Origin of the sequence: Chryseobacterium panacisoli (assembly GCF_008274625.1) — a bacterium.
Lineage (GTDB): Bacteria > Bacteroidota > Bacteroidia > Flavobacteriales > Weeksellaceae > Chryseobacterium > Chryseobacterium panacisoli.
This window is the reverse complement of the sequence record NZ_VTRU01000001.1, coordinates 115,344-173,014: the sequence shown is the minus strand read 5'-3', so window position 1 is coordinate 173,014 and position 57,671 is coordinate 115,344. Positions and strand designations below refer to the sequence as shown.

60 protein-coding genes, 1 tRNA gene and 1 riboswitch (1 of these 62 only partly in view) are annotated in these 57,671 nt (G+C 36.0%); of the genes, 17 read left to right on the top strand and 44 right to left on the bottom strand.

Going from position 1 to position 57,671, the window contains the following annotated elements:
• Positions 1–53: 53 nt before the first annotated feature.
• A complete protein-coding gene (locus FW781_RS00820; protein ID WP_149385681.1) occupies positions 54–617 on the bottom strand; it encodes a hypothetical protein in 564 nt (187 codons plus the stop codon).
• Positions 618–774: 157 nt separating this feature from the next.
• On the opposite strand from FW781_RS00820, the gene FW781_RS00815 reads away from it, so the two are divergent.
• Positions 775–1,143: a hypothetical protein gene (locus tag FW781_RS00815; RefSeq protein ID WP_228720104.1), complete on the top strand. Its 369-nt coding sequence runs from the start codon at positions 775–777 to the stop codon at positions 1,141–1,143.
• Between the two features lie 127 nt (positions 1,144–1,270).
• Complete coding sequence (locus FW781_RS00810; protein WP_149385680.1) at positions 1,271–1,837, top strand: hypothetical protein; 567 nt, start codon at positions 1,271–1,273, stop codon at positions 1,835–1,837.
• An 81-nt stretch (positions 1,838–1,918) separates the two neighbouring features.
• On the opposite strand, the gene FW781_RS00805 is transcribed toward FW781_RS00810, so the two are convergent.
• The 3 genes from FW781_RS00805 to FW781_RS00795 form a co-directional block, all read right to left on the bottom strand.
• Positions 1,919–2,548, bottom strand: a complete 630-nt coding sequence (locus FW781_RS00805; RefSeq protein WP_149385679.1) for a response regulator transcription factor — start codon at positions 2,546–2,548, stop codon at positions 1,919–1,921.
• 2 nt (positions 2,549–2,550) lie between these two features.
• Positions 2,551–4,758, bottom strand: coding sequence for an ATP-binding protein (locus FW781_RS00800; protein ID WP_149385678.1), 2,208 nt, complete (start codon positions 4,756–4,758; stop codon positions 2,551–2,553).
• 61 nt (positions 4,759–4,819) lie between these two features.
• Positions 4,820–7,288, bottom strand: a complete 2,469-nt coding sequence (locus tag FW781_RS00795; protein ID WP_149385677.1) for a tetratricopeptide repeat protein — start codon at positions 7,286–7,288, stop codon at positions 4,820–4,822.
• 1,002 nt (positions 7,289–8,290) lie between these two features.
• On the opposite strand from FW781_RS00795, the gene rpmI reads away from it, so the two are divergent.
• From rpmI to FW781_RS00765, 5 genes are all read left to right on the top strand, one after another.
• On the top strand, positions 8,291–8,488 hold the full coding sequence (rpmI, locus tag FW781_RS00785; protein ID WP_002979658.1) for a 50S ribosomal protein L35: 198 nt from the start codon (positions 8,291–8,293) through the stop codon (positions 8,486–8,488).
• A gap of 119 nt (positions 8,489–8,607) precedes the next feature.
• Positions 8,608–8,952 carry a 50S ribosomal protein L20 gene (rplT, locus tag FW781_RS00780; protein ID WP_034694451.1) on the top strand — a complete coding sequence of 115 codons (345 nt, stop codon included), beginning with the start codon at positions 8,608–8,610 and terminating at the stop codon, positions 8,950–8,952.
• A gap of 380 nt (positions 8,953–9,332) precedes the next feature.
• Positions 9,333–10,514 carry a M28 family peptidase gene (locus tag FW781_RS00775; RefSeq protein ID WP_149385675.1) on the top strand — a complete coding sequence of 394 codons (1,182 nt, stop codon included), beginning with the start codon at positions 9,333–9,335 and terminating at the stop codon, positions 10,512–10,514.
• 64 nt (positions 10,515–10,578) lie between these two features.
• Positions 10,579–11,754, top strand: coding sequence for a M28 family peptidase (locus tag FW781_RS00770; protein ID WP_149385674.1), 1,176 nt, complete (start codon positions 10,579–10,581; stop codon positions 11,752–11,754).
• 214 nt (positions 11,755–11,968) lie between these two features.
• A complete protein-coding gene (locus FW781_RS00765) occupies positions 11,969–13,138 on the top strand; it encodes a M20/M25/M40 family metallo-hydrolase (RefSeq protein ID WP_149385673.1) in 1,170 nt (389 codons plus the stop codon).
• 67 nt (positions 13,139–13,205) lie between these two features.
• Here FW781_RS00765 and FW781_RS00760 read toward each other — a convergent pair whose 3' ends face one another.
• The 18 genes from FW781_RS00760 to FW781_RS00675 all read right to left on the bottom strand — a co-directional run bounded on the left by FW781_RS00760 (position 13,206) and on the right by FW781_RS00675 (position 28,518).
• The gene (locus tag FW781_RS00760) at positions 13,206–13,550 is read right to left on the bottom strand and encodes a hypothetical protein (RefSeq protein ID WP_149385672.1); all 345 of its coding nucleotides are present in this window, start codon (positions 13,548–13,550) and stop codon (positions 13,206–13,208) included.
• Positions 13,547–14,134 (bottom strand): bifunctional phosphoribosyl-AMP cyclohydrolase/phosphoribosyl-ATP diphosphatase HisIE, encoded by a 588-nt coding sequence (hisIE, locus tag FW781_RS00755; protein WP_149385671.1) that lies wholly within the window; start codon positions 14,132–14,134, stop codon positions 13,547–13,549. Before hisIE ends, FW781_RS00760 begins: the two co-directional genes overlap by 4 nt.
• Entirely contained in the window at positions 14,131–14,883 is a 753-nt protein-coding gene (gene hisF, locus FW781_RS00750; RefSeq protein WP_149385670.1) for an imidazole glycerol phosphate synthase subunit HisF, read from the bottom strand. Before hisF ends, hisIE begins: the two co-directional genes overlap by 4 nt.
• Positions 14,876–15,598, bottom strand: a complete 723-nt coding sequence (gene hisA / locus FW781_RS00745) for a 1-(5-phosphoribosyl)-5-[(5-phosphoribosylamino)methylideneamino]imidazole-4-carboxamide isomerase (protein ID WP_149387329.1) — start codon at positions 15,596–15,598, stop codon at positions 14,876–14,878. The genes hisF and hisA overlap by 8 nt, the downstream gene beginning before the upstream one ends.
• A gap of 2 nt (positions 15,599–15,600) precedes the next feature.
• Entirely contained in the window at positions 15,601–16,179 is a 579-nt protein-coding gene (gene hisH, locus FW781_RS00740; protein ID WP_149385669.1) for an imidazole glycerol phosphate synthase subunit HisH, read from the bottom strand.
• A gap of 2 nt (positions 16,180–16,181) precedes the next feature.
• Positions 16,182–17,276 (bottom strand): bifunctional histidinol-phosphatase/imidazoleglycerol-phosphate dehydratase HisB, encoded by a 1,095-nt coding sequence (gene hisB, locus FW781_RS00735; protein WP_149385668.1) that lies wholly within the window; start codon positions 17,274–17,276, stop codon positions 16,182–16,184.
• A complete protein-coding gene (gene hisC, locus FW781_RS00730) occupies positions 17,273–18,304 on the bottom strand; it encodes a histidinol-phosphate transaminase (protein ID WP_149385667.1) in 1,032 nt (343 codons plus the stop codon). The genes hisB and hisC overlap by 4 nt, the downstream gene beginning before the upstream one ends.
• A 387-nt stretch (positions 18,305–18,691) precedes the next feature.
• Complete coding sequence (hisD, locus tag FW781_RS00725; protein ID WP_149385666.1) at positions 18,692–19,966, bottom strand: histidinol dehydrogenase; 1,275 nt, start codon at positions 19,964–19,966, stop codon at positions 18,692–18,694.
• Between the two features lie 236 nt (positions 19,967–20,202).
• Positions 20,203–21,060 (bottom strand): ATP phosphoribosyltransferase, encoded by an 858-nt coding sequence (gene hisG, locus FW781_RS00720; protein WP_149385665.1) that lies wholly within the window; start codon positions 21,058–21,060, stop codon positions 20,203–20,205.
• 247 nt (positions 21,061–21,307) lie between these two features.
• The gene (locus FW781_RS00715) at positions 21,308–22,405 is read right to left on the bottom strand and encodes a glycosyltransferase family 4 protein (protein ID WP_149385664.1); all 1,098 of its coding nucleotides are present in this window, start codon (positions 22,403–22,405) and stop codon (positions 21,308–21,310) included.
• A complete protein-coding gene (locus FW781_RS00710; protein WP_149385663.1) occupies positions 22,402–23,178 on the bottom strand; it encodes a polysaccharide deacetylase family protein in 777 nt (258 codons plus the stop codon). The genes FW781_RS00715 and FW781_RS00710 overlap by 4 nt, the downstream gene beginning before the upstream one ends.
• Position 23,179: 1 nt before the next feature.
• Positions 23,180–24,109, bottom strand: coding sequence for a glycosyltransferase family 2 protein (locus tag FW781_RS00705; RefSeq protein ID WP_149385662.1), 930 nt, complete (start codon positions 24,107–24,109; stop codon positions 23,180–23,182).
• A 5-nt stretch (positions 24,110–24,114) separates the two neighbouring features.
• Positions 24,115–25,284, bottom strand: a complete 1,170-nt coding sequence (locus FW781_RS00700; protein WP_149385661.1) for a glycosyltransferase family 87 protein — start codon at positions 25,282–25,284, stop codon at positions 24,115–24,117.
• A 29-nt stretch (positions 25,285–25,313) separates the two neighbouring features.
• Complete coding sequence (locus FW781_RS00695; RefSeq protein ID WP_149385660.1) at positions 25,314–26,126, bottom strand: 2,3,4,5-tetrahydropyridine-2,6-dicarboxylate N-succinyltransferase; 813 nt, start codon at positions 26,124–26,126, stop codon at positions 25,314–25,316.
• An 83-nt stretch (positions 26,127–26,209) separates the two neighbouring features.
• Positions 26,210–26,821, bottom strand: a complete 612-nt coding sequence (locus FW781_RS00690) for a methyltransferase family protein (protein WP_149385659.1) — start codon at positions 26,819–26,821, stop codon at positions 26,210–26,212.
• Positions 26,822–27,121: 300 nt separating this feature from the next.
• Positions 27,122–27,493 (bottom strand): DUF2255 family protein, encoded by a 372-nt coding sequence (locus FW781_RS00685; protein WP_149385658.1) that lies wholly within the window; start codon positions 27,491–27,493, stop codon positions 27,122–27,124.
• 108 nt (positions 27,494–27,601) lie between these two features.
• Positions 27,602–27,931: a LytR/AlgR family response regulator transcription factor gene (locus tag FW781_RS00680; protein WP_172625634.1), complete on the bottom strand. Its 330-nt coding sequence runs from the start codon at positions 27,929–27,931 to the stop codon at positions 27,602–27,604.
• 14 nt (positions 27,932–27,945) lie between these two features.
• Positions 27,946–28,518, bottom strand: coding sequence for a C40 family peptidase (locus FW781_RS00675; RefSeq protein ID WP_149385657.1), 573 nt, complete (start codon positions 28,516–28,518; stop codon positions 27,946–27,948).
• A 154-nt stretch (positions 28,519–28,672) separates the two neighbouring features.
• Between FW781_RS00675 and FW781_RS00670 the strand changes: the two genes are divergently transcribed.
• Complete coding sequence (locus tag FW781_RS00670) at positions 28,673–29,311, top strand: hypothetical protein (protein WP_149385656.1); 639 nt, start codon at positions 28,673–28,675, stop codon at positions 29,309–29,311.
• A 39-nt stretch (positions 29,312–29,350) separates the two neighbouring features.
• On the opposite strand, the gene FW781_RS00665 is transcribed toward FW781_RS00670, so the two are convergent.
• Entirely contained in the window at positions 29,351–29,719 is a 369-nt protein-coding gene (locus FW781_RS00665; protein WP_149385655.1) for a hypothetical protein, read from the bottom strand.
• Between the two features lie 386 nt (positions 29,720–30,105).
• Here FW781_RS00665 and FW781_RS00660 point away from each other — a divergent pair, with 386 nt between their 5' ends.
• Both FW781_RS00660 and FW781_RS00655 read left to right on the top strand, forming a co-directional pair.
• Positions 30,106–30,789, top strand: a complete 684-nt coding sequence (locus tag FW781_RS00660) for a hypothetical protein (protein WP_149385654.1) — start codon at positions 30,106–30,108, stop codon at positions 30,787–30,789.
• Between the two features lie 189 nt (positions 30,790–30,978).
• Positions 30,979–31,443, top strand: coding sequence for a hypothetical protein (locus tag FW781_RS00655; RefSeq protein WP_149385653.1), 465 nt, complete (start codon positions 30,979–30,981; stop codon positions 31,441–31,443).
• Between the two features lie 210 nt (positions 31,444–31,653).
• Here FW781_RS00655 and arr read toward each other — a convergent pair whose 3' ends face one another.
• The 5 genes from arr to FW781_RS00635 all read right to left on the bottom strand — a co-directional run bounded on the left by arr (position 31,654) and on the right by FW781_RS00635 (position 34,990).
• Positions 31,654–32,088: an NAD(+)--rifampin ADP-ribosyltransferase gene (arr, locus tag FW781_RS22790; protein WP_394349720.1), complete on the bottom strand. Its 435-nt coding sequence runs from the start codon at positions 32,086–32,088 to the stop codon at positions 31,654–31,656.
• Between the two features lie 426 nt (positions 32,089–32,514).
• Entirely contained in the window at positions 32,515–33,312 is a 798-nt protein-coding gene (locus FW781_RS00645) for a Cof-type HAD-IIB family hydrolase (RefSeq protein ID WP_149385651.1), read from the bottom strand.
• 479 nt (positions 33,313–33,791) lie between these two features.
• Positions 33,792–33,865: transfer RNA gene (locus FW781_RS00640), tRNA-Ala, on the bottom strand.
• A gap of 172 nt (positions 33,866–34,037) precedes the next feature.
• Complete coding sequence (locus tag FW781_RS22245) at positions 34,038–34,193, bottom strand: hypothetical protein (RefSeq protein WP_172625633.1); 156 nt, start codon at positions 34,191–34,193, stop codon at positions 34,038–34,040.
• A 257-nt stretch (positions 34,194–34,450) separates the two neighbouring features.
• A complete protein-coding gene (locus FW781_RS00635) occupies positions 34,451–34,990 on the bottom strand; it encodes a hypothetical protein (RefSeq protein ID WP_149385650.1) in 540 nt (179 codons plus the stop codon).
• A gap of 846 nt (positions 34,991–35,836) precedes the next feature.
• Here FW781_RS00635 and FW781_RS00630 point away from each other — a divergent pair.
• Complete coding sequence (locus tag FW781_RS00630; protein WP_149385649.1) at positions 35,837–36,430, top strand: Crp/Fnr family transcriptional regulator; 594 nt, start codon at positions 35,837–35,839, stop codon at positions 36,428–36,430.
• A 190-nt stretch (positions 36,431–36,620) separates the two neighbouring features.
• Here FW781_RS00630 and FW781_RS00625 read toward each other — a convergent pair whose 3' ends face one another.
• The 5 genes from FW781_RS00625 to FW781_RS00605 form a co-directional block, all read right to left on the bottom strand.
• Complete coding sequence (locus FW781_RS00625) at positions 36,621–37,532, bottom strand: complement C1q domain-containing protein (protein WP_149385648.1); 912 nt, start codon at positions 37,530–37,532, stop codon at positions 36,621–36,623.
• A 7-nt stretch (positions 37,533–37,539) separates the two neighbouring features.
• Complete coding sequence (locus FW781_RS00620; protein WP_228720103.1) at positions 37,540–38,394, bottom strand: complement C1q domain-containing protein; 855 nt, start codon at positions 38,392–38,394, stop codon at positions 37,540–37,542.
• 9 nt (positions 38,395–38,403) lie between these two features.
• A complete protein-coding gene (locus tag FW781_RS00615) occupies positions 38,404–39,291 on the bottom strand; it encodes a hypothetical protein (protein ID WP_228720102.1) in 888 nt (295 codons plus the stop codon).
• 81 nt (positions 39,292–39,372) lie between these two features.
• Complete coding sequence (locus tag FW781_RS00610; protein ID WP_149385646.1) at positions 39,373–39,696, bottom strand: helix-turn-helix domain-containing protein; 324 nt, start codon at positions 39,694–39,696, stop codon at positions 39,373–39,375.
• A gap of 4 nt (positions 39,697–39,700) precedes the next feature.
• Positions 39,701–40,138, bottom strand: coding sequence for a helix-turn-helix domain-containing protein (locus tag FW781_RS00605; protein ID WP_317133396.1), 438 nt, complete (start codon positions 40,136–40,138; stop codon positions 39,701–39,703).
• A 433-nt stretch (positions 40,139–40,571) separates the two neighbouring features.
• Here FW781_RS00605 and FW781_RS00600 point away from each other — a divergent pair, with 433 nt between their 5' ends.
• From FW781_RS00600 to FW781_RS00590, 3 genes are all read left to right on the top strand, one after another.
• Entirely contained in the window at positions 40,572–42,179 is a 1,608-nt protein-coding gene (locus tag FW781_RS00600; protein WP_149385645.1) for an AraC family transcriptional regulator, read from the top strand.
• Between the two features lie 65 nt (positions 42,180–42,244).
• Positions 42,245–43,057 carry a PhzF family phenazine biosynthesis protein gene (locus tag FW781_RS00595; RefSeq protein WP_149385644.1) on the top strand — a complete coding sequence of 271 codons (813 nt, stop codon included), beginning with the start codon at positions 42,245–42,247 and terminating at the stop codon, positions 43,055–43,057.
• A 179-nt stretch (positions 43,058–43,236) separates the two neighbouring features.
• Positions 43,237–44,058: an alpha/beta fold hydrolase gene (locus FW781_RS00590; RefSeq protein ID WP_149385643.1), complete on the top strand. Its 822-nt coding sequence runs from the start codon at positions 43,237–43,239 to the stop codon at positions 44,056–44,058.
• 95 nt (positions 44,059–44,153) lie between these two features.
• Here FW781_RS00590 and FW781_RS00585 read toward each other — a convergent pair whose 3' ends face one another.
• Genes FW781_RS00585 through FW781_RS00570 form a run of 4 tightly spaced genes read right to left on the bottom strand, consistent with a single transcriptional unit; the run spans position 44,154 to position 48,394 of the window.
• On the bottom strand, positions 44,154–45,746 hold the full coding sequence (locus tag FW781_RS00585; protein ID WP_228720101.1) for an MFS transporter: 1,593 nt from the start codon (positions 45,744–45,746) through the stop codon (positions 44,154–44,156).
• Positions 45,743–46,792, bottom strand: coding sequence for an HlyD family secretion protein (locus tag FW781_RS00580; protein WP_149385641.1), 1,050 nt, complete (start codon positions 46,790–46,792; stop codon positions 45,743–45,745). Before FW781_RS00580 ends, FW781_RS00585 begins: the two co-directional genes overlap by 4 nt.
• 13 nt (positions 46,793–46,805) lie before the next feature.
• A complete protein-coding gene (locus FW781_RS00575) occupies positions 46,806–48,143 on the bottom strand; it encodes a TolC family protein (RefSeq protein WP_149385640.1) in 1,338 nt (445 codons plus the stop codon).
• Positions 48,125–48,394, bottom strand: coding sequence for a hypothetical protein (locus tag FW781_RS00570; protein ID WP_149385639.1), 270 nt, complete (start codon positions 48,392–48,394; stop codon positions 48,125–48,127). Before FW781_RS00570 ends, FW781_RS00575 begins: the two co-directional genes overlap by 19 nt.
• A gap of 95 nt (positions 48,395–48,489) precedes the next feature.
• Here FW781_RS00570 and FW781_RS00565 point away from each other — a divergent pair, with 95 nt between their 5' ends.
• A complete protein-coding gene (locus tag FW781_RS00565; RefSeq protein WP_149385638.1) occupies positions 48,490–49,272 on the top strand; it encodes a helix-turn-helix transcriptional regulator in 783 nt (260 codons plus the stop codon).
• 65 nt (positions 49,273–49,337) lie between these two features.
• Here the strand turns inward: FW781_RS00565 and FW781_RS00560 are convergent, their stop codons facing one another.
• From FW781_RS00560 to FW781_RS00545, 4 genes are all read right to left on the bottom strand, one after another.
• Positions 49,338–50,369: an acyl-CoA dehydrogenase family protein gene (locus FW781_RS00560; RefSeq protein ID WP_149385637.1), complete on the bottom strand. Its 1,032-nt coding sequence runs from the start codon at positions 50,367–50,369 to the stop codon at positions 49,338–49,340.
• Positions 50,356–50,952, bottom strand: a complete 597-nt coding sequence (gene pnuC / locus FW781_RS00555) for a nicotinamide riboside transporter PnuC (protein WP_149385636.1) — start codon at positions 50,950–50,952, stop codon at positions 50,356–50,358. Before pnuC ends, FW781_RS00560 begins: the two co-directional genes overlap by 14 nt.
• A gap of 25 nt (positions 50,953–50,977) precedes the next feature.
• Positions 50,978–51,086, bottom strand: a riboswitch (TPP riboswitch).
• Between the two features lie 90 nt (positions 51,087–51,176).
• Positions 51,177–51,788, bottom strand: coding sequence for an alpha-ketoglutarate-dependent dioxygenase AlkB family protein (locus FW781_RS00550; protein WP_149385635.1), 612 nt, complete (start codon positions 51,786–51,788; stop codon positions 51,177–51,179).
• 257 nt (positions 51,789–52,045) lie between these two features.
• Positions 52,046–52,606 (bottom strand): YciE/YciF ferroxidase family protein, encoded by a 561-nt coding sequence (locus FW781_RS00545; RefSeq protein WP_149385634.1) that lies wholly within the window; start codon positions 52,604–52,606, stop codon positions 52,046–52,048.
• Between the two features lie 475 nt (positions 52,607–53,081).
• Between FW781_RS00545 and FW781_RS00540 the strand changes: the two genes are divergently transcribed.
• Positions 53,082–55,691 carry a TonB-dependent receptor gene (locus FW781_RS00540; protein ID WP_149385633.1) on the top strand — a complete coding sequence of 870 codons (2,610 nt, stop codon included), beginning with the start codon at positions 53,082–53,084 and terminating at the stop codon, positions 55,689–55,691.
• Positions 55,692–55,770: 79 nt separating this feature from the next.
• Here the strand turns inward: FW781_RS00540 and FW781_RS00535 are convergent, their stop codons facing one another.
• Positions 55,771–56,352 carry a YdeI/OmpD-associated family protein gene (locus FW781_RS00535; RefSeq protein ID WP_149385632.1) on the bottom strand — a complete coding sequence of 194 codons (582 nt, stop codon included), beginning with the start codon at positions 56,350–56,352 and terminating at the stop codon, positions 55,771–55,773.
• A 257-nt stretch (positions 56,353–56,609) separates the two neighbouring features.
• On the opposite strand from FW781_RS00535, the gene FW781_RS22580 reads away from it, so the two are divergent.
• On the top strand, positions 56,610–57,092 hold the full coding sequence (locus FW781_RS22580) for a hypothetical protein (RefSeq protein WP_185151030.1): 483 nt from the start codon (positions 56,610–56,612) through the stop codon (positions 57,090–57,092).
• A gap of 64 nt (positions 57,093–57,156) precedes the next feature.
• On the opposite strand, the gene FW781_RS00525 is transcribed toward FW781_RS22580, so the two are convergent.
• Entirely contained in the window at positions 57,157–57,636 is a 480-nt protein-coding gene (locus FW781_RS00525) for a MarR family winged helix-turn-helix transcriptional regulator (protein WP_149385631.1), read from the bottom strand.
• A protein-coding gene (locus FW781_RS00520) for a GNAT family N-acetyltransferase (protein ID WP_149385630.1) crosses the window boundary here: on the bottom strand, positions 57,633–57,671 show its final stretch. The gene runs 453 nt beyond the window's last position; 39 of the gene's 492 nt are visible here — the last part of the coding sequence; the start codon falls outside the window, past its right edge; the stop codon is at positions 57,633–57,635. The genes FW781_RS00525 and FW781_RS00520 overlap by 4 nt, the downstream gene beginning before the upstream one ends.

Genomic DNA, 57,671 nt, shown 5'->3' with positions numbered 1-57,671 from the left:
GACCCAGACTACTCTATCTCCTGGATTAACAGCTATTCTTTACAAGATATCTATTATCCTTCAAAATTTCCACAATCATGCTCTGTAAAAAGTGATAGAGCTTTGCTAGTGGTAAAATATTTGGATATTCTTTTGTTTTTTAATTCCAGTTTCTTACCTTCTATCACAAGTTCGTAAACGGGAGCTTTATCTATTTGTGTTATAATATAAGTTCTTTCCGGTGTTTTAAAAATGGTTTTGTTTCCTTCATTAGAAAATGAGAAATCATCAATTTCAAAAGTATCTTTTTCCTCACATACATTGGTCCACCTGATCTGCTTCTTTGTTATAGAAAGGCTTGTCAGATCGCATGAATAGCAATTCCCGGAGAACTCTATTCCATATTTATCATATACATTTGTACTTTTACTATTCAGCAAATCAATAGGAACTAACGTTGAGAAATCACCTGGTATCTCTGATTTTGGCAAATCATTCTTTACGGGTTCCGGTGTAGATGCCGCAACTTCTTTTTGGGTATCCGGAGAAGTATTTTTTTTCACTTTTTTGTCTGTAGCAGGTGAACATGACGCTAGTAAAGCAGTCACAAGTGAAAGGCTGATTATTAAGTTTTTCATTTTTATAAAGTAAATTACAATATTAGGTTTATCATTTGGTAAAATTGTCTAAATTCTGTCATTCAATACATCCCTGTTTTCAGCCATTTATTCCCTATATCAGGCGGTTTTGTTGGTATCTGTACTGAATACTGATACATTTGCCCAAAAATATAAAATGAAAATTTTAAATCAATTCTTCATCTCATCTATGGTTGCTTTTGTGGCATGCAATCAACAGAATAAAACGACAGAAACAAACAAAGCAGAAACTGAAGTTAAGCAAAAAACGATAACACTGGCCGACTTCAAAAAAATAAAAGGAGTAGATAATGTGCAGGATGTTCCGTTTCAATTATTTACCAAGCTGGATTCTATCCAATTTTTTGTGACTCCGAATAAAGATGCAGCACATTTAAAAATGGCTTATCATAAACTCAATAATTATTACGGATTTGAAGAATTTGAGGACTTCTACTCTATTCATTACAGCATTAATAACAATATTTCGAACAGTATTGAAGCTAAAGATCCGGTTGAAAGCTGATCTGTTTTAGAACGTTTTTTAGTGCACAATTAATTTAAGCTTAGCATAAGAATAAAAACCCCTGAAATCAGCCAGTGTTTACAGATATAAAGTCCAATATCTTTGCAGTAATATTTAAAGAGATCTAATGAAAAAATTAAGTTTGACACTCCTTTTTTGTTTACTAAGTTTTATAACCTTCGCACAATCGTTGAAAGTAGTTATTAAACAGGACGGAAAAGTAATTGAACCTGTAAATGATGTCTATGACCTGAAAAAATCGACCTTCCAATTTGAAATTACATCAAATAATCTGGAAGGGTTTCTAGTGGGAGCCACTACGAATAAAGATATTTATGCAGGAGCCCTTGGCGTTTTGAATACTGAGGTTGCCTGGTTTCAGAATACGGGTATGGCAGAGGAATTATATAATAAGGACAAAGAAATGTTTCTGATGGATTCAGCGCCATCCTATTGGTATTATACCGATGCGAAAGATCATAGATTTGATAAAAATCCTAAAGGTAATGCAAAACAATGGACAGCTACGCGTACCATTACACGTTTTTATGATATCATGATAGATCAGCCTATTGATTTAAAGGATTTTAAAGACAGGGTTTTCATATTAATGTATGAGCCTGTGTATAACGACGAATATGACTTAGTAGGAAAGAAAAATCTGTTCCAGGCTGCTTTGAGGTTTAAAGATTAATAAGTACACACCCGATTATTTGATTATATAAAAAAGGTCTGCTTTTACGATGTAAGCAGGCCTTTTTGTTGGATGAATATTTTACTCGATCACTAAACCGTATTCTATAGCCAGTTTAATAGCGGAACTCAGATTAGAAGTTTGAAATTTCTCAATAAGATTTTTTCTGTGACTTTCCACCGTGTGCGGGCTGATAAAGAGCTTTTCTGCCATTTGATTGGTGGTAAGTCCTTTTGCTGCTTCGGCTAAAATTTCCTTTTCTCTTCGCGTCAGTTTCGGGACATGATTTAATCCATCTGCTGATTTTTTCTCCAGAACAGATCTTGTTTGTGAACATAGAAATCGGTCACCGGCATATACGGCAGTGATTCCTTCAATAATTTCGGAAACTGATGCATTTTTCTGAATATATCCCAAAGCACCTTCAGCCAGAGAACTGTTGATGACAGGCAGCTCATTGTGAACACTGAGAATGATAATCTGAAGGTTATTATACTTTTTCTTTAAAGGTTTTATCAGTTCAATACTGTTGATATCTGCCAGATTGATGTCCAGCAGTAAAATATCAACGGCTTGTTTTGCCAGGCCTGTATTCATTTCAGAAACACTTCTGAAACAATCTACAACATCTATTGTATTGCTGTTTCCTAAAATATTCTTCAGTCCTTCTAAGAGAAGTGGATGATCATCTGTTATGGCTACTTTTATCATGTTTAATGAATAGGAATTTGAAGTTCTATGCTGGTACCAATATTCAATTCGGAGTTGATATTCATTGTTCCCTTTAAAAATTGGACTCTTAATTCTATATTGTGAAAACCTGCTGTTTTTCTGACATCCAGGTTGGTATGATCGAAACCTTTACCGTTGTCCTCTACCGTAAGATTTAATAAGTTTTCTTCTTCGCTTACCTGAACAATAATCTCGGAAGTATCGGCATGTTTTATTGCGTTATTCACCAATTCCTGAATGATCCTGTAGATTATCAGCTGCTTTTCCTGTGATATGGAATTGCTGTAGTTGATAAATTCAGTATGAATTTCCAATGCACTATTGGAGATACGGGAAGCAAATTCCTGAATGGCTACTTCCAAACCGTATTTCGTTAACAAATCAGGCATTAAATTATGGGCAACACGTCTTAGCTCTTCTACAGCTCCATCAATCTGGTCAATCGATTTTGAAATTCCTTCTTCTATGTTTCCGAATTCATGAGGATCTAAATAAGACAATTGATGTTTTGTTCCGGAAAGCAATCCTCCCAGCCCGTCATGAAGATCCCGGGCAAGACGGCCGCGCTCCTGCTCCTGCCCTTCAAGCAATGCGGTAAGTGTGGAAATTTTTGAGTTTTGTTTCTCTTTTTCCATGGCCAGTGCATGCAGCTCGTCTCTTTGTTTCATAGACTTGGCACGCTGTTTATAGGCATACAGTAATAAGAGAATCAGAACAATGAAAAAGATAATAAAAAAAGTATAGTAAGTATTGATCTTTTCCTTGAATGCCAATAGCTTTTTAAAGTTATTAATGTCATTATTCTTCTGCACTGTTTCCAGTTTGGCTAAACGAAGCTGCTGTTCTTTCTTCTCTGATTCAAGTTCTGAAAATTTCAGTCGTTCACGCTGGTTTTCTTCTACCAGCTTTAAGTTGTTATAGACCTGTTCACGCTGTGCCCTGAGGATGTTAATCAGTTTAATTTCCTGTGCTTTTTTGTCACTTTCCAGCTGTAACTTGATATATTTCTGTTCCTGTCGTTCTTTATCAAACTGTGATTCTAATCTTTTGGTGATATCCAGCTTTTCCTGGTCGTAAACGCTTTTGTATTTATCAACATAACTTTTATAATAGGTCAGCGCTTCTTTATAGTTCCCCTGCTCTTCACTAATTCTGGATAGAGATTCAAGAATAGACAATTCAATATTATGATCTCTTACGGGGCTTTTTCCAATTTCCATGGAAGCTTTTAGAAAATAAGATTTGGCTAAATCATAATTCTTATTCTGCAGCGCCAGTTCTGCCAGAATCCCAAACGAAGAAGCAATATGAATAGCATCACCGGTTTCCAGGCTCACTTTATTGGCCAGCTGGGCGTATTGCATCGCCTTATCGCTGTCAAACTCGGTATATAAATTGGCTAAATTGATGGCTGCATACGAGAGACTGCTTCTGTTGAGCATCCTGTCTTTATTTTTGTTGAAAGTCGCAATAGCCTGAAGATAATACTGCTCTGTTTTATTTCTCAGCTCCGTATTTGATGGATTTTGAATGTATTTCTGTTCATACACATACCCCATTCGCATATAAGCATCAAATATCAGATTGGGATCATTTTGTTTGGATGCCAGCAACAGAAACTGCTTGCTGTATTTTTCTTCCAGCTGATATTCATTGAGATTGGAATAAATCGTAGACAATTCTTTCGCTACGTTCCCAAATCTACCATACAATGTAGAAGTTGTTGGTGAGTTTTCATAATAATCAATTGCTTTCAGATAAGCGGCAACAGCATCAGTTGTTTTGTTATTGCGGGTCAGAATCCAGCCTTTAGCATAATTAAAATAGCCTTTCGCTTCGTTACTATTCGTTTTTAAGCTATAGGCCTTTGCCATGTCAAGACTTTTTGAAGACTCTGCTGTTTTATTATCCAACCGGTAATTCATGGCCTGTACAGCGTACAAAATTGTGGCATACTTTCCGTCTGCCTGTTTTGCTGCAATGGAAATATTGGTTTCTAAAATTTGATAAGACTTAGATTTGAGGTTATGAAAAAATAAGGCAGTCGCATATTTGGGAGCCAGGCTGAGCTGTTCTGCCGTATTGTTTGATGCATGGCTGTATTCCTTTTCTAATTTATTCAAAACATCCTGCGCCTGAGCAAAAAACGGACAAACACAAACAATAAATATAAATAATAACCTGTACATCAAACCCTTATCTCTATTAAATTTCAATCCATTAAGGAGCGTAAATATAGGTAAATCCCTGTTAATCTATCTTGAAACCATTCTTTTCGGCAAAAGACTTCCATTTCTGAAATTTCTTTTCATTTTTAAATGCCGGATCTTCGCCATAGTAATATACCAGACGCTGCGCTGCATATTCGTAGGCACTGTAAGCATTAGCTTGTTCAAAATACCTGATGGCTTTCTTCAAATCTGCTTTTACCCCCATACCAAGTTCGTAGATAATCCCATAATAAATACCTGAATAAGACTGATCATAGTCCTTTTTTAAGTACAGTAACAGGTTGTTATAATCTCTTAACTGGTAATAGATTTCTGAGATTTTATCGTAATTATAGTAGTACTTTTTCTCAGCTTTCTGATAAAAATCCAAAGCTTTATCATAATCCTGCAGTACATGTTCTCCAAAATAATACAGATCACCCAGATTGGCAAGCGCCATTCCGTCACCCAGCTCAGCACCTTTTCCGTAAGCCTGAATTGCTTTTTTTATATTAAAAGAATACCCTGTTCCGTTGTGATACAAAGCACCAATATTGTTCCAGGCTACAGGATGATTGTGTTGTGCTGCTTTTTCGTAATAGGTAATGCCTTTTTGGGGATCAAACAATGATTCAATCTCAGGATCGGTAAGTAATATCCCTATTTCTACTAAGCTATCTGTGTCATTTTTTTGAGCAGATAACTCAAACAAACGAAGCGCTTCGTGGTAATTTTGATTTTCTTTAGCGTCAAAAGCCATTTTTTTAATGATTCCAACCTCCATGAATTGTTCGGAGTTTTTACCAGCCTGACTCTTCCAACGGTTATAAAAAGAAGTAAAATATTCCAAATCTTTTCCCCGGAATGAATACCGGTCCAAATAAATAGCTCCATACTCTGAAGACTCTACCCGATGGATGCTTTTATCATCATTCATTCTAAACATATTTTCACCCCGATATAGAAATAACAGACCTTCTTCTGTTCTGTAATTCAAAGGATTGGAAATGTAATCGTACAATTGGGAAGACAGGCCTTTCTCAAAATCAAATAATTGGGAACCCTCTTTTTTTTGAACCGATAAAAATCCATTTTCCACATAATGAATTTGCTTTATTTCTGATTGGGGAGCAATTAACCAATGCTCATTGTCTGCATCAAAAAGTCCTGATCCGGTTTGGGTTTCAAGAATAAAGACATTAGTTTTATACCCGACATTTGATTCCGCTTTTACTTTAATAACAGATTCATTTTCTAATAGAAACTGATGTTTTAGGGTGTGATAAATCTTCCAGTTTTTATCTTTACGAACAGCGAGAGCTTCAAAATTATCTATTAAAACCAATTGATCGGCTTCGTCTATGATAAGAATGCCTTTTTCATCTATTAATCTGCCTTTCTTGTCAAACTTGTTTGGTTTGATCCAGAAACAGGTATTTGTTTTTATAATACTGCCTTCTAAAAAGTCCCCCAGATAGTTTCCTTCTTTCGTATAATATCTACGTTTGCCTGTTCCTTTTTGTTTGGTGAAAAACAGCTCAGGGAAATAATCGTACTCATAAGGATTTTCGCTTTCAGTGGGAATAATCAGTCCATTCTCATCATTGTAAACACCAAATTTCCCGTCTTTTTCTACACCTAAGAATCCATAGGCTACTCTTTCAATGGCATCATAATCGGGAGGAACCATCCAGGTGTTTGAATAGATTTTTAAAATACCTGATTTTCCATTCACTTTTACTTCACCTAAAGGTTCCTGTGCAAAATCGAATACATCGAATGCTTCTTCATACATTGGAGGAATCCATTCTTTTCCATCACTTTGCAGATAACCGAATAAAGTACCTTTTTGAACCACTGATATACTGTAGATATAGTCTGCTTCAAAAATATCATCATAAATGGCCGGAGCTAAAATAGTGCCTTTAGCATCTTTCAGACCGAACTTTCCGTCATCTTCAAATACAGAAGAGGCGGCTTTTTTATAAGCAAGTTCCTCAAAATAGCCCAACCCGTAATTAATCCAGTCGGTTTGTAAAATTTCGAGAAAAGAGGAATATCCTGTTTGCGAGAATAAGGAATCCAACAACAAAAGATTCTGAGCTTTCACAGCCTTTTTAAACAGCTTGCTTTTCTGCTGTATTTCCGCGAGCCATTCCTTTGCCTGTACCTTATGTTTTTCTTCGTTCATATTGAAAACATCTGTTGCATTCAATACGAAAGAATCGTAAGGCAAGGCTTCCAGAAATTCAAACATTTTATTAACGGGTTCGTAGTACGCTTTTTTGTAATGCAGCTGATAAGTATCGGCCAGCAGATTGAAAAAGTAACGCAGCTGAACAATTCCCTGGTTTTTATCTGAGAAAAACTCAACGCCTTCCACTTTGATATCTTCCGCCAGCAGAGGATACAGTAATAATGGAATTTCGTAGTTCCACTCGCCCAGATAGGTATCGAATGTCTGATTCGATTTTTGATCGTAATTGTATAAATAAATCCGGTGTGCCATTCATTAAATTTTATACGTCGGAAAACATTAAAACATTCCCGGTTATATTGATTTTATTGAAATCAAATACCTGTATTGTGTGAAAGTGCCTATTACTTTTACAGCTTCTCCTCCACTCAATTTTATTTGGTTAGTGTTTTTACCCATACTTTTTAGTATTTGTTCGAAATAAGAATTTATCTTTTAATTGGGCGTGAAAAAGAAAGCTATAAAAGTTATAAAATTAATGTTTATCTAAGGGAAAGACTGTCAACAGCTATCATCAAAATCATGAATTTTTAACCGTTTTATCTTTAGTAAACTTTTGAATCAAAGATAAAAATAGGGATTGCATAAAAACATCCCTGATATCAGTGGTTTTTTTTTATCATTTGTGTCTCTTCAGAAAACTCATTAAAAACCTTATTTTCAGTTTTTTAGAATAATATTATACAAAAATAAAATGCAGCTAAAGCAACTCCAACAGTTCCGGAGATGAGAAATAAGAGCATATAATACCATCCACTTTTATTTTTCTTTCGTATCAAATTAATTATAAAAGTAGTGAGCATACATAAAAATCCTGTTCCGAAAAACACGATCAAAACAGCAAGAAACAATGCTCTTTCCAGGTGTAAGTCTGCAGATGATAACATATTTTAAATTAAGAGATTAAGAAACTTTTTGTTTTCGTTCGCTTGGTAATTGTTTTTCATTCATCGAAATTTTATTCATTGTACTCATCAATATTAGAGAGAATTGAAAAACACTGCAATCCCTATTATCAGCTATATTGTAAGAAATCTGAAACCATTAACAGGTATCTTTTGGTCTTTTTCAAGTCATTGCTCATAAGAATAACTGATCGTAAGAGGTTATAAGAAAAGATAACCCCATTTGTCTGCATTAAAAATTCCTTTCATGTGTCACTTTTTTTTTGTACTTTTGCACACTATTATTCCTAATGTCTTTAGGAGTAGCCAAAACAGATATTGATAACAAAAACAATAAAAAAGCAGAACAATGCCAAAATTAAAAACGAAATCAGGTGCTAAGAAACGTTTTGCTCTTACCGGTTCAGGTAAGATCAAAAGAAAAAACGCTTACAAAAGCCACATCTTAACTAAGAAAGAAACTAAGCAGAAGAGAAATCTTACTACTACTTCTTACGTAGCTAAAGTGGATGAGAAAAGCGTACAACGTCAATTAGCAATTAAGTAGTTTTTATAAATCTATATTCGGTTTATAAGAATTCAAAACAAATTCAACATTTTAACCCTGAAACGGTGCAAATAAGAGTAACATCAGTTGCCGCCCTTTTCAAAAAAACAATTTAAATTATGCCAAGATCAGTAAATGCCGTAGCTTCAAGAGCTCGCAGAAAGAAAATTTTTAAGCAAGCTAAAGGTTTTTTCGGTAGAAGAAAGAACGTTTGGACTGTAGCTAAAAACGCGGTAGAAAAAGCAATGCAATATGCTTACCGTGGTAGAAAAGAGAAAAAGAGAAACTTCAGAGCACTTTGGATCACTCGTATCAACGCGGGAACCAGAGAGCACGGAATGTCTTACTCTCAGTTTATGGGAGCTCTTAAAAAGAACAACATCGAACTTAACAGAAAAGTTTTAGCAGATTTAGCAATGAATCACCCTGAAGCTTTCAAAGCTGTTGTAGATCAAGTAAAATAATGTAGAATAGATTTTGTTATCAATATAAGTCCCGGGTTTTCCCGGGATTTTTTTGTTGTATACTTTTCAATTTTACGTGTTTTCAAACTAAAATTCAGTTTCAGCTCCTTCAGGTTTCAGAAGCATTTGATATATCATTAGCAACAGTTACCAATTTCAACAATGAATTACTTAATTTTTTAACATAAATATTTAAAATTTAAGAAAAATATAAAGAAATGCAATTCATTTAACGAACATCAATCTAACATAATGATAAATAGCATAAAAAGATATATTATTATTAAAAAAACAAATAATTATCACAAACAAGACTTAATTATTAATAATAAATAATGATTTATTGCTATATTTACAATTCTTAAAAATAAAGTATCAAAATGAAAAAAGCTGTAGTTTTTTTGCTGACTTCCATTGCAGTGCAAAATATAGGTGCACAGAGTTTTATTCAGGCTTATAAAAACCGGGCTGATATGGTCACGCAAGTCAATATTAACACCAACCTCCAGGAATTTGCCGGGTTTGGAATAAAAAAAACAGGAACAACAGCTAATAATAATGCGCTGGATTGGCTTAAAAACAAATATCTGTCTTATGGATATACAGCCAGTGATTTTTCTGAAGATGCTTTCACCTATGGAAGCAATTCGTCAAAAAACCTGATTATCACTAAAACCGGTACTTTATATCCCAACAAATATGTCATTATCTGCGGGCATTACGATACCATTGTAGGACCCGGCGTAAGTGATAACGGCAGCGGAACCTCTATTATTCTTGAAGCGGCAAGAATTCTGAAAGATATTCCTACAGAGTATTCTATCAAGTTTATTCATTTTTCCGGAGAAGAACAGGGTCTGGTGGGAAGTAACCATTATGTAAACAATGTAGCTTACCAAGGAGGCACAAAGGTTCTGGATATAAAACTTGTTTTAAATATTGACCAGGTAGGAGGCCTTTTAGGAAATAACAACAATACCATTAACTGTGAAAGAGATGAGGGCGGAATGTCTTCCAATAATGCAATTTCAAATACTATGACACAGGAACTGATGACCTGTACTAGCCTCTACTCACCCTTGCAGACCAATCTTTCTCATGCTTACGCCTCAGATTATATGCCTTTTGAAGCTAAGGGCTATACTATTACCGGATTTTACGAAACGATCCAAAGTAATAATGAGCATACGGTAAGTGACACCTATGCCAATATCGACCCTGTATATGTTCTCAATGTCGGGAAAGCAGCTGTGGGAGCACTACAGCATTTTGCCGTTGCCACAACATCAAATAATCTCTTAAGCACCCATGAAGCTACGGCACAGAAATCAGCAGAAGAAATCAGAATTTATCCTAATCCTGCAAAAGACCTTGTAACTGTGGAATTTCAGCAAAAGGTAAAACAATTCAAAGTTGAGGTAAATGACATGGCCGGAAATACTGTTTTAACCCTTGAAAATCAGGAAAAAATAAATACAACAGGCTTAAAAAACGGAGTGTATACATTTACCATCAAGACCGATAAGGGAAACACAACAAAGAAAATAATCATTAATAAATAATGTCAAGCTTGAAATACAGATGATGATTAATTTGTATTGTATTTCATGTATTAGAATCATAAAAATGAAGAAAATCGCTACTCTTTTACTGGCTTCCTTCGCTTTGCAAAGTCTTGGAGCTCAAAGTTTCATTCAGGCTTATCAGGACAGAGCGAATATGGTAACTCAGACCAATATTACAACTTACCTTCAGGAGTTTGCTAATTTAGGGGTTAAGAAAACAGGTACAACAGCAAACAATAACGCTCTTGAGTGGCTTAAAACCAAATATCTTTCCTATGGATATACAGCCAGCCAGATCGTAGAAGATCCTTTCACTGCAGGAAGTTATAATTCTAAAAATCTGGTGATTACCAAAACAGGAACAGTATATCCTAATAAATATGTGATCATTTGCGGGCATTTCGACAGTATTACAGGTTTGGGAGTTAATGATAACGGAAGCGGAACTTCTATTATCCTTGAAGCAGCCAGAATTCTGAAAGATGTACCCACAGAATATTCTATAAAATTCATTCATTTTTCCGGAGAGGAACAAGGGCTTCTGGGAAGCAGCCACTATGCCAATACAGTAGCGTATCAGGGCAGTAACCGTGTTTTAGATATAAAACTGGTCTTTAACCTTGATCAGGTGGGTGGTGTAATGGGAAATAATAACAATACCGTTTACTGTGATGAAGATCAGGGAGGACTTCCATCCAATAATGCGGCTTCTGCAGTGGTGACCCAGGAATTGAGAAACTGTACGGCACTCTATTCTCCTCTTCTGACCGCTGTAGATCCGGCAGAAGATACGGATTACATCCCTTTTGAACAGAAAGGCGAAGTGATCACAGGATTTTTTGAAAGAATCAGAAGTACATACCCGCATACGGTAAATGACACTTTTGCCAATACGGATCCCGTATACATTTACAATATAGGAAAAGCATCTGTAGGGGCACTTCAGCATTTCGCTGTTGCTACAGGAACATTGGGAACACATGAAGCTGTAGCAAAAAACACATTGGAAACGGTAAAAATTTATCCAAATCCAGTAAAGGATATCATCAATATTGAGCTTCCTGATGCCGGAATCAAGAACTTCACTTTTGAGGTGACTGATTTTCAGGGAAGATCTATTTTCAAAAGAACCAATGAAACAAAAATTAATGCTTCCGGATTGGAAAATGGTGCTTATCTTGGAATTTTAAAATCAGGAGATCAGACTGTAGTAAGAAAAGTAATGATTGAAAGATAGCTCGCAATTCAATATCAATAAATTATAAAACCTTTGAAACTGTTCAGAGGTTTTCCTTTTTCTACTAACCCAATATTAAAGAATTTATAACACTTACACGCTTTTCAATGCGAAATATATTGACAGCATAATAAAAATTTCATTTTATCTTAAAACATTAAACACTTTATTGTGATTTATTAACTATATTAGTATTACCAAAATAATATTATATATGAAAAAAATTACAACACTTTTATGTGCTGCCTTCATGATGCAGTCCATCGGAGCTCAAACTTTTATTCAGGCCTATAAAGACAGAGCAGATATGGTCACTCAAGCCAATATCACTGCAAATCTTCAGGAATTTAGTAATTTAGGGGTAAAAACTACGGGCTCAGTAGCAAACACCAATACTCTTAACTGGATCAAAAACAAGTATATTTCGTACGGCTATATAGCCAGCCAGATAGAAGAAAGTCCTTTTACTTTTGGAAGTACCAGTTCAAAAAACTTAATCATTACCAAAACAGGAACGCTTTATCCTAACAAATATGTTATTATCTGCGGACATTATGATACCATCTATGGCCCGGGAGTAAATGATAATGGCAGCGGAACATCTATTATTCTTGAAGCCGCAAGGATTCTGAAAAATGTTCCTACTGAATACTCTATAAAATTCATCCATTTTTCTGGTGAAGAGCAGGGATTAAAAGGAAGCAGCCACTACGTAAATAATGTGGTATATCAGGGAGGTGTACGCAAATTGGATATCAAACTTGTCTTCAATCTTGATCAGGTAGGAGGTGTGAAAGGAAATAATAACACAACCGTATATTGTGACGAAGATCAGGGAGGAGTATCCAGCAACAATGCAGCTTCAGCGGCTGTCACTCAACAGCTGAGAAACTGTACAGCACTCTACTCTCCTCTTCTGACGGCTGTAGACCCTGCTGCAGATACGGATTATATCCCTTTTGAACAGAAAGGTGAAGTGATTACCGGATTTTTTGAAAGGATAAGAAGCAGCTATCCTCACAGCTCTAAAGATACTTTCACCAACATGGATCCTGTCTATGTATATAAGATTGGAAAGGCTACTGTGGGCGCTTTACAGCATTTTGCAACAGCTTCCACTACAATGAGCAAACCTGCTTCTAAAAACGCTTTAGAAACAGCAAAAATCTATCCCAATCCTGCTAGCAATGTTCTCAACATTGAAATCCCGGATTCCAAAGAAACAAACTTCAGTTTTGAACTCAGCAATTCTATGGGAAGATCAATACTAAGAACAACTAATGAAAGAAAGATTGATGTTTCCGGCCTTCAAAACGGAGTGTATATTGGAGTTTTAAAAGTAGGAGATCAGACACTTGTTAAAAATATTATGATTGAAAGATAAATATCTTAAGATCCAGAATAAAAACAGCAGGAGGAATCTTCTGCTGTTTTTGTATTTTCAAGGTACCTCATTTTAGTTTAAAGTCATTTTGTAATGCTAATTCTTTAATTTTAGAAATTATAACTTCATCATTAATATTACCATAGTCTTTTAATTTACAATAAGATAGATATTTAATTTGAGAAGCTAACTCATTTTTAAGATCTTTCTGCAGTAATCTATCAGCAATTTCGATTGCCCAATCATACTCTTCTAAATTAAACCAACAATTTGACATGAATAACAACCTGTATTTTTCAGACTTTGAGGACAAGCCATTTAAGGCTTCTAAAATAGTAAGCGATGATATGTACTGCCCACTATCCATCAAATTCTTAGCTTTTTGCAAGGGAGAAATATTCAAAGGTTTCATTTATTTCTGCTTTGAAGAATCTCCTCTATCTCTTCCATTGAAAAACCTTTAGCTTTTAATAAAATCAAGAAGTGATAGAGCAAATCTGCGGCTTCATTTTTAAAAAGGTCATCGTTATTGTCTTTTGCTTCTATTACCAGTTCTACAGCTTCCTCACCTACTTTTTGAGCCATTTTATTGATTCCTCTCTGATAGAGCGAGTAAGTGTAAGAATCTTCAGCTTTAGTATCTATTCTCTGAGAGATTTTTTCTTCCAGCTCATAAAGAAATCCTTTGGCATTTTTTTCTCCGAAACAGCTGAAACTTCCGGTGTGGCAGACCACATTTTTTGGTACGGCTTTTATTAATATTGTGTCCTGATCACAATCTATATCAATACTTTTTACGGATAAAAAATTTCCGGACTCCTCACCTTTTGTCCAGAGTCTGTTTTTGGAACGGCTGAAAAAGGTAACAACCCCTTCTGCTTTTGTTTTTTCAAATGCTTCTTCGTTCATATAACCCAGCATCAGCACCTGCAATGTTCTGCTATCCTGAATAACCACAGGAACAAGCCCATTATCTTTATTAAAATCTATGTTCATCGTACTTCAATTTTTTGAGTTTTTAACTGCTCTTTTAAATCCTGAATCCCTATTTCATTAAAATGGAAAACACTGGCTGCCAGAGCTCCTGTAGCTTTTGTTTCATTAAATACTTTAACAAAGTCATTTGCAGTACCGGCACCTCCGGAAGCTATCACAGGGATACTGATATTTTCTGAAACCAACTTTGTGATACGGAGATCAAAACCGTTTTTGGTACCATCTCCATCCATAGAAGTCAGCAGAATTTCTCCTGCTCCCAAACGTTCTGCTTCTTTTGCCCATTCTGCCGTAAAAAGTTCGGTTGCTTCCCTTCCACCTTTGATATGAACCAGATCTTTATTATCAATTTGCTTTGTATCAATGGCTACCACAACACACTGGCTGCCGAATTCTTTGGCTAAATCAGAAATAAGTTCTGGATTTTTTACCGCAGAGGAATTGATGCTGATCTTATCGGCTCCCGCTTCCAAAAGCTTTCTAACATCTTCTACAGACGAAATTCCACCTCCTACCGTAAAAGGAATACTAAGTTCTTTTGCAATTTCTTTTACCAGCTCTATAAATGTTTTTCTATCCTCAATAGTAGCGGTAATATCCAGGAAAACAAGTTCATCAGCGCCTTCCTGCTCATACTTTTTAGCGAGAACTATCGGATCTCCTGCATTTTTAAGACCTTCAAAATTGACTCCTTTCACCGTAGCTCCGTCTTTTATATCAAGACATGGAATAATTCTTTTCTTAAGCATTTTCAATAAAGTTTTGAAGTTGTTGTAAGCTTATTTTTCCCTCATAAATTGCTTTCCCGATGATTGTTCCAGCACAGCCGATATCTTTCATTTTATAGACATCAGCGATCCCTGAAATCCCTCCGCTTGCTACCAGCTGAACTGATGTTTTATATAAAATCTCAATATAGAGTCCAGTTGAAGGACCTTCCAGCATACCATCCTTTGCAATATCAGTACATATCGCGGTCTGCATTCCTTTTTCCTGATACTGAAGAATAAAATCAATGATATCATTGTCACTTTCTTCCAGCCATCCTGAGGTCTTAATCTTTCTGTTTTCACAGTCAGCTCCCAAAATAATTTTTTCAGCACCATACTTTTGTAACATTTTAAAACAGAATTCCGGGTTCTGAACCGCAATACTTCCTAAAGTAATTTGCTTTGCTCCGGAATTAAAGGCTGTTTCAATATCCTCCTGAGTTTTCAGGCCTCCTCCAAAGTCGATATGCAACGACGTAGAATGAGCAATGTCTTCCAGTACTTTCTGGTTGACAATATGCTTTGATTTTGCCCCATCAAGATCCACCAGATGAAGAAACTGAATCCCAAAACGCTCAAATTCTTTTGCCACTTCTACAGGATTTTCATTGTATATTTTCTTTGTGTTGTAATCTCCTTTTGACAAACGGACACATTTGCCGTCGATAATATCAATAGCCGGAATTATTTTCATCATTATAAATTTATAAAGTTCTTAACGATCTGATTTCCTACGATTCCTGATTTTTCAGGGTGAAACTGCACTGCATAGAAATTATCTTTCTGTAATGAGGCACTGAATGGCAGAATATAATCACAAACAGATGTTGTAAAGTCTGAAAGTTCACAATAATAGCTGTGAACAAAATAAACATCACTGCTTTTTTCAATTCTTGAAAATAGTGATGAGGTCTGTCCCGAAACGGTGTTCCAGCCCATATGCGGAACAATATCTTTTGCCGGGAATTTTCTCACATTGATATCAAAAATCCCCATTCCTTCCGTATTTCCTTCCTCATTTTCTTTGCACATCAGCTGCATTCCCAAGCATATTCCTAAAACAGGCTGTGTAAGGCACGGAATCAGGAGATCAAGTTCTCTTTCCTTCAGCAGTTTCATTGTTGAGGAAGCTTCTCCCACTCCGGGAAAAATTACTTTATCGGCTTTTAAAATCTTTTCAGGGTCATCAGTAATCACTGAGTCGATATTGAGTCTGTTGAGGGCGTTCTGAACAGAGTTTACATTTCCGCCGTTGTATTTTATTATGGCTATCATATTTATAAACTTCCTTTTGTAGAAGGCAGACTGTAATTAGTATCCGATTGATTCACTGCCATTTTAACGGCTTTTGCAAAGGCTTTAAAGATAGATTCAATTTTGTGGTGCTCATTGTCTCCTTCTGCTTTGATATTCAGATTGCATTTTGAAGCATCTGTAAAGGATTTAAAAAAGTGAAAAAACATTTCGGTAGGCATATCCCCAATCTTTTCTCTTTTAAACGGAGCATCCCACACCAACCAGGGTCTGCCGCCAAAATCAATAGCCACCTGAGAAAGGCAGTCATCCATTGGAAGCAGGAAACCATATCGTTCGATCCCTTTTTTCTTTCCTAAAGCTTTTAAAATAGCTTCTCCCAGTACAATTCCTGTATCTTCTATCGTGTGGTGCTCATCTACGGCAAGATCTCCGTTTACTTTAATGGAAAGATCCATATTGCCGTGTCTCGCAATCTGATCCAGCATGTGATCAAAAAAGTGAAGCCCCGTAGAAATATCTGAACGTCCGTTTCCATCAAGATTAACTTCAATTTTAATATCTGTTTCATTGGTTGTACGGGAGACTTTAGCTTTTCTCATTCCTGATTTTAAGAACTGATAAATCTCGGACCATTTTGTTGCAGACAGTTCAGCTTCCTCATTAAAGTTTTGATTAAGATAAATAGCTCTACAATTCATATTTTTAGCAAGTTGAACGTCTGTACTTCGATCACCAATTACATATGAATTTTCCAGATCATAATTACCATACATGTATTTTCCCAGCATTCCTATTCCTGGTTTCCGTGTAGGAAGGTTTTCGTGTTCAAAGCTTTTATCAATTAAAATATCACTAAAAATAATTCCTTCATTTTCGAATGCCTGTACCATTTTTGCATGAGGTTTTAAAAAATTTTCTTCGGGAAAACTGTCCGTTCCCAACCCATCCTGATTGGTTACCATTACCAATTCATAATCCAGCTCATTAACAATTTTTGAAAGATTTTGGAAAACGCCAGGATAAAACTCAAGCTTTTCCAGAGAATCTACCTGAAAATCTGTGGGAGGTTCAATAATCAGCGTTCCGTCACGGTCTATAAAGAGTACTTTTTTCATTGTTGAATACTTTTCAAAAGGTTAATTAATTTTTCATTTTCTGTACGATTTCCAACATTAATTCTGATACATCCAGGAATGGCCGGATCTCTTCTGCTGGTTAAAATCTCTTCTTCAAGCATTTTTCTATATACGTTGTCAACATTTTTCATTCTGATCAGGAAGAAATTGGCATCCGTTGAAAATACTTTAGCAATACATTCAATTTCGTTAAACTGCTCCTGCAACCATGTTCTTTCTTCCAGAATATTATTTACATTGTCCTGAAGTCTGTTTTCATCATCCAATGTCTTCAAAATCAGCTCCTGGCTTAATACATTCACATTGTAGGGTGCTTTAACCGTATTGATCAGACTGATAATTTCTTCGGATGCATAAGCCATTCCTACTCTCGCTCCCGCAATTCCCCATGCTTTAGAAAAAGTTTGCAGTACAATTAAGTTAGAATATTGATCCAGCAGCTCTAAGCTTGATTTTTTTCCTGAAAATTCAACATAAGCTTCATCAACTACTACAATTCCGTTGAAATCCTGAAGATAAAATTCAATATCATCAATACTGTTTCCGGTAGGGTTATTGGGTGAGCATAAAAAGAAAATTTTCAATGAAGGATCTTCAACCGTGTGTAAGAAATTGTCCTTTACGATTTCAAAATTTTCATCCAAATTCAGTTTCAAGACCCTATTTTCATTAATTGCTGCATAGAAGCCATACATTGCAAATGACGGATTCATCATCAGAATGGCATCTTTTTTAGGCTCACAGAAAATTTTAATGATAAGGTCTATCAGCTCATCACTTCCGTTTCCTATGGCGATCTGTGAGGGAGAAAGTTTTTTAAGCTCTGCAAGTTTGTTTTTAAGTGTTTTCTGGGTAGAATCCGGATAGCGGTTACATTCCCCGAAAGGGCTTTCATTAGCATCCAGCATAACTGGAACATTAAATTCATTGTGATCTCTGAAACTAATGTAGGGCTGTAATTGTAATATATTTTCTCTTACTAAAGTTTTGATACTGTTATTTTTCATTGTCTTGATTTTCTTAAAAAATGATTCGATATAAAAATCGTTTTTAAACCATTAAGATGAATTGAGTTATTAAGAATAGCGAAGAAAATATCTTCAGATCTTTATTAAGCCGTAAGCTGAATTCAAATGTATTTGAATCTTAACTCTATTTAAAACCTTTATTTTCTTAATAGTTCAATTCTTTTTTGGATAAACGCAAAGGCGCAAAGTTTTTTAATTTTTTTGCTTTTTTTAAGGCGCGAGAAAATCGAAGATTTTCAGCAAAGGGCTGAATTTTATTTTATGTTTTTATATACATTATTCAATTTTATCGCAGATAAAATCCTTGCGTCTTAAAACATACTCCAATTATATCCTTTTTGCGTCTTCGCGTTTTCCAACATTTTATTATTTTAATCTTATGGATACTGCATTTTTGTGGGCAAACAGACCTTCTGCTTCTGCCATGAGCTCTATTGTTTTTCCCAGATTCTGAAGACCTTCCTTTGAAAGATGCTGAAATGTTATTTTTTTTACAAAGCTATCCAGCGATACTCCACTATAATTTTTTGCATAAGCATTGGTAGGAAGTGTGTGATTGGTTCCGCTGGCATAATCTCCCGCACTCTCACAGGAATAGTTTCCAAGGAAAACAGACCCTGCATTCTGAACCTCCGGAATATATCTTTCAAAATTGCTGACTGCCAGAATAAGGTGTTCCGGAGCATAAAGATTGCTGAATTCAAGAGCATCGTCCAGAGAATTCATTAAAATAAAAGAGCTGTTTTCCAAAGCCTGCCCTGCAAATTCATTTCTTGGTAAGTCTCTGATCTGCTTATCAACAGCTTCTACTGTCTCTTCAAATACTTTAAGGTCTGTCGTAATAAAAACAACCTGGCTGTCACTTCCATGTTCTGCCTGTGAAAGAAGATCCGCAGCGCAAAATTCAGGAACAGCCTGATCGTCGGCTATAACAAGAACTTCACTCGGACCGGCTGGCATATCAATGGCTACTCCAAAACGTTGTGCATATTCTTTTGCCGCTACCACAAACTGATTTCCGGGACCGAAAATTTTATTGACTGCAGGAATGCTCTCTGTTCCAAAAGTCATGGCAGCAACAGCCTGTGCTCCGCCGGTTTTAAAGATTTCCGAAACTCCGCAAAGCTTTGCTGCATAAAGGATTGCAGGATTAATATTTCCGTTCTTATCCGGTGGTGTACACAGAATAATTTCTTTACAGCCTGCCAGATTTGCGGGCACAGCAAGCATCAGCACTGTAGAAAACAAAGGAGCTGTTCCTCCCGGAATATAAATTCCAACTCTTTCTACAGCCCGGTTTTCGCGCCAGCAGACCACTCCTTTTGTTGTCTCGATTTTTTGTATCTCCTGCTTTTGAGAAGCGTGAAATATGGAAATATTTTCTTTTGCCTCTTGAATGGCCTGTTTCAGTTCATCATTAATCTGCTTTCCTGCCTCTTGAATTTCTACATCAGATACTTTAATCGTTAAAGTTTCTGCTTTATCAAACTTTCTGTTGAATTCTATTAAAGCTTTATCTCCGTTTTTTGCAACTTCTGCAAAAATTTCTGTGATGAGCCCTGAAATTTCCTTCTGCTCCAAAACAGGGCGCTTTACCAAGTCTTTCCAAGTGTCTTTCGTGGGATATCTGTATATTTTCATTGTATTATTTTAAATTTAAGGGCCTTTTATGATATAAAGTGATTAATTTACAGGGTTTTAAATGCTTTTTTAAAAACGCAAAGGCGCAAGGTTTTTAATGGTGTTTCTTTTTTATTAAGGCGCAAGAAAATCTAAGATTTTCAGCAAGTGCCTGAGCTATATTTTTTACTTAAAGCGGCATTAAATTTTATCGGTGATAAAATCTTTGCGCCTTAAAACAGTATCATAATCAACATTTAAATAACCATTTTATCAATCGGGATGATTAGAATATCCTGTGCTCCATTTTCTTTCAGCTCATCGATCACTTCCCAGAAACGCTCTTCATCAATCACAGAATGAATACTGCTCCAGCCTTCTTCCGCCAATGGAATGACTGTAGGACTCTTCAGCACAGGAAGAACATCAGCTACTTTCTGGATTTTTTCGTTGGGAACATTCATCAGAATGTATTTTGAATTTTTTGCTTTTAAAACAGCTTTGATCCTGAATACAAATTTTTCAAGAATGGCTTCTTTTTCCGTTGATAACTGAGGCGTCTGAGCTAAAACAGCCTCCGATTTCAGCAAAGTAACCGTTTCTCTTAATCCGTTTTTGAATAAGGTACTTCCGGAGCTTACAATATCACATATTCCATCTGCCAGGCCGATATTAGGTGCAATTTCTACAGAACCTGAGATAACGTGAATGTCTGATACAACTCCTTTTTTTTCTAAAAAGCTTTTGAGAGTATTGGGGTAAGAGGTAGCAATTTTTTTACCCTGGAAATAAGAGATCTCATCTGTCTCAATTTCTTTGGGAACAGCCAGTGAAACACGGCATTTTGAAAATCCGAGTTTCTGGATTGTGATGATATTTTTGCCTTTTTCAATCAGTAGATTTTCCCCGAGAATAGCAACATCTACCACTCCATCTTCCAGATATTGCGGGATGTCTGAATTCCGAAGATACATGATTTCCATCGGAAAGTTATCTACTGAAACTTTGAGTTGGTCTTTACCGTTGTTGACGAAGATTCCACAGTCTTTGAGAAGCTGTAGGGATTCTTCGTAAAGCCGGCCGCTTTTTTGGATTGCAATTTTTAATTTACTCATTTTGCCTTTTTTGAGGTCCGAGCAAATAAAAACTGATCTGTTGAAATTTCTGAGGAGAATTCAGGAAACAAAAAAACCGTCTATTTACTCAGACGGTTTTAATTATTTTTGATTTTAGCACAAACTTATATCAATCAATTCCGCCTAACAGAGATGATGATAGTAATGATGTAATGCTAAAAATATTGGTTTCATTGTTTGAATTATGATGCAAATGTAGGATTTATTTTTAAAATGCAAAGTTTTTTCAGATCAATTTTTGATAAAAATTCATCAGCTCCTTCGCAATGGCTTCGTCATTAAACTTCTGAACAAACTCAAAACCCTTTTCCTCACGGCGTTTTCTTTCGGATTCATTTTCCCAGAGAAACTTTAGTTTGGCCCGGATATCAAGGTCGTTATCCGGATTGACATACACAGAGTCTTTTCCTCCTGCTTCAGGCAGGCAGCTTGTATTACTGGTAACAACAACTGTTTTGGAAAAAAGTGCTTCTATAACAGGGATTCCAAAGCCTTCAAAGAAACTCGGATAAACAAAAATATCTGCCAGTTTATAGACCGCCGCCAGCTCATCCATAGAAACGCCTTCCAGAAAGAGCACCTGCTTTTCCATCTTATTCTTTTTAAGAAAACTTTCTATTTTCTGGTAATATTTAGTCTTTCTGCCAACCACAACAAGAGGGATTTCAGTATCCTTGATTGCTTTTACGACATTCAAAAGGTTTTTGCGGTCTTCAATAGTTCCAACATTGAGTACAAATCTTTCCGGAAGCTTAAATTTCTCTTTTACAGCCTGCATAAGCTCTGCAGTCTGCTGTTCTTTGAAAGCATGATGACATCCCTGATAAATAACTTCAATTTTATTTTCAGGAACTTTTAAATATTGAATAATATCTCTTTTGGTCTGTTCTGAAATAGCGATGATCTTATCAGCCATATCAGCTGCTTTTTTAAATTTCCAGAAATGTATTCTCCTGTCAAAAAAAGAATAATATTGTGGGTACCTTACAAAGATCAAATCATGGATGGTAACTACTTTTTTAATAGGTTTTGAATCCCATTTTAAAGGTAATTCACCGGATAAACCATGGAAAATATCTGCTCCTTGCTTTTGGGCATCTTTACCCATTTTCAGCTGACGTGAAAAGTTTCCTTTTGAGGTTTCAATAAACTGAACATTCGGGCGTTCAAGGATAGCTTTTCCCCGCTCCGACTTGTTTTTGTTGAGTAACAGATATTCATGAGCCGGTTCATACTCAGAAAGTATTCTTACCAGGTCTCTTGAGTAATTTCCCAGACCGGAGGTATTGTGGAAAAACCGTTTTGCATCAAAGGCAATCTTCATCGTTGTATCTGTTTTTGAAATTCCTGAAATGTACCGAATGTATGTCCTTTCGCCTTCAGCCAGCCTACGAACGAATCAAATCTTTCCACCATATCACTTCCTGAGTTTTTCACCGTAAATCCAGGAAGTTTAAAGGCTTCATCTTTGATCTCTGCAAATTCCCATGGATGGAAATAAATATTAAGATAATTGTCCTTTTTCAAGGTATCTGAAGCCAGTTTTTTATAGAAAGATAACGGAAAGTTGTGGAAACTCAGCCAAAACAAAGGAATTCTGAAATTAGGTGAAACGGAAGCCGGAACCTGGGTTACATTTCCTTCTTTGAAATAGGTTCTGGATACTTTTAAATTATTATATCTTCCCGGCAAAAATGTAGGATTGATGGATGAATTGTATGAATACCCTGCTCTTTCCACTTTTTTTTCGTCTACAGGCATCATTCTCGGCATTCTTAATCCGGTTACTTTGGTAGAAAATAATTCTTCCAGCTTTTCTCTTGATTCTTTCAGGTGTTTGTCTTCAAATTCTGAATGAAACCAGGTGTGAGAGGCCAGTTCATGACCTTCACTCAATAGTCTTTCAATAAGATGCCTGCTGTTTTCTGCAAAAACTACGGTAGAAAAGAAGGTAGCTTTGGCATTATGTTTTTTAAGGATATCAAGTATTCTCTCTAATCCTGTTTGTGAAATTGAAATCTGCTTTTCAAAGGGAATTTCACCCTTATATTCTAATGGCATATCAAATTCTTCAATATCAAAACTCAATAAAACCATTCTAAAATTTTTTGTTTTTAATAATATAATTAGGTCTGTCTTTCACCTGTTTAAATATTTTACCTAAATAAATCCCCATGATTCCGAGGATGATCAATTGAAGTCCTCCGAAGAAAACAATAGTCATAATTAATGATGCCCAACCTGAGATCTCTGTTTTGGCAATAAAGGAATGAATTACATATGTTCCATAACCGACTATTGAAAGCGCGGAAAATAAAAAGCCAAGATATGCTGCAAGATACAGTGGTTTCACACTGAAAGCTGTAATTCCCGTAAAGGCAAAAGTGAACATTTTCTTAAGATTATAGCTGCTTTTTCCTGAAAGTCTTTCTGCAGCAGTAAAGTCAATTCCTATCTGCTTAAATCCCATCCAGCTCGTTAACCCTCTGAGGAATAAGTCATCTTCATTAAAGTTTCTCATTACATCCACTGCTCTCGCATCCAGTAATCTGAAATCTGAGCCGCCTCCTTTCGTCAAATTAACATCTGAAAGGCTTGATAAAAGTTTGTAAAATAAGTCTGATGTTTTTCTTTTAAAGAAAGATATCTCCTTGGGATAAGTCCTGAAAGTAAAAACCACATCATAGCCTTCTTCCCATTTCTGAATCATTTCCGGAATAAGCTCCGGCGGATGCTGAAGGTCTCCGTCCATCGAAATAACTGCATTTCCCTGAGCGTTGTCCATTCCAGCTTTTACCGCGGGCTGATGACCAAAATTCCTTGAAAACTCTATAAATTTCACTTCTTCATATTGGTTGGAAAGCTCTTCTAATTTTTGTTGTGTATTGTCTCTGCTGCCATCATTTACAAATATGATTTCAAAGTCGTAGCTGCTTAAGCCATCAAAAACTTTTTTAATTTTCTGATGGATCATGGCAACGTTTCCTTCTTCGTTATAGGCGGGAATTACAATTGAAATTTTCTTCATATTTATTAATTCAGGCTGTAATTTTTCTCAAAATCTTTAGTCAGAAGTTCATAAGTCACTCTTAACCAGATTACAATACAAGGTACAGCTTTTAATGAATATTTGATGATATAGTTTTCTTTTACAAATTTCGGAAATAGATCCGAAGTGGAAAAACATGTGAAAATAATGACAAAAACAAGTAGTCCTATAATAAGCGGTGTTCTTTCTTTCTGAAGGAAAAACCATATCAAAACTCCTACAACTGCAATAATGTATGTTGGAGATTCTGAACTGGAGCTGAACAATACCAAAAACAGTAAGGTTGAAGCCAGGATCATCAACTGGAAAGCATAGTGCTTGTATTGCTTAATTCTGATATAAGGTAAAGCAAAAAGCGGCAATCCACCTGCTAAAAACACAAGATTGGAAATGGAAGCATCTCCTAAAACTCTTCTTACAAAGCCCATCAGCGAGATATCCTGCATATTTCCCAATACCTGATTTTCACTGTTCTTTTCTACAATAGACTGAAACCAGTCTGAATAGCACTGAATCACAAACTGCGGACTTGAATACGCCATGGGAAGTACGAAAAACAATACTGCAACGGCTATTCCTGAAAGAATAAATCTGGCTTTATTTTTAATGAAGAAAAACTGTGTCAATCCTACAATTCCGTAGATTTTCACAAATATTCCTATTAAAATTGCAGTTACAGACCTCACTTCTTTTCTTTCGTAAATGTATACTGCAGATAAGAGTAAAAGGCCTGTCAGCGCTACATTAAACTGTAAACTTAAAGCTGCTGTAATGTATTCCTGAAGGCATAGCAATCCGAAAATTGCTTTTTTACTGTCTGAAAACGGCAGTTTATAAATACCATAGATGAAGATAAAAGTATTGGCAATATTCCAGAGTGAAATTCCCAGCCAATCCGGCATCATGGCAAACGGTGCAATCAAAGCACTGAAAAATACACCATAATGGTTTAGATCAAAATAAAGATCGGGATAGTGGATAAATAAGTTTTTCTGATGAATGGTATTAAAGAATACATTTTTAAAAATCAGATAGTTATTGATCGCATACTCTCCTCTCAGGTATTTGGAAATTGCTGTGACAACCGATATAATAAGATAAACCCCAAATATATATTTAGGGTTTAACAGTATTTTAAGGAATTTTTCTTTCAAGATTGCGGTATTAGCTTACAATATTAATCTTAAACAGCGACATTATTATCTCTCAATGCATCATTCAGAGATGTTTTCTTGTCTGTAGATTCTTTTCTCTGACCAATAATCAGTGCACATGGAACCTGATATTCTCCAGCCGGATATTGTTTTGTATAGCTTCCAGGGATTACTACTGAACGTGCAGGAACTCTCCCTTTGATTTCGACAGGTGTATCTCCTGTAACGTCAATAATTTTTGTAGAAGCTGTCAATACTACGTTGGCACCCAATACGGCTTCTTTTTCTACGTGAACTCCTTCTACAACGATACATCTTGAACCGATAAAGCAGTCATCTTCAATGATTACCGGAGCTGCCTGTAACGGCTCTAATACTCCACCAATACCTACACCACCACTCAGGTGAACATTTTTACCGATCTGTGCACAGCTTCCTACTGTAGCCCAAGTATCAACCATCGTTCCAGAGTCTACATAAGCTCCAATGTTTACATAAGATGGCATTAAAATAACTCCCGGAGCAATGTAAGCTCCTTCTCTTGCCACTGCATGTGGTACAACTCTCACTCCTTTTTCAGCATAGTTTCTCTTCAAAGGCATTTTATCATGAAATTCAAAAGGACCTACTTCAATAGTTTCCATTTTTTGGATCGGAAAATACATTACTACAGCTTTTTTTACCCATTCATTTACCTGCCATCCGTTTTCTGTAGGTTCAGCAGTACGAAGTTCACCTTTATCAACTAAAGAAATAACCTCTCTGATCGCCTTCTGGCTGTCTTCATTTTGTAGTAGCTCTCTATTATCCCAAATATTTTCAATAGTTTGTTGTAACGACATGTTTCTTATTTAAATTAGTTTGAAAAATTATACTGGCCAAAGATACAAAAAAGTTCAGCAAAACGGTTTTTAAGATAAGGCTTTTAATTAAGGTTAAACATCCTTGCAACCCTCTTTTTATAGGCAAGGTATATTTGGCCATGCTGTTTCAACAGATACTCTTCTTCAAGACGAATCTGAATCTGCATTAAAATGCTTCCGATCAGAAGAAAGACAAAAGCAATTGCAGTTGGGACAACAAGAAAAAATCCAACAAGGCTTATCGTCATTCCCAGGAATATGGGATTTCTTGAAAATCTGAATAATCCATGAGTTACCAAATCTGTTCTTGTTGTACCATCAATCCCGATCCGCCAGGAGTTTTTCATTTGAATCTGGGCTGTAATCACCCAAATAAAAGCCAGGATCATTAAAATAGATCCTACATATTGAACGATACTATTCTCCAGAAAATTGATCTTAAAAGCAGAAGCAATATCTTCAGGAAAAAATGAAAGAAGCATTACATAAATAAACATTGCAAACAGGATAATCTTAAAATACAATCCTACAAGCCCATAAGCAGAGTCGTCTTTGGGAAGGACATTAGGGTTTTTGCCAATCTGTTTTGCCACTTTGTAACTAATCCCGATAAAGGAAACAGCAAAGAAAAGGATGAAGTATAAGGGAGTAAAGAATCGGGTAAAATCTGTCATGTGAAAATAGTTTTAGACAAATTTCCGGCGTTTCGTCGTGCAATGCTATTGCAATGACAAAGATTTATTTGAATACAGAAAGGTAATAATTGGAAACCTAAGAACTCTCTTTCTCCGGAATTGTTGAAAATTCAACGATTTTTGAAATGATAATTAAAGAATATGGTTATGTAAGTTTCGGCTAAAGCCAATGAATTATTTGTTTTATTTAATAAACGGGCTAAAGCCCGTTCCTATTGAATGCCTTATCTATCATTTTTTTCTCAGATGGAGAAGGGGTATGTAGATTTTTAAATTTATTTAATCCAAAATAACGAACTCCATCGTTTTTGCAACATGTTTTTCCTGAATAATTCCCCGTGAATAAGGAATATTATGACCGGTGTTATACTTTGCCAGATAGGCCTGATTAATTTCTTCAGTGATATCATTGAGATCTTCAGGAATAGCCGCTTTTATAGGATAAATGATTTTACCACATTGGATCTCTCCTTCCGGATTTTCTAAAAATGTATTGTACCAGCTTTTTTCAGCGAGTCCCCATGATCTTGCAAATATTCTGTCCTGTACAACAATCATCCAGATTTCCAGGAAATCAGATCTTTGAAATCCTGCTTTTATTCCAATAATCGTATTGGTTTTGATGTAGTGTAATGCGTTTTCTTTATTCATTATATAAGTTTTTGGTAAAACTAGAATAAGAAAACAGGAATAAAAACTTTTTTATGTACAGGGTACGAAATAGAATGCGGATGGCTCTTTTTCTGATGTAGATAATTTTTAAAGCATCATTTTACCGAGAGCAGAATGGAGACATTCTTTATAGCTTTTGGCTACAGTAATTTTCAATTCGCCGCATATAAGATGATTGTCTTCAAAAGATTCTATATTGGTAAGATTGACAATATATGAATTGTGGACCCTCATAAATTCTTCCGGAAGTGTTTCAATAAGGTCTTTAAGTGTTTTGTAATAAATATATCTTTTATGGTCTATGGTATGAACTTCCACGTAATTCCCGAGCCCTTTGATGACATTAATATCTTTAAAGAAAAGCTTGACCAGCTTTTTATCTGTCCTAATGAAGGCAAATGTCCGGTTCTCTATCATTTCAAAAGATATTTTTACAGAACTCTTTGGGCATGAAGGTAAGCCTTGTTCCAGTATTTTTCGTTCAGAGATGAAATTATTACTCCTTTTGAAGTAGAAGCATGGATAAACTTCACTTCTCCGTCAGGACCAATATCATGAACAATGCCTACATGAGATACTCTGCTTCCTCCTGCTGTTGCAAAAAATAAAAGATCCCCGGGTTTAACGTCTCTGATATCGATATTTTTACCGGCTTCAGCCTGGTCAGAAGATCTTCTAGGAAGGTTGAAATCATTTTCCTGAAACACTTTTACGGTAAATCCGGAACAGTCAAATCCTGATGATGTATTTCCTCCAAATTTATAGGGTGTTCCGATGTATTTTTCAGCATCTTTCAGAATATCATTAATTGATCTGGGTACACTTCCGTCAAATTTTGAATCCAGTTTTCTGAGGTTTTCAGATTTTGCAACTGTTTTCGTATTTGATTTTTTGCTGCCGGAAACATTTTTCGATGATCCGCAGGACACCACAAAAGCAGATGCAATCAGCAAAACAGACCACTGCTTTATTCTTATTCTTTGTTCAAATAATCCCAATCCCATATTCGTCTGATTTATACTCGGTTAAGTAATTCTTCAACAAATATACATTTTATATTTTAATTATGATATAACTATACTACAACTATATTATAAATATATGTTAAAATTTTGTTTTCAAGTATTTATTGTTATATTTGATTCCTATTTTGAAAATATGGCAACCTATGAAAGTCTCATCAAGATTACGGGCGCTGTAGGCGACCTTGTATTTTATACTCTGAACGGCAAGAATGTGGTTCGGAAGAAAAGCGGGTTCAATAAAGCTGCTTTTAAAAAAAGTCCGGCATATGAGAAAGTCCGGCAGAATAGTTCGGAATTCGGGCACTGCTCCAAAATTGGAAAGATAATCAGGAATACTCTGGAAATTTATATCAAAGAAGCAGGTGATCCCCTCCTCTACCAAAAGTTCGCAAAGGTTATGACAATGGTCAAAGATTTGGATATGATTTCCGGAAGGGGAAAACGAACCGTTGAAAATGGTTTAAAGACTGAAGAAGGAAGAAAGCTTCTGAGAGAATTTCAGTTGGGTACAATCCCTAATGTTTCGGATTGCATCAGAATTGAGGATCATATTCTTTATAAAAATAATGGTTGTACTGCTGATAAAGCCGTCATTGTAACTATAAAATTAGATTCTGAAAATTACAGCACAGAATATGCTGAAGAAATAATCAGCTGGAATCAGCAACAGCAAAGACCTTTTAAAAAATATTTTTCAGAAAATGATCTTCCCCTCTATTTTACGGTCCTGAAGAATGATCACGATGAGATTACCCATATGGGATTTGTTTAAATAAAAAAGTCTGCAGTAGATCCTGCAGACTTTCTTGTTTTATTTTTTCTCTCCTTTCCAGCTTCCTGACTGTGCAGGTGTTGGAAGTGAGTTGGACCAGTTTCCGTTTCCTTTTTTTTCAGTTGTTAACGTTCCCTTGAAATCTCCTTGTGAAGGAAGTCCTACTCTTGCGTTAAGATCTCCTGTCTCACTTAAATTCCCGTTAATACTATAGTTTTCATTATTAACGTCGGAATGCATTGTTCCTACCACTTTACCACTCTCATCTACCACGAAGTTCCAAACTCCTTTATCATTTCCTTCATAAGAACCTGACCATGTTCCTACATAATCATAGATGGTATCATCATCAGAGCTGCAGCCGATAAATAAAAACGCCGTTAATAAAAGTAAAAAAAGTTTCTTCATAGTTTCAGTAGTTTTATAACCTAAAATCCTGTTATTCTCCATGGACTTCCCTCCTAAAAATTCAGTCAAAGAGAATAGTGTTTAATATTTATTATTTTTTGTTCCGTGCAAATCTACTAATTTTTTCATTCAAATTATCTGAATTTTAATTAGCGTCCAATATGTTTATTAAAAAACAACATATTTTGGCTAAAATACAAATATTTTTCAAACAAATACAAGGTGTATAAATTTTGAGTTATTCTAAAAATGACATTTGAAATTTGATATTGCTCTGTTCAATATCTGTTTACAAATACTTTATACTAGATTTCAGGCGATTTCAACACTCATTTTAAAGTTATTTCCTATATTAGTGAAAAATTTAATCTTTTTCAAATAATAACATGAAAACAAAAACATTCTTTTTGGCAGCACTTGCTATGGGTGGGAGTTTAACAGCCCAGGTAGGGATCAATACATCTACTCCATCCCATACGTTGGATGTCAATGGCCTGGTAAGAGTAAGAGGACTTTCAAATGCTGAAAAAAAAATTGTTGCGGCGGATGCACAAGGAGTTTTAACCCTTATATCTCCTGAAGAAATTTTCGCTCCCAAAGCTTTATTGAACACTTCTACATCTTCCTCTGAACAAAGGTTCACCGTCTATGAAGGAAAATGCTTTCAGCCTACTGATAACGCATCCTCCTGTACCGTTTCTTTAAATCATTACACATCCTGTTCCGGATTCACCAATCCTGTAGACACCCAGATTATTGTAGGACAGGGCATCAATACGGGTAACGGGCAGTTTTTAGGAACCTGGACAGCCCGATATGTTGACAATAAAGGATTCAGTGGAACAACTGCTGTTGCCAACCAGACAGCACCGGATTATCCAAGAATTTCCTATCCAAATGCCAATACTGTAAACTATTTAGGAAGCGGTAACTTCAATGGTCAATGTAATACTGATTTTGTAACAACCATCAACCAGACCACGGGAGACATAAAAATAGAGTCTGTAAAACGAAACATGTTCGCACATCTTGTGTATCTCATCAACATTGCCCGTTCCAGATCTTTATAATAGTCGATATTTGATTTCAAAAGAGGCAGCCACAATTGAATTGTGGCTGTTTTTTATCTAATAATCAAACACTTCCGTTTAGTTTAATGGTATTAATTTCTATATTCAATCAAAAACTTTAATACTCAATCATAATTTTTGTTTGAACGAAAATCGAAATACTTCACTTAAAAATCGTACTATTATATTATGAAACAGATACCAACTGAAGAAACTTTTTCCTCGCCGCAATGGTTAAAAATACTCTGCTATTTTTTCGGACCTCTCATAATTGTGACCGGATTTGGTCTTCTCATTCAGAAAGACCTTCCCCAGGAAATTATTTTTCTGGTACCGTTACTTTTGCTGATTGCCGTTAGTATGCTGATGTATACCCGGCTAAAGCTAATCATTTCAAATACAGATATCCGCTTTACAGGTGGTCTGAAACAACATCAAATTCTCTGGACTGACATTACAGGAATAGATATGAAAATGGTTGGCAAATATCAGACGCCAATCTGTACTTTGTACTACGGCAAAAAATCATTGGAGCTCAATAGAGGTTTTTATTTAAAAAGACAGTTCAACAGAATCTTATCGTTATTGGAAATGAAGGCTGCACCGGAACTATTTACAGAAAAATATCAAGGGATCCGTCGTCAGATCAGTTAATTTACTAAAATCATCCAACAGAAAAGCCCCCACAGAGAGGCTAAAACTATTGGATGAATGAAAAACTTATCCCAAATGTATGACATATTCATTCTGCCTTTTATGCGTATAATCATAATCGGGGATTTTCATTGCTGCTATTGCTGTATATTTTTGGTATTGATATAGCGATTGGCAAAAGTACAGGAATTTGGAAGGTAAATCATAAGTTTAATTGATGATCTCTCCTTTGCTGTCACCCAATTTTTCACGGAACCTTTGAAGATCTTCAGGGTTAGGCTTTGTCCATTCTTTAGCCTCTCCAATAATTTTTAAAGGCATTTCGGAGCGGTAAGAACGCGTGGGATTTCCCGGGAATTTCTTATCTGTTACATTGGGATCATTTTCATAGGCGCCTGTTGGCTCCACAATATATACATGCTCTACTCCATCCCCTTTTGCTAAAGCGGCAGCAAGCCCTGCTCCGCTAATCAAAGCTGTGAAATAGATATGATTCATTTTTAATTCGGACTTATAATTTGAAATTCCGCCTGCTGTCAGTAGATCTCCAGTCTGCAAATGGGCTTTTGTTCCATGGTAAAACGGTCCTTTATCAGAAGGATGGTTTTTTAATTCCAGTGCCAGTTCAGCATTCTTTTTTGACATTTCTGCATCTCCCAGCTCCTCATAGCATTTGGAAATATTGAGGTACAGAGCCGGCAAGGCACTTTTAACCGTATCATCATTTATTTTTAAAGCAAATTCTAAAGAGGTTTCAAGCCACTTCAAACGATCAGCAGAAGTTTTTTGATGACGTGAAACATAATGAGCTGCCAGAAATTTTTCGTGATCGTCTACCGCTTCTTCCCAGGCTTGCATAAACAGTTTCGCTGCTTCTTCAGGCATGTCTTTATCTTCCATACCCATCCCCTGAAGGCAAAGTTTGATTACATTATTAAAAGGTGAAAATTCCATGCTTTATTTTTTACTTATTCCAAATGTAGATAAATATGATAAGACAAAGACTTAACGGATCAAATTCTATAATGAGGATGAGCCTTTAAAGATTCTTCTATAAATTATTCAGAAATATCAGTTCTGCAGATAATCCTTAATTGTTTTCAGCACTCCAAAGCTGTCATTAGTAGAAGCTTCAAAATTAGCGATCTCCTTCACATTAGGATGGGCATTTTTCATAGCATAGGAATATTTGGCATTCTTCAGCATTTCTATATCGTTCATATAATCCCCGAAAGCCATCGTATTTTCGGGAGAAATGCCCAGAGACTTCTGGAGTATTTTCAGGGCATTCCCTTTATTGATATCTTTATTCATGACATCGAGCCAATGCGCACCGGAAATGACAACTTCAAGGCCCAGTTCTTCAAATTTTTTAAGAGCAGGATAAAGATTCTTTTCAGAACCATCAGGATGGTAAACCGCAATTTTAAAGACTGTATCATCAATTCTTTCCGTCAGATCATCTTTTTTCATGTTTTGAGTATAGTATTTTGAGAAAAAATCCACGAACTGCTGATCATCGGTTTCATAATAAGCATATTTTTTAGCTGACACTACAGCTTTAGCTCCCGGTATTTCACGAACAGTATTTATGATCTCAACAACATGCTGATACTCCAGGGCATCAGCAAAAAGTTCCTGATCTTTATAAATTACATAACCGCCATTTTCAGCTATAAAGCCGATCTCACTCTCTATATCCCCAAAATAATGGGTAATCCCAGGCATCTGTCTTCCGCTTGCCGGCACAAATAAAATGTTTCTTTTTTTCAGTTCTTGGTAAACATCCGAAAATTCAGGGCTCATTTCATGACTGGAATTGAGAAAAGTCCCGTCCATGTCAGTGACAATTAATTTGATATGCTTCATAATATAGGTTAGTGAACAAATAAGAATCAACTTAAACGTTCATTAATAGAAAACAATATAGTTGAATATAAAATAATACATATAACTTAATCAGATTCCTTAATAAAAGATCAATTAGCATGATCTGATTAAAGAAAACTCCATTTCTCAGTTATATTTCTAGAGTTAAAGATAGATTATTAAAACTGAAAAACACTATTAAATATAGTTAATTCCAGATAGATTACGATATCTATATCCATCACAGAAAATAATTGTTTGATAAGCGTGGTAAACTTTGCAGGTCTCCCGGATTCTCCTAAAATATTCTGTTACAATTATTTATAAAGCAAATGGAATTACGACGATTTAGTCACAAATTTCACGAGTTTTTAAAATTTTGTTAATGAGGAGATAAAAAAAATCCTGCAAAATTTAATTTTTTGCAGGATTTATCAGTCTTTTTTGTGCATTCTGAAGATTTCACCAGTTGCACCAAGTGGAGAATACGGGATTCGAACCCGTGACCTTTTGACTGCCAGTCAAACGCGCTAGCCAACTGCGCCAATCCCCCATATCTTCTTTTTGTGAAGCGGGTACAAAAGTAAGTATTTAATTAATATATGCAACTATTTTGTGGCTTTATTTCATAAAAAATTTGAAACTCAGCTATAGTTCTTCCTTACCCAATTGGTTATATAAAAATAGGGCAATAAAAAAAGGCCGGATAACCGGCCTTTATAAATTTAATGAACTTCAGGATCCCATGGCGCTTTAATTAAAACGCTACAAGCAAAAGTACAAGATTCTATTGAGCTAAATTCCCCAATATATCTGGTACCACAATTACATGCAAAGCCTCCTCCAATTGTTTTTAAGGCATTTCTTGATAATTTTTTCATAATATTTTTTTTTGATTCTGATGTGAAATTATGATGGTATGAAAAATAAGGCAAGGGGTAATTAGTAAGTGTGGATGTATAGACAATAAGTGTAATCGCTATTTGATACCGTAAAGATGAACGTATGTAAATCTTGCACATGGGGTTCACTTTTCTCAAAAAAAAGATAAATAAATACCCACAATGATGAATTTTACGAAATAAAAATCCCCGGATTTCTCCGAGGACCAATAATGTAATAATTTTTTTATACTATTTTAATAGGCATAAAATGCAATTCCTTCATAAGTCCATCCATTTCCACCAGTACCAAGTTCAGCAAGATTTTTTGTGTAAAAATGACCATTTTTTGAAGATCTGTAATACCTGTAAACAGGAACCGCACCAGGCAAACCTTGTTGAACCGGCCAGCCTATAGCTTCTCTAAACACATAGCCCTGCGCCTCCAATGCAGCTCTATCAAACTGATTTACAGCAATTACCATATCCAGGTTATTGGGATTCATATACACGGCTAAACTATATAAAGTACTCGGAGCGCTTGTAGTTTTAAATGCAAGCCCTTCACTGGACCAACTATGCTGGCCGACAGGGCCTGTAGTTGAACCAAAATAATGCTTCATCAATGAATTGCTATAATATCTATAAACATTAACATCTTCACTTAATTTGGCAGCGGAACTGATCCTGCTTTTTGACGCAATTGATTGTTGATTTTCTGCCTGAATTTCAGATTCCTCTCTTCCACAGGATAATAATGTTAATGCACAGACTGATGCAAAAAATAGCTTTTTCATAGTTATATTAGTTTTTAATTCGATGCAATAATACGAAAAATAATCACTTTATATCATATACCAGTGAATAATTAAGTAAAATTAATAATTGAGAATCCCTGCAAATAGAAAACCTCCCGGCTAACCAGGAGGTGAAAAGTGTAAAATGAATTATAAGTTATATGATGTGGTGTTAAATAAAACTTTTTTCATCACATCAACCAATATGCCAAATTAATCACATTGAATTGAATAATGATCTTTTGTGGTATATTTCCTTTTGAAATAAACATCTGCTATTCAAATAGTACGGCAGATGGTGCATTACAATACCGTATATTTTTCATAAAATGGAGTAACCTTTGTCTTTACGATAATTACAGTAACTAAACCATTGCATATCAAGCAGGATATAGTCATTGTCCGGTACCATTTTTTAATTGTAAAAGTAATCCAGTCACCCTTTTCGATCAATTGGTACATTTTTTTTTTAAAATACCTCACAATATGATCCTTCCTCTTTCCTTTTAATGAAAATAAGTCTTTCATAATCTTTGATAATCTTTTATAATTTTGAGTTTAACAAGTTTTTATGTTATCCTTATTTCATGGTTAGTTTTATTATTCCAAATATAGTGAAATACAGGGTCTGATATTATGATTCTGATCATAATAGGTGTGTTAAAATATATTAAATCCCTTCTGACAGGAGTTTTATTTATTGCAGATAATGGTGGAGGAATAAAAAAACAGGCAAAAAATGTGGTACCTTTTTTTATAAAATTTGTTGAAAATGGTTTGTTTTTTGTTTTGCGTTTTATAAATTTTTTAAAAATAATTCATTATTAACTTATAAAATTTAAAGACATGATAATAAGTGAAGATTTATTATTAGCCTATGGTGCAAATTATGAAAGTTTTGAAGCCAATCAAACGATTTTTCATGAAGGAAATTTGCCAAAGTTTTATTATCAGATTATTAATGGTATTGTTGAACTAAGCAATTATCACGAAGATGGCAAAGAATTTATTCAAAACATTCTGTATGACGGAGAAAGTTTTGGAGAATCTTTTCTCTTTGATGAAAAGGGCTACCCTACCAATGCTACAGCTAAAACGTCCTGTACTGTTCTCAAATTATCCAAAGCGGATTTCTTCAATTTACTGGAGCAGAATCCGGAAGTTTCTTCCAACATGTTCAAATGTCTGGCTGAGCGGCTATATTACAAGTATGTAATGCTATTTAATGTTTCCTCACCAAATCCCTTAAATAAAATCAAAACAGTAATGGATTATCTTAAGGGCAATAGTGACAACGACAAATATTCTTTTCAGATTCCTCTCACCAGACAGCAGTTAGCTAATTTAACGGGGCTGCGTGTGGAAACAGTTATCAGAACAATTAAAAAAATGCATAATGCGCATTTAATAAAAGTCCAGAACAGAAAGATATTTTATTAAAGGTCAGGAATTCGGTAACAGCAGGTATAATAATTTGAGAAGCTCCCCTTAAGAGGGAGCTTCTCAGCATATATTAAGACATTTGTGTATTGTTTGTACAAATTTGGGTCATCAGTCAGCGAATGATAAACAGAAGGGTTTCCGCTCATTAAAAAATATATTTTTCAGAGCATTTTAGTGAATCGCATCCTTATTGTTCTACTATTGTCAGGGAATTGTATGCTCCGCTTCCTGATATATCAAACTGGCTTATAGTACCGTCAAATGCCACTGTAATCCAGGTAAAAGGTCTTAAACGATCTCCTTTGTTCAAATAAACACTTACGGTACATGCAGAACCCACAGCCACAGCATTGGGACTGGCTCCTGTATCAGAAGCATATCCATTATTTGTTTTTACCCTTTGAGTGATTGTACCTCCCGGATTTCTGACCTCCCAGATAGCTTCTGTCTGATTATTTCCTCCGGTATTAACCTGGCTGGACTGCAGTGCAAAAGTAAAGGTGGCAAAATACACTCCGGTTCGGGGGGCAACAAATTCTCCTGTGGCCGGATTAAAATTGTTTGTAGGCACCCCGGAATCTGAATCAAGCTTTTCTACCCAATTGGTTAAATAAGACGATCTGCGCTGTACAATACCTGATTTGGTTCCTATTTCTGAAGGTGTTGCACTTTCAAAAACGTAAGTATCCTGAGTTACTTTGTTGGCCATAACCACAATACGGGGCTTACCTTTAGGAAAAAAACTTACCCAGCTTACCCCATCAGAAAATTCTAAATAACCTTTTACCCCAATGGCCGGACTTGCAACATACCGTAAAGCCCCTGCCCCTGCCTGGCTGGCTGTTTTATCTGTATTGCCTATCGCCACTGAACCATTATTTCCACTGCGCAAATCTATTGCAACCTTCGGGTTGGGGACCAATACTCCCAACTTACCGGTATTGTCTATCACAACCTTGCCAGCATTGGTATTGATTTCAACGGGATTTGCCGGGTTTTCTACTCCAAATCCTATTTGTGCATTGACATGGAGCACTCCCAGAAGCAGAGCAGTGAAAATTAAGGGAGTTTCTTTGATTTTATATAGCTGTATCATCATTTTATTTTTATAGCTCACTAATACTTAAATTATTTAATTTTCCATCATTTAAGGTATTTCTTGCAGTACCCAAATTATGTTTAACGCTGAATTTAATGGTATTGCCTGTCTTCAGATTGAAAATAGCATTACAGTTTCCGCTTATAAAATTACTGACTGCCCCTGCCTGAAATGCAGGATAAGAGTTTAATGTTTTAAATATTGGAATATTCTCAGTACTCTGATTACTTTCTATTGCCGTTTCTAGAAAAGTATTTTTAGGGATGTTGCCATTAGCTAACGTAATATTAAATGACACCAGATAAAATCCGTCACGGGGAGCGGTAAAAGTACCGCTAGAGGGATCAAAGTCTCCATTGGGAACTGCCGTACCTAAATCAACGGTTTCATTCCAGCCTGATATTGGAGTGGCTGTATTGTTTCCAATACTTTGTACAGAGCTTTTATTGGCATTCACAAGTGCCTTGGCCGGTGCTGTAAGGGGCAGAGCAATCCATTGCTCCCCATCTGAATATTCTAAAAATCCACCTGTATTATACCGTATAGCACCTGCGCCTGCCTCGCTTGGTGTCTGTACACTTGTTCCCACCCCGATAATTCCTTTGTTATCCGGGGAACGGAGATCCAGTTTGGTTACCGGATTGAGCAGTCCAATTCCCATGTTCCCCGTCGTGCTTACAACAATATCATTAGATAATTTCAACGCATCCGGTGCCTCACCGTTGTCTTTTGCTGCATCTATATGTAACGTCTGTGCAGGATTATGAGTAAAAACACCTACCTGCGCAACGAGGTTGCCTGAGGAAAAATATAAAACATTGGCAAGCAATGTATATAGTATAGTCCTGTTCTTTTTCATCATATTGATTTTTTAATGTTCGATAATTGTTAAATTATTAAACCCATCATCCGGATTAGTGGGATCTGTAGAGTTACTTGTGACCCTAAGTGTAACGGCACCGCTCGAAATAAGATTATGCCAGAGCCTTGTTACTACTTTTGCACCTGCATTCAATGTAAGTGTAACTGTACTTGATCCTCCTGCTTGTGTAGACCGGGTTGCATTAGCATCATCAGAAGTGCCAGTCATTGATTGTCCGAAGGTCTTATACACACTCGCCAGAACAGTGTTTGTTGTGGTATTATAAAATTGTGATTCAACTCTGGAACCATCATTAATAACTATCCCATTAAAATTAAAGGTTAATAAAAAAGTATATGTACCATCACGGGGAGCTGTAAAAACTCCTAAATTGGCATCAAAACTATTACTCATATCACGTACCACACTCCAGTTACCAATATTGGTGGCCGAGCCCTGGGTTATTGACTGGCTGGTAATTTTACGTGCCACTACAACCGCCTTCTGTGGGGCAACATACGCCTTATTCCATACTGAACCGTCTGATACTTCAATCTTTGCTCCTGCAGGTGCATTGATGACATCGTACCGTATAGCTCCTGCTCCTGCCGAAGCAGCACTCATCATAGTTGTATTTAGTCCCAAAGCATTTTCCGAGCCCACAGACCTCATATCAAGCTTTACTTTAGGCTCAAGAACTCCCAGCCCTAAAAAACCTGTAGCCTTGCTGATAATAAAATCGTTTGCAGCCTGAGCAGCTGTTGGTGTTCCCGTGGCCGCATTATCTCTGGCCCCATCTGCATGTAAAATACCCTGGGGATTTGAGGTTCCTATTCCTGTCTGTGCGTTTACAGGAGAAAAAAAACCATGCATTCCACCCAGTACTACTATGATCATTTTTTTATTCATCTGTTTCATATTTTTAATTGAACTATTGAAGTTTGATCCATAACAGATCTTTTAAAAGGTTAAAAAATATCAGATAGGAAAAAGACTTTTCCATTTTGTAACAGTATTTCTGCTTAATTTAAAATGTCCGGCAAGCTGGGAATTGTTCAGCCGGTTCTTTTTCTGATATTCTAATATCTGATAAATTACAGATTCATTATAAGAGCGGTGTTTCTGATTAAAAACACTGTTTTCTTTGGAACTGTTTCTGAAAAGAAGCTCATTAAGGTCTATAATATCAAGTACCGATAAATCTGATTTCTCTAATAAATGGCTGCATATTTCTTTTTTTTCTGGGAATTTTATATTGATTATGTCATTAAAAATTTTTTTATAATCAGGTGTGTTTTTCATTTAATTAATCTTTCTTTTTTGATTGTGTATATTTGCTCACCCATTTGTACAGGGTAGATCTCGGAATTCTATATTCTTGTACGATTTGCATTTGTGTTTTACTTCCATTTCCAATTTGTTCCAGAATAAAATCTACCATCTCTTTTGTATATATGTTTTTCCGGTACTGGGGAAGAGAGGTTTTCTTTTCAGAATCATTTGAAATGGCCTGAGGAGCATAAAGGATCAGATACTGAGAATAAAGTCTGAAAAAATCATATTCCAGCAGTGTACTAAGTTTCAATATGATTTCAGAATCCAGAGATTTTTCTGACAGCATATAATTCAATTCGTCTTCTGTACATTTCAAAAACTTACATACCCTGAGCATATCGATATTCCGTTCTTCAATACGCAGTTTTATCAGAGATCCTATATGAATATTTTTAAGATCCAGGATCATGGGCGGATGATTTTTACAGTTATTTTTTTCATCATTCGGCTTTTTTGTTTTAGAATTTTGTGTTCATATCAAAAGCTGCTTTATTGCCTATTTATTTAGATTTAACTGTTCCCATTCCTAAATCCTTATCACAGCATAAAGCATTCTTCAATCGCAAATGTAGATGATTGCCATACACCAAATAAGTATGTGTAGTAAGAAATTCGGTTTATATTACATTCCCGAAACAGGCAAAATTCAAGGTTAAAGTCATATAATAGAATAAAAGGAAAGTACAATACATGAAAAACAGCTATTTATACAGATATAATTAACAGTCAAATATTTATCTGTAAAAACAACCATATAATTTCCGAAATAATTACATTTAAGTAACAGATAAATACTTAAAATAACGCTAAAATTGCAAACAGAAAAAACAAACTTAACTAGGATGAAAAACAACATTATTCTTTTGTTCACCTGTATTATTTTCGGTTTTTATCACGCGCAAATAAATAATCGAACCACTACAAAACAAAGCATCGACAAAAAATTAGCATCTGCTAAAAATACATCTCTTGATCCTAAGAAAAGGATTCAGCTTTATGTGCAGATATTCAAAGATGCTAAAGACATGAATGACAGAGCAGCCATCCTTACAAGCGGTAAGAACTTAATGATGCTCTATCACAATACCGGTGAAAATGAAAAATCTATCGAATACTCATATGAAGTAGAAAAGGCAGCCAAAGAAGCTGATGATAACGAATCTATTGCAATGGCCCATATTGAGAGAGGAACCGCCCTTTCTGCACTGGGTCTTTTTGATGAAAATTATAAAGAGCTTCATAAGGCAGAATATTTTGTCAGTAAACTTACCGATGAGAATAAAAAACATTTGAACAGGGCACATATTTACCAGGGTTTAACCGCCGGTTATTACATTCCTAAAAAAGCGCATCAGGATACTATTTTATTATATTTCAAAAAAAGCCTGCAGGAAGCAGAAAGAATAAATGATATTGAAAATACCCGGCAGACAGATGAAAAGTATGATATGATCTCTTATCTCTATATGAATATAGGAATGTATCATGCGATGATTTCAAATCCTAAACGGCTGGATATTGCTGAAGAATACCTTCAAAAATCTTTAAACATCATGAATCAAAGAAAGTTTACCCAAATGAAGGTTGATAAAATTCCTATATTAAATTATTTGGGACACTTCTATTCGGAACAGGGTAAGAATACAGAAGCCATTGAGTATGCACGGGAAGTTTTACAATTAGAAAAGAGAACACATTCTCCTTCCAGCAGAGTGGCTGCATATGCTACATTGACCAATTCTTTTGAAAGTCTTAAAAATAAAGATTCCACCATTAAATATATGGCTCTTTATTCAAACCTCAGCGATAGTTTAGCCCATTCCAATAAGATGTCTGCCGACAAAACTATAAAAAAAATGAGCCTGCAGAAAGATAAAGTTCATCAGAATAATATCTTACAGTTCGCCACCGTTTTTTTTATCATGGCCCTGATTCTTGTCACAGGAGGATGGTGGTATTGGAAACGAAATCAAACCAAACTTCATCAACGATACGAAACAATTATTGAGAACCTCAAAAACGAAGTTCAAATCACTGAAAATCAACCCACGGAAACCAGAGCGGAAAATAATCTAATCATCTCAGAAGAAACTACAGCTTTATTACTGAGTAAACTTTCAAAATTTGAGAAATCTGAAAAGTTTCTGAAAAAAGATCTTACACTCACTTCTTTATCCAATTCACTTAATACCAATCCAAGATATCTGTCAGAGATTATCAAACAATATAAAAATAAAAGCTTCAATAATTACATTAATGGTCTTCGTATTCAATTTATTACCAATAAATTATATGACACTTCTATCTTCAGAGAATATAAAATAAGCTATCTGGCAGAAGCCTGCGGTTTCTCTTCAAGAGAAGTTTTTACAGTTATCTTTAAAAAAGAAACCGGGGTAAGCCCTTCCTATTTTATCAGCCAGCTGAAAAAAGAAAAAACAGCAGAGTAATGAATCCATGATCTACTGTCTGAAAAATAGAGTATCTTCGTTACAGACAGAAATTTTTATCAATCATGAAGTTAGAATTATATCAGATAGATGCATTTACTGAAAAAATTTTCCATGGAAATCCCGCCTGTGTCGTTCCTTTAAAAAACTGGTTACCCGATGAGGTTCTTTTAAAAATTGCCCGCGAAAATGCCGTAGCCGAAACAGCTTTTTTTATCGATAATGGCAATACTGTTCATCTGAGATGGTTTACGCCTGAAATAGAAATGGACTTATGCGGGCATGCTACTCTTGCCACAGCACACTGCCTGATCTCGATCTTAAATTATCAGAATCATAAAATCATTTTTGAAACCAAAAGCGGTGAACTAATGGTTGAGGTTAAAGACAGCATTTACTATATGGATTTTCCTTCAAGAATGCCTGAATCTGCTGCTCTTCCGGACATCATATCCAGAGCACTGAATATACAGCCCAAAGAAGTTTTCAAATCAAGAGATTATATTCTGCTGTATGATTCTGAGGACGACATCAAAAATATCAACATCGAAAGATCTGTTTTTGACCTCATCAATCTGGATCCCGGAGGGCTTGTTGTAACAGCTGCCGGTACAGACAGTGATTTTGTCTCAAGATATTTTACTCCACAGTCATCTATTCTCGAAGATCCGGTAACCGGCTCTGCCCACTGCTCGCTCATTCCGTTCTGGTCTTCAAGATTAGGAAAAGATACACTTTTTGCCCGTCAGCTATCTGAAAGAGGCGGACAGCTTTATTGTGAAAACAAAAATGAAAGAGTTATTGTGGCAGGTAAAGCCCAAACCTATTCTATGGGACATCTATGGATAGAATCATACGATCATCACCAAACTGAATAGTACCGCAAAAGCTTTTTAAAAAATCTTATCAGATCATCCGAATAAAAATGTTTAATAAAAATGAACGAAATTAATCTAGTTTAATTTCAGTGAACAATAACTGTCCTACATTTGCTAAAGAATTAAGACAACAAAAAATTATTATACAAATTAATCATTAACATTAAAAATTTAAAACTATGAGTACACTTACATTAAAAGACGGAACTGAGATTTTTTACAAAGACCAAGGACAAGGACCAGTACTAATGTTTCACCACGGATGGCCATTGTCATCTGACGACTGGGATGCACAGGTGATCTTTTTTTTACAGAGAGGTTACAGAGTAATTTCTCATGACAGAAGAGGCCACGGCCGTTCAAGCCAGAATATCTATAACCACACCATTGAACAGTATGCTTCTGATGCTGCGGAACTTGTAGAATTTCTTGATTTGAAAGATGTTGTTCATATAGGGCACTCTACAGGTGGTGGCGAAGTAATCCGATATGTACATAAATATGCCAATGGCAGAGCAAAAAAAGCTGTATTAATCAGCGCTGTTCCTCCGGTTATGGTAAAAAGTGAGAGCAATCCTGATGGAGTTCCAATGGAAGTTTTTGATGGAATCAGAGAGCAGACTCTGAACAACAGAAACCAGTTTTATTTTGATCTGACGTTTCCTTTCTATGGCTATAACAGAGAAGGTGCCAATATCAAAGACGGAATTCAGAGAAACTGGTGGAGACAGGGCATGATGGGTGGAATTGTTGCTCATTATGATGGTATTAAAGCATTTTCTGAAACCGATTTTACAGAAGATCTGAAAGCAGTTGATATTCCTGTTTTGGTATTACATGGAGAAGATGACCAGATTGTTCCTATCGAAAATTCTGCTATAAAATCAGCTAAATTATTAAAGAACGGTAAACTGATTACCTACCCAGGTTTTCCACACGGAATGCCTACTACGGAACACGAAACTATTAATAAAGATCTTTTGGAGTTTATCCAGTCTTAAGAGAACATAACTTTTATAAAGAAAGGTGGGCTGCAATAGCCCACCTTTCTTTATAATAATTAAAATTAAAAAACAAGAAATGCATCATCCGCGGCTTAATAAGGAACCTGCCCTTTCTTCAGTTTAAGGACCACATTCTGGATCTGTGGCAGCAGAAGAAGAATTACAATAACGCATAATACCCCCAAAAGCATCAGATCATAATAATCACGGGTAGCCCGTGCTACTATCTGCTCTTTTACCAGATTGTCTATATATCCGGCTGAAGAATTCATAGCTGCATAAGAATCATTTCCTGCATTCAAATAGGTCTGATAAACGTTCTGCAGACTAACGGAAAACTGAGGATTGGTTTCAATCAGTGTTTCACGTATTTTTTCTCTCACCCCAGCTTTTGTATACAGGTGAAGCTCATTATTGATTGCCATACTTGCAGTAAATCCGGTAAACCTTGCAAAGGTTCCAACCAATGAAGCATTGACAGCAATTTGCGGAGGTGCAGCAGAAGTAGTAAAAGTTACAATGGGAACAAACAGTACCCCGGTTGCCAGACCATAGATAAACAAAGCAGGAATGAAATAGATGGTCTCCCCCTGAACAGATACATAAAGAAGCATGTAGATATAAAATAAAGCCATGATTCCAAAACCTGCAATGATCATCCTTATGAGATTATACCCCATCAAAACAAACCGCGAAATCACAAACATTCCAATAACAGTTCCTGCAATTACAGCAGTCCATATGGGAATTGTACTGAGCATATCATTTCCCAGGATAACTTCCAGATATCCGTAAGCAAGCCCTGTACTTCCTTTAAAAATATAAAAGACAACAAGCAGCAGCAATCCTATGGCAAATTTTTTTGCTTTAAAAATATATAAATTAATCAGTGGCCGTTTTAATCTCAGCGATCTCTTTATAAAAATTAGCAGGATCAGCATATTAAACAGGATTAAAAAAATAAGCAGAGGACTATCAAACCAGCCCAGCTGCCTTCCATAGACCAAAATATATCCTGATATGAGAATAAAAGTAATATAGAACAGGTATCCGGCCCAGTCTACCTGATAAAGCGGAAGCTTTTTATGGAATCTTGCTTTTCCGTTCATTGTAACCAGCACCATACCTGCTAAAACAATCAACAAAACGTTTAAACCGTAAAATAACCAGTTGAAATCAAAAAAATAAAGTACAATGCTATAATATATTGAATATAAAGGCACTGACGTCTGTATACCACCATAAAGAATGGTATACCCTATAATCCTCGCTCTAGCAGATTCCAGACGTGGGAATATCATGTTCAGTACAATTCCGGACATCAAAGCACACGTAATTCCCTGAATGAACTGCACTATCATAAAAACAGGCCAGCTCCTTGTATAGAAACACATGAGTGAACACCCTGCATTGACAGCTAATGCTGTCAGAAGATATTTTCGGGGTGCAAAATATTTCACAATACGAAAATCTAGTGCCAGAAAAGCAACTGTAGAACCATAAATAACAACCATTGCATATTGAATGTCTGTAGACTCTACCCCGTAGAAACCCATTATCGTTGCAGGGCTGGTGTATAATGCAAAGCTATACAGACAGGTCATCAATATGGAAAATATGACGAACCGGGCTCCCCATTCGGATACCCACATTTTAAATACAGGAATTTTATGTGCTTGCATCATTCATGTTTTATAACATCAACATTGGCATTCATCCCGGCAGCAAGGCGGGCTAATTTCTCCGGACTACCGGTAAGTTTTATTCTCACGGGAATCCGTTGGGTAATTTTCACAAAATTACCTGTAGCATTATCGGGTGGCAGAATGGAATACCGGGATCCCGTGGTTGGAGCCAGGGACTCTATTGCTCCGGTAAACTTTTCTCCCGGAAAGGCATCTACTTCAATGGAGACGCTCTGCCCGGGTTTAAAATCACTGATCTGTGTTTCTTTGAAATTGGCAATTACCCATTTCTCTTCCGAGTTGTTCACCATGAAAGCCAGAGTCTGGCCAGGCTGCACCAACTGTCCTTCCTGGATTGATTTTTTCCCGATCTGGCCATCAAAAGGAGCAGTAATAACCGTATACTTAATATCCAGATCCTGTCTTCCCAGTAAAGCTTCCTTGATTTTTATTTCTGCATCTACTGCTGTATGCTGTGCCCTGATATCATTGAGCTTGGATTCAGCAACCCGTAATGAGGCTTTTGCCTGCTGATAATCGGACTGATTGATGGCGAGTGATGCAGTCACATTATCAAACTTTTGCTGTGTGGTTGACTCTTCGGCCAATAGATTTTTATAGCGCTGATATTCCCGTTGCTGTTGTTCCATCTTCGCTTCGGCTCCTGACAGCTGTGCCCTGATAACTTCAATGCTCCTGCCCTGTGTTTCTTCATTGGCTCTAAAGATAGGCAGTTTAGCCCTGGAGCTCATCAATTCTGCCAGTGCTGCATCTCTTTTCAATCTGTATTCATCCAATTCGATAACAACAAGAGTATCACCTTTCTTAACCTGCTGATTATCTTTATAATAAATTTTGCTGATATACCCGCCTACTTTCACATTTACAGGTGATAAATAAGCATCAATCTGGGCATCATTGGTTCGCTGATACCGGTATCCCTTCCAGAAATAGATACCTCCCCACAGGATTAATGCAGCTAATAATACTATTCCCAGCCATTGGGTCATCAGTACGATAATTTTATCTGTTCTATTCTTATTCATATTTTAAAATTCATTAAAGTATTCCTGTAATTGCAAGCAATCTGATATGGCTCAACTTTAGATTTACCTTTGCCGTTGTAAGATTGAATTTTGCTTCAAGCAACTGATTTTCGGCATCCAGTAAATCTGTTAAAAGTGATTCCTGGTTCAGATAGCTGTTTCTGATTACCCGAACGGTTTCAGAGCTTTTTATAATGTTTTTTTCAGCCATTTCCACGCTTTCCAATGCCTGCCGCTGCTGTAAGTACGCTTCCTTGACCTGCACAGTGATCTCTTCTTTCTTTATAAGGACCTTTTCTTTTTGCTGATCCAACAGATTTCGTGCATGGGCAATAGAATGTTTGGATTTATACAGATTTTCTATAGAGAACTGTACCTTGATTCCTGTTTGGCCAAATCCCCATAAATCATTCGAATAAGGATAGAATGAAATCTGAGGGAAAGTATAATTGTAGTTCGAATACAAAGAAACTCTCGGCAACAGATCAGATTTTATCTGTTTACTATTCAGGTCGCTCAGTTTAACATTTGTGTAAGCTATCCTGTATTGTGGGGAATTATTTAAAGCAATATCCAGATAATCAGCATAGCGGGGCTCTCCTGCGGTTTCTGATATCAGGTCATTCTGATCAGAAATGTCAAAAGGCACTTCACTGTCACGACCCATCAGAATATTGAGCCGTTGTTTTGTAATTTCTATTTTCTTTTCAATGTCAGATACATTCAGCTCAAGCTGTGATAATTTAACTGATGTTCGTAATACATCACTTTTCATTACCACCCCATTTTTATTCAGACTTTCTATGAGTGCGAGCTGTTTTTTCTCTGTAGAAATTTCGGCAGAAATAAACTCCCGGAACTGTAAGAATTTATAAAGATCACAGTAAGCCACTGCAGTATTATATTTTATATTATTCTTCTGCAGATCAAATTCATATTGTTTCAACACGACTTCTTCCTGTTTAATTTTAACATTCCTTTTTTCTTTCCCACCCCTGTAAAGATTAAGGTTGAAACTGTATCCCACACCATATCCATAGCTGGAAACAGGTACATCCTGTGGAGAAGAAAATAATCCGTTATGATACAGAAGAAACTTCGAATTGAGTTTAAAATCACCTCCTACGGATAATTCCGGTAAGAGTTTATCTTTGGCTTCATCCACAATTAACTGGCTTTCTCTATGGTTCAGTTCCGATAATTTCAACTGTCTGTTATGAAGTTCTGAGATGTCCCATATTTCCTTCAGGGTAAGAAGCGGTATGCTGTCTGAGATCTGTGCGTTCATCTGCTGTGAAAAAAAAAGAAAAGCTGCTGTACTGAACACAGCTATTATTTTATATTGCTGCATGTGACTGTTTTATTATTCTGTTGTTGATTATTTTGAGTGATTTCTCCCGGTTTCCGGTTTCTGAAGAAAGCTTTTAATCCATCCGCTATAAATGATAGATCCGTTACGGGAATAAAAGGATTCAGACAGGCAGCATGAAAAAGAAATCTAAAATTCTGAACATTGTTTTCAGTTGATTTTTTTTCAACATGCTCCCATTCCAAAGAATGCTGACCTGCTTTTTGCAGATTATTAAAGACATTTTTTTTCATGACTCCTATGCTTGATAAAACTTTGATACAAAATTATTTTAAGAGCATTGGCTTCTTTTTATATAATTAGCCTAAATTTTGTTTATTTTAGCCAAATGAGTTTTTTAGAAGAGCTTAGCAGAATTGTAGATCAGTATGATGATTCAATTTTAGTAATGCGGCAACAAACCGAACAGCGTCTTCCTGCCCACCAGCATAAAAAAGGACAGCTGCTTTTAGTATATGGTGGAATTGCTTATCTGCAAACCCGCGAAAAAGAATATTATATTCCTGCAAATCACTATATCTGGATTCCTCAATATTATCCACATCACCTGATGTACAATGCACAGGATCTGCAGATTATCAATATTTATTTTCCGGAAGACATTGGAGAAGAATTTTATAATGATCTGGGAATATATCCGGTGAGTAAGCTGCTTTCTGAAATGCTTTCTTTCAGTGAAAAATGGCAGGGAAATTTTTTCCCGGGGAACTGGGAATATGATTTTCTTAGAACCTTAAAGGGACTTCTTCCAAAAGAAAACTTACAGAAATTTTCAATTCAGCTCCCCACCACAGATGATCAGCGTCTCAATATGATAACAGCTGATCTGCGAAAAAGAATCAGCGAACCTCTTACACTGGAGGATACTGCAGGTAAATTTGGCATCAGTGTAAGGAGTATGACAAGGCTATTTCAAAGTAAGCTGCACATATCTTTTATTCAATACATCAAAATGCTTCGAATCATCAAGGCTATGGAACTTATAAAAGACACCGAACTAACGGTTACAGAGCTCGCTTATGAAGTAGGATATTCAAATATATCTGCCTTCAGTAATACTTTTTTGCAGCTAACCAATATGCGCCCCACCGAGTTTAGAGCCCTACTCTAAATTTCTTTTCCAAGAAAATAATCATCATATAATAGGCTTGCCTTACAAAAACGTTAAATATTAGATCAAAAAGAAAAATCTAAATCATGGGCAGAAGGTCTGAAGTTGGAATGCATTGCTGCTGTAAAATAATCACAAAACACCTGATAAACTGCAGAATCAGTTTCCGTAGCTCTGATTCCCAATTGTGTATAAATGGTAAGTATCTGATTGGATAATTGCTGTATCAGATTTACTCCATAAGTATGAATTTCGTTTTGCTTTTCTGCTGAAATTTCTCTGTTATCACTGAGTAAATTTTCAACCTCTCTGGCAATGTTCAATACTTTTTCTAAATGTTTTTCTACAGAGTTTTCAAAACTTTTAAAATTGATCTGAGGGCGAATACATTCTGCTTCTTCGATAAAATGGGAAGCAATTCCAAGATAATTCACCAAAAGCGTCAAATCTGCAAAAACCCGAAACGGAATGCTGTCCAGAATATCATTCGTAAAAAAATGATCATACACAAAACTGTATTCTTCATTTACAACAATATTTTCAATGATAAAGGAATAGGTTCCGCTGGCTTTCATTCCCATAGATTTCCAGTTCGGGATGACTTTTGCCTGCTCTTTGGGAACGATGAATGAGTGAATCATCTCATTACCGTTGTTATCTGTTATAGTTTGTCCGTTCTCTGTAATTTTAGCATTCAGTGTAAAATGGGTCAGATGAGGTGCTCCTGTTGCAAAATTCCATGATCCATTGATGATGTAAGTGTTATCTTTTTGCCTTTCTGCAGTTCCGCCAACCATTCCGCTTCCACCAAAACAAACTTTAGAATTGGTAAACAGTAATTCAGCCACTTCTGGTTTTATATTTCTGGAGAAATAGTTGGCTCCTGCACAGAGTGTCAGCATCCAGCCAAAACTTCCATCGGTTTCTGCCCAGCTAAATAATGCTTTCAGTCCTTCTTCAAAACGATAGCCTAAACCACCATATTTTTTCGGAACCCAAATCTTAAGCCATTTTTCTTCATGAATATGTTCTATTACCTTATCAGAGATTATAGAAGCACCCTGAAGTTCTATCCTGATGTCTTTAATATTGAGCATCGGCTTTGGTTTTAAGAAGTTTTTGCCATTCCATATAACCGGAGATGGCCACTAAAAATAAGAATGACGTTAAGACAGCATAGAGGTATAATTCTTTATGCAGCAGCAAGGGTATGGAAATAATATTACTGATATTGAGCACCACCCAGTTTTCAATCTTTCTGCGCGCCATGAGCCACATCCCTGCCCAGGCAAAGGCACTTACTAAGGAATCCCAAACAGGGACATCCGAATCTGTAAAACGAGTGAGAAAAAACCAGAATAAACTAAAGGTTCCGAGGACAATTCCTCCGGCAATCCACTTTTCAGAAGTAGAGGTAACTGAGATTTGCATTTCTGATTTCTGTTTCCCGAATTTCCAATACAGCCATCCGTAGATGCTCATGATCAGATAATAAAGATTTAAGGTAAACTCAGCATAGAGCTTAGAGGTAAGCATTACATACAATGTAAGCAAAATACCGGCAACTCCGAAAAGATAGTTATTGACATTGTTTTTACGCGCAAGTAAAACCTGAATTACTGAAAATAAGACTCCAAACCATTCCGGTAAGGTTATTTGTTTTAAAATGTCCTGCATCATATTAATTGTTAGAAATCAAATGATGAGATGATAAATAAGCAATCCCTACGCCGGCATTATCCGGATCAGGTATGGAAGTATATTCCTGGGTATCATCTCAGCCACTGTTATCCGTAGCACCCCATTGTTGGAGCAAAGGTGCAGCTTTTTTACGGAAAAAGAAAGGACTTCAGGCTTTTTATTTTGAAATTTAATACTCCTATTGACCTGTTAAAATGAATATTCTAGACTTCCCGAACCAACCGGAATGTAAGATTAATACGTTCTTTCATAGAAGTTACAGACTTAGCGATCCGATGTTCCCAGTTTTCCTGCAGATCTCCTTTCATAATAAGTAAAGAACCATGAGGAAGAGGCAGGCTGTATTTACTTTGATGATGATCCTTTTTCCTGAAATCAAAGTTTCTGGTCTGTCCTAAACTTATTGATGCAATCACCGGGCGGTTTCCATATCTGCTTTCCTTATCCCGATGCCAGGCAACAGAATCATTATGATCCCGATACAGATTAAGCAATACGGAATTGAACTGATATCCAAATGTTTCTTCTATCCTTTGTTTTAAAGAAAGCAGTTCAGGAATCCAGGGATTGGTTTCCAGTTTACCATTTTCTGAAGGATAAGCATTTTCCTTATCTCCATACCATGCTGTTAAGCGCGGTGTCAGCACCATCTTATCATACATTTTCTGGGTTCTTTGTTTCCAGGGAGCTGTTTCAAGCAGATGAATTTTAAGGCGGTCAGCTTCTTCCTGATTCAGGAAATGTTCCCTGTACTCCAGAAGATCTTTAGGAAATTCATACAGATCTTCTGAATCGAACAAACTGAGTTGGGTCATATTTTTTAACTTTTTAAATAATAGAATTATCTCTCTTTCGATTTTCTAAAATTCTTTACGGGTAAGCTTTTATTGTTTTTCGAATTTTAGGCTGCATAAAAAATAAGATTGATATAAATAATATCCACAAATATATTAAAAATGATACAAAATTAACCAATCCTAAAGCAGCTTCTTTATTGAAGCTCATGAGATTTCAACAATAAAAAGGAGACCAAGAATAAATCTGGTCTCCTTTTTATAATGAATGCACACTTTTATACCGCTTTGCTGTTAATATTGGTATCAGCAACTTTCGTTAGTAGCTCGTCACATTTTTTCTCTTCTTTTAATGTGCTTAAAAGATTTTTAAGACACTCCTTCTCTTTCAATACTTTTGCAAAGGCTGCCAGTGTACCGTATGTGGCAATTTCGTAATGTTCAACTTTTTGTGCTGCCGCAATAATTCCTGCATCTCTTACTGCTCCTGGTTCTGTCTCTTCCAAAATACTTTTTCCTTCATCCAATAACCCCTGCATGGCATCGCATTTCTTTGCCTGGGCTTTTTTTCCTAATGCTTTAAAACATTCTTCGAGTCTTTTAACATGGCCTTCCGTTTCAGTAATATGCTTATCAATGGCTGTTTTAAGCTTTTCACTGGTAGCATTTTTCATCATTGCCGGCAGTGCTTTCAATAGTGCTTTTTCAGCCCAATAGATATCTTTCAGTGAATCTTCAAAAAGATCTTCCAACCCTTTGGCTGCATTTTTTTTAGCCGGAGTTTTCGCTGATGTTGTTTTTTTAGCTGGTGATTTTTTGGTTGCTGTTTTAGTTTCCATAATATAATAATTTAGTGTTTGATTGGTGATAAATCTGCAACTATAAGACCATTTCTGCCTGAAATACTGAGATGTGGTATCCAAAATCATTGAAGAATAAGTATTTAAGACATATACTTCTTTACCCAAACACTCACAGATACAGGTTGAGCAGGTTTGAAATTGTCAAGTACAAAATGTTATATCACAAAATCGATGAATAATCAGAATATTTTAAAGAACAGCAGTCGTTATGATGAAAAATATAAGGAACCGCATAATTATTTTATCTATCAAAAAACATTTTTAGTGTATGATAATTCACTTTGATAACAAATTGTAAATTAAAGAACTGAATTAATTAATACACTCAAAAAAATGAATGATAATGCATTATATGCATACAGTAGGAAGTCACTTCGTGAAGATTTAATACTTAATTCAAAAATAATTATCCATCTTTGCAGCCTTAAATTCAAAAACGCTAGTTTATTTCATGAGCATTATTTTTAAAAAGCGACTAATTATAGCGCTTGTATTACCTACGGCCGCTCTTTATTACGGGCAGAGTACGAAGGATTCTTTAGAGAAATCAAAATCTATTGATGAGGTGATGTTGGTAGGTAGAAACCTTTCCCAAACAGCCAAAGAAAGAAAAACTCCTGTTGCAGTTTCCACCATCAAGGCAGCGGAAATTCAGGAGAAGTTAGGAAACAGAGAATTTCCTGAGATTATGAAATCTACCCCATCCGTGTACGTTACCAAAGTAGGCGGAGGCTTTGGAGACAGCAGAATCAATATGAGAGGTTTTGATGGAGCTAACATTGCAGTGATCATCAACGGACAGCCGGTGAATGACATGCAGGGAGGAACTGTTTACTGGTCTAACTGGACCGGGCTAGCAGACATTGCGAGCAATATTCAGATTCAGAGAGGTTTGGGAGCTTCTAAATTTGTAGTTCCTTCTGTAGGAGGAACGATTAATATTGTGACCAAAGCTACCGACTCTGAGCAGAAAGCAATGATCAAGGGAGAAGTAGGTAATGATAACTACTCCAGAATATCAGCAATGTATTCTTCTGGGTTAAAAAACAAATGGGGAACAACTGTGTTGCTTTCCCGTTGGCAAGGTGACGGCTACATCAACGGAACGAAAGGAGAAGGTTATTCTTGGTTTTTCTCAACAGGATTTAAGCCTAATGAAAAGCATGCATTCAATTTAATTGCAACCGGAGCACCACAGGTACACGATACAAGAAGATCTTCTGCAACCGGAGCGAATGTGGCTACTCTACAGCAATTAGACAATTATGGAAGAAGATATAATCCTCAGACAGGAATGTTGAATGGTTCTCAATTCAATTTGGCTCCTAACTTCTATCATAAGCCTATTGCATCATTGAACTGGGACTGGACGATGAATGATAATCTGAAATTATCTACCGTACTTTATGGTTCATGGGGACGCGGCGGCGGTGGTACCGGACTAAATGGTTCTATCAAAAACGGCAGCGGACAGACCATGAATTTCATGAATTACGGTGCAGGCGGAGATGGTACGATCAATTGGGATATGATTTACCGTTATAACAGAGGGGGTATGGTAACAGATTATAACGGAAATACTTTCCAGAAATCAACCTTTACTGCACCTGCAGGCTCTCCTACTGATTATAATGGACAATATGTGGCTACGCTGAACGGAACCAACGGTATCGTAAGAAAGCAGAGTATCAATGCTCATGACTGGTATGGAGTAATTGCAGATCTTAATTACAAAAAAAATAACTGGACCTTCAACGGAGGTATCGATCTTAAAACTTACAAAGGGGCACTTTATGATATTGTAACCGATATGTTGGGATCAGATGCATTATTTGTTTCAAGTACAGCAAATGCTCCAAAAGGATATTATATCAACAATACGGTAAAACCAGAACCTCTTACTAAACTTAAAGATGCTCAAAAAGTATCTATTCATAACGAAGGCCTGGTAAAATGGGCAGGTTTATATGGAATGGTAGAATACAGCTCTGAGAAACTAAGTGCATCCGTTCAGGGATCAGTTTCTGAGCAATACTACAAAAGAAGAGACTATATGCTGTATACTCCGGGAAACCAGGAAACAAAATGGTACCACAAAACGGGTTATATTGTAAAAGGAGGTGCCAACTATAATATAGATGAGCATCATAATGTATTTTTCAATACAGGAGTTATTTCCAGACAGCCATTATTCAATGCGCTGTTCCCTTCAAACCAGAATATCTATAACGATGCAAAGAATGAAAGAATCTTCTCTGTAGAATTAGGATATGGTTTCAAATCCCGTTATGTAGATGTGAATATCAATGCGTACAGAACGCAGTGGGATGACAGATTTATTTCAAGAACGTTTAACGCAGGAGCTGCAGATGTTGCTAACTTCTCTCAATTACAACTTGGAAATGCTTATTTCTACAACGCTCTGAACGTTGGACAGATACACCAGGGTGTTGAATTGGAAGCGAAAGCAAGACCATTTGCCAATCTTAGACTGAGAGGGATGCTATCATTGGGGAACTGGAAGTACAAAGGGAATGCAAATTTCAACATTCTTGATGTTCAAAACAATCAGGAAGTGGCAGGAGCTACAGGAGTTATCAACATTAAAGACTTGAAAGTTGGAGATGCTGCACAAACAACAGCAAGCCTTGGAGTGGATTATAACATTACCAAAGCGTTCAGTATTGATGCCAACTGGGAATATTATGACAAGCTATATGCACAGTTTAACCCGATCAACTTCCTTACGGAGGCAGCAAGAGAAAAAGGAATTGTAAAGTTGCCAAGTTATAATTTATTTGACGTAGGTGCTTCGTACAAATTTACGCTTGATGCGAAAAAGTCTTTAACATTGAGAGCAAATGTGTACAACTTATTCAACAAATATTATATTTCTGAATTAAGCTCCAATATTTTTGCAGGTGATAAAATTGCCAGCGGTCCAAATGCCGGAAAAACTTACCAGGAAACAGGTAGAGTTTATCAGGGTATTGCTGATGGTAACACAGGATTCCTTGGTTTTGGAAGAACGTGGTCTGTTGCAGCGACTTTAAGGTTCTAATATACTATCGTTTCAATAATAAATTAATTGAATAGGCTGTCTCATTTTTGTGACAGCCTATTTTATATTGGTTACAGATTTAAAAATTTTTAGGTTTCTTATTCTGAGCTGCCTGTATTGCTATTTCATCAATACGTTTTTTTCTGGTTTCAGGTCTTTTGGCAACTACAATCCATTGCAACAACATTTTTTTAATTGATTTGCTTAAACTTAAAAAGTATGTTTCTGAACCGCCATGAAGTTTAAATGCCTCATCCAGATCTTCTGGAATCTCCAATTCTTCCACAGTATCTAAAATAGTCCAGGAACCATTTTCTTTTGCGACCCTGATCGTTTCAAATCCAGCCTTAGTCATCAGCTCATTTTCAATCAGTTTTTCAACTTTCTCTTTGTTGATCTTTGACCATGTACTATTGGGTTTTCGTCTGCTAAATAACTGCATAAAAGAGCTTTCATCAATTGTTTTCCTCGTACTGTCAATCCAGCCATAGCAAAGCGCTTCATCCACTAGTTCCGTCCAATAAACAACAGGTAAATTAGATTTTTTGGTATTGCATACAAGCCATATAGATTGTTCTACATGATGATTCTCTTTTAACCATTCTCTCCATTCTGCTTTTGTATTTACATATACTGTTGATCTTGCTGAAGTTGTCCCCATAATATTATGTTTTTGAACTTTCTGATAATGTAAAATTAAAAAAGATTAGTGACAACAGTTTGTCAGTATAAAAATTAAAGATCAAATTCTTAAAAACTTTGGAAACACTTCTGCTTATAAATAAGTGGAAAATCGTATTAAATACTAAAGAAATAAATGATAATTTAGGCAAGACAAATAAAACTCTTTTCAATTGGATATGGATCAGGAAACGACGGATTATATTATTAACTATTTCGGTGAATTAATGACTAAACATGAGTTCTGACCCAGAAGCCACCAATCTATTAGAAAATGGGTATGAGATCTTTAAGCAGAACATTGTAAAACGGATAATGTCTGAAACTCCTGAAAAAGTTTTTTTCAATAATTGTCCGAAATGCAACAAACTTGCCCGCACCCTATATGCAAAACAATGTAGGTATTGTGAATATAGCTGGCATCATTTAACTGTTGCCCAATTTAAACTCAATGATACTTTCCAGATCACAGGAAGACCTTTTTTCTTAATAGGACAAATTACAGAGGGCGAAATCAAAGAAGGACACCAAATAGACTTAAGGGTTCTGGGACTAAATAAGAAACCAGTAATTAAATCCATTGAATTTGCCCTAAAATGCAAAGAAGGAAAAGCCTGGGAAGATATTGCTCTTGCCACCAATGAATTAACTGAAGAAGACAAAGAATATTTAAAAAGTATGGTATCTGTCAGAAAACCGCTTGATATCATAATAGAATAAAAAGAGTTGTAACCTTATCAGCACAACTCCTTTTTATATTTTTTTATAGGTTCAATCAATTATGTTATTTTGAATTCTTCACCTGCATTGCTCTCTGGTAAAAAGACTGATTGGCAATTTTTTCTTCAGCTTCATCAATGGCTTTTAGGAGATTATTTTCATTATCTGCGATTTCACTCAATACTATGGCGACCAATTCCCATACAGGTTTCATTTTTTCAACCAGCTCAATACCTTTTGCTGTTAACAGAAAGAGCCTTTTACGTTCATCACTGATATCTTTTTTCGATTCCAAAATTTTGAGCTTTTCAAGTTCTTTAAGCAGAGTTATAGTGGAAGGATGGGTATACCCAATTTCATTAGCAATTTCAACCACACTTGCTGTTTCTTTCTTGTATATGGTAAAGATGACCGGAAACCATTTGAGTTCAAAATCTATCCCAAATGCTTTGTAGATCATAGCCCCATCTTTTCTTAATTGTTCACTGAGACGATGAAGTCTGGTTGAAATAGCAAGTATCCCTGCTTCATTGATGACATTCATAAAGTGGTATTTGAATGATAAAAAATATCGTCGGA

Bases quoted from the DNA above. Each gene is read 5' to 3' on its own strand.
- FW781_RS00820 (WP_149385681.1), bottom strand. From the start codon at position 617: ATGAAAAACTTAATAATCAGCCTTTCACTTGTGACTGCTTTACTAGCG.
- FW781_RS00815 (WP_228720104.1), top strand. From the start codon at position 775: ATGAAAATTTTAAATCAATTCTTCATCTCATCTATGGTTGCTTTTGTG.
- FW781_RS00810 (WP_149385680.1), top strand. From the start codon at position 1,271: ATGAAAAAATTAAGTTTGACACTCCTTTTTTGTTTACTAAGTTTTATA.
- FW781_RS00805 (WP_149385679.1), bottom strand. From the start codon at position 2,548: ATGATAAAAGTAGCCATAACAGATGATCATCCACTTCTCTTAGAAGGA.
- FW781_RS00800 (WP_149385678.1), bottom strand. From the start codon at position 4,758: ATGTACAGGTTATTATTTATATTTATTGTTTGTGTTTGTCCGTTTTTT.
- FW781_RS00795 (WP_149385677.1), bottom strand. From the start codon at position 7,288: ATGGCACACCGGATTTATTTATACAATTACGATCAAAAATCGAATCAG.
- rpmI (WP_002979658.1), top strand. From the start codon at position 8,291: ATGCCAAAATTAAAAACGAAATCAGGTGCTAAGAAACGTTTTGCTCTT.
- rplT (WP_034694451.1), top strand. From the start codon at position 8,608: ATGCCAAGATCAGTAAATGCCGTAGCTTCAAGAGCTCGCAGAAAGAAA.
- FW781_RS00775 (WP_149385675.1), top strand. From the start codon at position 9,333: ATGAAAAAAGCTGTAGTTTTTTTGCTGACTTCCATTGCAGTGCAAAAT.
- FW781_RS00770 (WP_149385674.1), top strand. From the start codon at position 10,579: ATGAAGAAAATCGCTACTCTTTTACTGGCTTCCTTCGCTTTGCAAAGT.
- FW781_RS00765 (WP_149385673.1), top strand. From the start codon at position 11,969: ATGAAAAAAATTACAACACTTTTATGTGCTGCCTTCATGATGCAGTCC.
- FW781_RS00760 (WP_149385672.1), bottom strand. From the start codon at position 13,550: ATGAAACCTTTGAATATTTCTCCCTTGCAAAAAGCTAAGAATTTGATG.
- hisIE (WP_149385671.1), bottom strand. From the start codon at position 14,134: ATGAACATAGATTTTAATAAAGATAATGGGCTTGTTCCTGTGGTTATT.
- hisF (WP_149385670.1), bottom strand. From the start codon at position 14,883: ATGCTTAAGAAAAGAATTATTCCATGTCTTGATATAAAAGACGGAGCT.
- hisA (WP_149387329.1), bottom strand. From the start codon at position 15,598: ATGAAAATAATTCCGGCTATTGATATTATCGACGGCAAATGTGTCCGT.
- hisH (WP_149385669.1), bottom strand. From the start codon at position 16,179: ATGATAGCCATAATAAAATACAACGGCGGAAATGTAAACTCTGTTCAG.
- hisB (WP_149385668.1), bottom strand. From the start codon at position 17,276: ATGAAAAAAGTACTCTTTATAGACCGTGACGGAACGCTGATTATTGAA.
- hisC (WP_149385667.1), bottom strand. From the start codon at position 18,304: ATGAAAAATAACAGTATCAAAACTTTAGTAAGAGAAAATATATTACAA.
- hisD (WP_149385666.1), bottom strand. From the start codon at position 19,966: ATGAAAATATACAGATATCCCACGAAAGACACTTGGAAAGACTTGGTA.
- hisG (WP_149385665.1), bottom strand. From the start codon at position 21,060: ATGAGTAAATTAAAAATTGCAATCCAAAAAAGCGGCCGGCTTTACGAA.
- FW781_RS00715 (WP_149385664.1), bottom strand. From the start codon at position 22,405: ATGAAGATTGCCTTTGATGCAAAACGGTTTTTCCACAATACCTCCGGT.
- FW781_RS00710 (WP_149385663.1), bottom strand. From the start codon at position 23,178: ATGGTTTTATTGAGTTTTGATATTGAAGAATTTGATATGCCATTAGAA.
- FW781_RS00705 (WP_149385662.1), bottom strand. From the start codon at position 24,109: ATGAAGAAAATTTCAATTGTAATTCCCGCCTATAACGAAGAAGGAAAC.
- FW781_RS00695 (WP_149385660.1), bottom strand. From the start codon at position 26,126: ATGTCGTTACAACAAACTATTGAAAATATTTGGGATAATAGAGAGCTA.
- FW781_RS00690 (WP_149385659.1), bottom strand. From the start codon at position 26,821: ATGACAGATTTTACCCGATTCTTTACTCCCTTATACTTCATCCTTTTC.
- FW781_RS00685 (WP_149385658.1), bottom strand. From the start codon at position 27,493: ATGAATAAAGAAAACGCATTACACTACATCAAAACCAATACGATTATT.
- FW781_RS00680 (WP_172625634.1), bottom strand. From the start codon at position 27,931: ATGATAGAGAACCGGACATTTGCCTTCATTAGGACAGATAAAAAGCTG.
- FW781_RS00675 (WP_149385657.1), bottom strand. From the start codon at position 28,518: ATGGGATTGGGATTATTTGAACAAAGAATAAGAATAAAGCAGTGGTCT.
- FW781_RS00670 (WP_149385656.1), top strand. From the start codon at position 28,673: ATGGCAACCTATGAAAGTCTCATCAAGATTACGGGCGCTGTAGGCGAC.
- FW781_RS00665 (WP_149385655.1), bottom strand. From the start codon at position 29,719: ATGAAGAAACTTTTTTTACTTTTATTAACGGCGTTTTTATTTATCGGC.
- FW781_RS00660 (WP_149385654.1), top strand. From the start codon at position 30,106: ATGAAAACAAAAACATTCTTTTTGGCAGCACTTGCTATGGGTGGGAGT.
- FW781_RS00655 (WP_149385653.1), top strand. From the start codon at position 30,979: ATGAAACAGATACCAACTGAAGAAACTTTTTCCTCGCCGCAATGGTTA.
- arr (WP_394349720.1), bottom strand. From the start codon at position 32,088: ATGTCAAAAAAGAATGCTGAACTGGCACTGGAATTAAAAAACCATCCT.
- FW781_RS00645 (WP_149385651.1), bottom strand. From the start codon at position 33,312: ATGAAGCATATCAAATTAATTGTCACTGACATGGACGGGACTTTTCTC.
- FW781_RS22245 (WP_172625633.1), bottom strand. From the start codon at position 34,193: ATGAAAAAATTATCAAGAAATGCCTTAAAAACAATTGGAGGAGGCTTT.
- FW781_RS00635 (WP_149385650.1), bottom strand. From the start codon at position 34,990: ATGAAAAAGCTATTTTTTGCATCAGTCTGTGCATTAACATTATTATCC.
- FW781_RS00630 (WP_149385649.1), top strand. From the start codon at position 35,837: ATGATAATAAGTGAAGATTTATTATTAGCCTATGGTGCAAATTATGAA.
- FW781_RS00625 (WP_149385648.1), bottom strand. From the start codon at position 37,532: ATGATGATACAGCTATATAAAATCAAAGAAACTCCCTTAATTTTCACT.
- FW781_RS00620 (WP_228720103.1), bottom strand. From the start codon at position 38,394: ATGATGAAAAAGAACAGGACTATACTATATACATTGCTTGCCAATGTT.
- FW781_RS00615 (WP_228720102.1), bottom strand. From the start codon at position 39,291: ATGATCATAGTAGTACTGGGTGGAATGCATGGTTTTTTTTCTCCTGTA.
- FW781_RS00610 (WP_149385646.1), bottom strand. From the start codon at position 39,696: ATGAAAAACACACCTGATTATAAAAAAATTTTTAATGACATAATCAAT.
- FW781_RS00605 (WP_317133396.1), bottom strand. From the start codon at position 40,138: ATGATCCTGGATCTTAAAAATATTCATATAGGATCTCTGATAAAACTG.
- FW781_RS00600 (WP_149385645.1), top strand. From the start codon at position 40,572: ATGAAAAACAACATTATTCTTTTGTTCACCTGTATTATTTTCGGTTTT.
- FW781_RS00595 (WP_149385644.1), top strand. From the start codon at position 42,245: ATGAAGTTAGAATTATATCAGATAGATGCATTTACTGAAAAAATTTTC.
- FW781_RS00590 (WP_149385643.1), top strand. From the start codon at position 43,237: ATGAGTACACTTACATTAAAAGACGGAACTGAGATTTTTTACAAAGAC.
- FW781_RS00585 (WP_228720101.1), bottom strand. From the start codon at position 45,746: ATGATGCAAGCACATAAAATTCCTGTATTTAAAATGTGGGTATCCGAA.
- FW781_RS00580 (WP_149385641.1), bottom strand. From the start codon at position 46,792: ATGAATAAGAATAGAACAGATAAAATTATCGTACTGATGACCCAATGG.
- FW781_RS00575 (WP_149385640.1), bottom strand. From the start codon at position 48,143: ATGCAGCAATATAAAATAATAGCTGTGTTCAGTACAGCAGCTTTTCTT.
- FW781_RS00570 (WP_149385639.1), bottom strand. From the start codon at position 48,394: ATGAAAAAAAATGTCTTTAATAATCTGCAAAAAGCAGGTCAGCATTCT.
- FW781_RS00565 (WP_149385638.1), top strand. From the start codon at position 48,490: ATGAGTTTTTTAGAAGAGCTTAGCAGAATTGTAGATCAGTATGATGAT.
- FW781_RS00560 (WP_149385637.1), bottom strand. From the start codon at position 50,369: ATGCTCAATATTAAAGACATCAGGATAGAACTTCAGGGTGCTTCTATA.
- pnuC (WP_149385636.1), bottom strand. From the start codon at position 50,952: ATGATGCAGGACATTTTAAAACAAATAACCTTACCGGAATGGTTTGGA.
- FW781_RS00550 (WP_149385635.1), bottom strand. From the start codon at position 51,788: ATGACCCAACTCAGTTTGTTCGATTCAGAAGATCTGTATGAATTTCCT.
- FW781_RS00545 (WP_149385634.1), bottom strand. From the start codon at position 52,606: ATGGAAACTAAAACAGCAACCAAAAAATCACCAGCTAAAAAAACAACA.
- FW781_RS00540 (WP_149385633.1), top strand. From the start codon at position 53,082: ATGAGCATTATTTTTAAAAAGCGACTAATTATAGCGCTTGTATTACCT.
- FW781_RS00535 (WP_149385632.1), bottom strand. From the start codon at position 56,352: ATGGGGACAACTTCAGCAAGATCAACAGTATATGTAAATACAAAAGCA.
- FW781_RS22580 (WP_185151030.1), top strand. From the start codon at position 56,610: ATGAGTTCTGACCCAGAAGCCACCAATCTATTAGAAAATGGGTATGAG.
- FW781_RS00525 (WP_149385631.1), bottom strand. From the start codon at position 57,636: ATGAATGTCATCAATGAAGCAGGGATACTTGCTATTTCAACCAGACTT.